Here is a 53,618-nt window from a genome sequence, read left to right as displayed (position 1 = left end):
GCCGAAGGTCAGCGTGTAGGCGTTCGCGACCCAGGACAGGTCGTCCGGGGCGAACCCGAGGTCGGCGCCGATGGACGGCATCGCCACCCCGACGATCGAGGCGTCCAGCACCAGCACGAATTGCGTGGCGGCGAGCAGCGCGAGTGCGAGCCCCCGCCTGGAGGCATGGGTCATGACCATTTCTTTCGCTGAGGCGGCCGAGGGGCCGAAAAGGGGCCGGGGCCCGCCAGAACCGGGATCGAGCCGGGGCGCGGTGCGGTCACGCGCGTCGATCCCGGGCGGGACGGCGATAGGAAGGGAAAAGCGGAAGGAATTGCGGGCCCGGGGCGGCGGCCGCCCCGGGCCGGCGGATCATTCGGCTGCGGCCGTGCGCCACTGCTCGGCCGGCGAGACGCCGGGCAGCGGCCTGCCGATCAGGGCGAGCGGGATGAAGAAGTTGACCTGCCCGATCACCATGGCGAGCGTGGCGAGGGCCGTGGGGTCGTAGTGCTCGGCGGCCCGCGCGTACAGCGCGTCCGGGACCCGCTCCCCGTGCGGGTTCGGGGTGAGCACCGCCTCGACCAGCTCCAACGCGACCCGCTCGGCGGCGGTGAAGTACGGGGCGTCCGCCCAGGACGCCACCGCGGTGATCTTCTCCTCCGGCACGCCCGCGCGGCGCAGGTTGCCGGTGTGCAGCATCGTCAGATACGTGTTCCCGACGAGCTGGCCGGCGCGCAGGTGGACGAGGGCGACGGTGCCGCGCGGCACCGCCCCGTTCCCGGCGATCTTGAACAGCGCGGCGGCGGCGTCGCCGAGTTCGGGGACGAGCTGCTGCGGGTCGGAAAAGCGAGAAGTGAGGGTCGAGGCGTCGAATTCGTTCGCGGTCGCGGTCATGAGCGTTTCCTTTTCCACGTTGTGCGGGCCTTTTCTCGCCCGCCTCATCGGCTCGTTCACTGCACTGACGACCTGAATCCGGTGAAGGTGACCGATCCGAGCGAATTTTTTGTCCCATCCACGAGAAGGCCCCCCAGGGATGGCGCGAAGCCATCCCAAGGGGGCCGGAGGACGCGGGGCTGGGCCGGTCAGCCGTCGGTGGACGCCAGGTCGAGCCGCGCCAGGCGGTCGGGGTCGGACAGGATGTCGATCGCGGCGATCCTGCCGTCCGCGACGGTGAAGCTCATCACCGAGAACGGCCGGCCGTCGATGGTGTTGACCAGTCCCGCGAGCCCGTTGACCAGGGCGGCGTGCGTGGTCGCGGCGGTGGCCATCCGCTGGAACGTGGGCGCCTGCCCGGCCACGGCGGCGGCGCCGCGGATGACCCGCAGCCCGCCGGTGAGCACGCCGCCGTCCGCGCGCAGCACCACGTCCGGGTCGAGCAGGGCCAGCAGCGCGTCGAAGTCGCCGCCGCGCGCGGCGGTCAGGAAGGTGTCCACCACGCGGCGCTGCCCGACCGGGTCCGGGTCGGGCGGCGGGGTCGCGCCCCGGACCCGCTGCCGCGCCCGGCTCGCCAGCTTCTTGGCCGTCGCCGGCGTGCGGTCGACGATCGGCGCGATCTCCTCGAACGGCAGCCCGAACATGTCGTGCAGGACGAACGCGAGCCGCTCCGCCGGGGTGAGCGACTCCAGCACCACCAGCAGCGCCAGCCCGACCGAGTCCGCCAGCATCGCCTGCTGCTCGGGGTCGGTGCCGTCCGTCCGGCTGATCACCGGATCGGGCAGCCGGGCCTCCAGCGGCTCCTCGCCGCGCCTCTTGCGGGTCCGGAGCATGTCCAGGCAGACGCGCCCGACCACGGTGGTCAGCCAGCCGCCGAGATTGTCGATCTCGGCGTCGCCGGACCGGGTCAACCGCAGCCACGTCTCCTGGATCGCGTCGTCCGCCTCGGCCAGCGAACCGAGCATGCGGTACGCGACCGCCTTCAGATGGGGACGGTGCTCCTCGAACCGGACGGCGAGGAAATCTGGGGCGTTCACGATGGAGCAACCTCTCATGGACGGCATCACCCTCATGACGAACCGGATGCCCCGAAGGTGACCTACCTGCGCCGACCCGCCGCGGGCGGACGTTTTGCGGGGATTCCCTGGGATAGAGAGGCGACTAGCGGAGCAGTGCCAGTCGTGCCTTGGGGAGGCCGGGATGATCGTGATGAGGATGCCGCAGAAGATGGTGCGCCGGCTGGAGCGGGCGAAATCGCTCGACGGGGTCGCGAAACCGGTGGCCAAGGCGGCCCAGAAGATCGTACGGCCGCGTCCCGTCCGCAACACGCTCAGCGGGACGAACCTGGGGCATCCGCTGCACCCCACGCTCACCGACGTGCCGATCGGCGCGTGGACCATGGCCGCGCTGCTGGACGCCGCCGGCGGCCGCGACGCCGAGTCGTCCGCGGACCTGCTGATCGGGACCGGCATCGCCGCGGCGGTGCCCACCGCCCTCACCGGGCTGAACGACTGGAGCGACACGCTCGGCGCGGAGCGGCGGGTCGGGCTCGTGCACGCCCTCGGCAACTCCGCGGCGCTGTCGCTGTACATCGCGTCGCTGATCACGCGCATGAAGGGCGACCGCCAGACGGGCAAGGCGCTGGGGTACGCCGGGCTGGGGATGATGGCGATCGGCGCCTACCTCGGCGGCCACCTGTCGTTCGTCCGGGGCGTCAACGTCAACCGCAACGCGTGGCAGGAAGGCCCGGAGGAGTGGACGCCGGTGCTCGGCGAGCACGACCTCGCCGAAGGCGACCACCGCATCGCCGAGGCGGGCGGCGTGCAGATCCTGCTCCACCGGATGGGCGGCAAGGTGTACGCCCTCGACGCCACCTGCGGCCACATGGGCGGCCCGCTCGATGAGGGGACGTTCGAGCACGGCTGCGTCACCTGCCCCTGGCACGGCAGCACCTTCCGGTTCTCGGACGGCGGCATCGTGCGCGGCCCGGCCAGCACGCCGCAGCCCTGCTACGAGACGCGGATCGAGAACGGGCGCGTCGAGGTCCGCATGCCTCCGGTGGGCGTGCCCGCCGGCCCGGCCGAGGAGCATGGCGCCGGGGTGGGCCGGGGCCACCGCCGCCAGCCCGCCCACACGTCCGCCTTCTGACGCGCGACCCGGCTAAACCCCGGGATCGGCCTCCGCTAGCGGCGGCCGCCGAACTCCCAGGGGAGGACGTCGATCGAGGCATACGCGTCCGGGGTCAGGAAGGCGCGTGCCGCGTCCTCGTCGGGGGCGCGGACGAGCGCCGCCGTGCCCAGCCAGGCGCCGCCGTCGTCGGACAGCAGCGGCCCGTAGGCGACCAGCTCGCCGTCCCGCTCGGGCGGGACGGCGAGGTCGGCGCCCGGCCCCGACCCGAGGCCGAGCACCAGGAAGCGGGCACCGCCCTCGCGTCCGCCGGGGAAGTCCCACATCGTGCGGCCCAGCAGGTTGCGCCACCGGCGCACCAGCACGTCCCGGTACGCGCCGGCCTGCCAGCCGGGCTCGTCGAACGCGAACGCGCGGGCTGCGGCGGGATCGGGCAGGTCGACGATGTGCACGCTGCCGGTGGGCGCCTCACCGTCGTCCGCGAGCGTCGGGCCGCGGGCGATCATCTTCGTCCCGTACCCGTCCATGTAGGACCAGTGCTCCTCCAGCAGCTCCATGCGCAGCGGCAGGGAACCCGCCCGGTCCCGGTGGTAGACGAAGAACTCCATCGCGCCAGTATCGTGGCCCCGCGCCTCGTCCACTCCGTCCGTGCGAGGGTTGGGGCATGGCCTTGCCGACGTTGGTCGTGGTGAGCGGCGGTCCGGGGACGGGGAAGACGACCCTCGCGCACCGGCTCGCCCAGGACCTCGGATGCCCCGCCGTCGTCCGCGACGAGATCAAGCAGGGCATGGTGCTCGCCACGCCCGGCTACCGGGGCGGCGGCGCCGACCCGCTCAACCTGCCGACGCTGGGCGCCTTCTTCGGCGTGCTGAGGCTGCTGCTCGAAGCGGGCGTCACCGCGGTCGCCGAAGCGGCCTTCCAGGACAAGGTGTGGCGGCCGAACCTGGAGCCCCTCACCGCCCTGGCGGACATCCGCGTCGTCCGCTGCACGGTCGACAGCGAGATCGCCCGCGAACGGATCGTCCAGCGCGTCGAACACGGGCACCGGGCCGCCCACGGCGACCGCGACCTGCTGGAGGCGATCGCCGCCGGACGCCACTCGCTGGACTCCTACGTCCCCCTCCGCATGGACCTGCCCACCCTCATCGTGGACACCTCGGACGGCTACCGGCCCGCCCTCGCCGACATCGCCGCCTTCGCCCGGCGGGCGGCGCCCGCGCAAGAGCTGTCAGAGGGCTGATCTAACGTGGCCGGATGGCCTTTGAGCAGCGGCTGGAAGCGCATCGGGTCGAGTTGACCGGGTACTGCTACCGCATGCTCGCCAGTGCCGCCGAGGCCGAGGACGCCGTCCAGGAGACCTTCCTGCGCGCCTGGAAGAACGCCGACCGCTTCGACGAGCGCAGGGCGGGCCTGCGCACCTGGCTGTACCGCATCGCCACCAACGTCTGCCTCGACATGGCCCGCAGCGTCCAGCGGCGCGCGCTGGCGATGGACCTCGGCCCGTCCGCGGCGCCCGGCGGGTTCCTCGGCGCGCCGCTCGGGCCCGGCGCGTTCGTGCAGCCCGTCCCCGACCGGCTGGTCCTGCCGGAGGAGGGCGACCCCGCCGAGCTGGCCGCCGCGCGGGAGACGATCCGGCTGGCGTTCGTCGCCGCCCTGCAGACCCTGCCGCCGCGCCAGCGGGCGGTGCTCATCCTGCGCGAGGTGCTGTGCTGGTCGGCGGACGAGGTCGCCGGGCTGCTCGGCAGCACACCGGCCGCGGTCAACAGCGCCCTGCAGCGGGCGCGCGCCGCCGTGGCCGAGCGCCGCGCGCGGGGCGGCAACGTCGACGAGGGGCTGCTCGAACGGTACGTCGAGGCGTTCACCTCCTACGACGTCGACGGCCTGGTCGCACTGCTCCACGAGGACGTCGCCATGTCGATGCCGCCGTTTGCCTGGTGGCTCAGCGGCCGGGACGCGATCCGGGCCGCGCTGGTGGGCGCGGGCGGCGACTGCGCCGACGACCGGCTCGTCCGGACGGCGGCGAACGGCTCCCCGGCCTTCGCGCAGTACCGCGACGGGGAGGCGTTCAGCCTGGTCGTCCTCGAAGCGCGGGACGGGCTGCTCGCCACCATGACCACCTACCTGGACCCGTCCCTGTTCCCGATGTTCGGGCTGCCGATGACTCCGCCGCCCCCGTCCCGTACATAGAACATGACCGACATCGTTCACATGTGGCATGACGAGCGCGGCGCGGGCGACCCGGTGGTGCTCCTGCACGGCGGCTTGACCGACAGCCGCTGCTTCACCGGCAACCTCGACGGCCTCGCCGACACCTTCACGCTCTACCTGCCCGACCGGCGCGGCCACGGCCGCACGCCCGACGCGCCCGGCCCGATCACCATGGAGCTGATGGCGCGGGACACGATCGACTTCCTGGAGCGGGTCGTCGGCGGCCCGTCCCGGCTGGTCGGCTACAGCGCCGGCGGGACGGTCGCGCTGCTGGTCGCGATGCGCCGCCCCGACCTGGTCGAGCGGCTCGTCCTGATCAGCGCGGCCTACGACCTCGACGGGATGATCTACAAGCCGTCCGCCGACGGGGAGCCGCCCGCCCCGGTCGTGGACGCCTACGCCGAGGTGTCGCCGGACGGGCGCGACCACTTCCCGGTCGTCCTCCGCAAGATCGTGGACGCCGTCGAGACCGAGCCCCCGCTGGACCCGTCCGAGCTGCGCGCGGTGACCGCCCGGACGCTCGTCCTGGCCGGTGACGACGACCTGGTCACCCTCGACCACACGGTGGCGTTCTACCGGGCCCTGCCGAACGCCGAACTGGCCGTCGTCCCGAACGCCAGCCACCTGCTCCTGATGGAGCATCCCGAAGCGGTGCGCTCCCTCGTGCACGGTTTCCTGACCACGGACCCGGCCCCGACCTTCATGCCCATCGCCCGCGCCGCCCGGTGAAACGCTGATCACAATTGGCCACCGGTCCGTGTCGATTCGCGGGGCGGTGCCGTTAATGTGCCGCTGTGGCGCGCGAACCGGGAGACGTCGTGCTCGGCCGGTACCGGTTGGTCGAGGTGCTGGGCGAGGGCGGGGGCCGTCTGGCGCGCGCACGATGAGCGGATGCGCCGGGACGTGGCGCTCAAGCAGCTCAAGTTGCCGCTGACCCTGGAGGCCGGTGTCCGCGAGCAGTTGGTGGCGCGCATGGAGCGGGAGGCGCGCTCGGTCGGGATGCTCCACCATCCCGGCGTCATCACCGTCCACGACCAGTTCCATGACGACGAGGGGCTGCCCTGGATCGTCATGGAACTGGTCCGGGGCCGCTCCCTCGCTGCGGGGAAGCACACGCGCCTTCTCTGAACACGGCCGGACATCACCTGTCTCGTGTTGACCGGTCCTATGGCTAACCGCTATCTATTACCTAGCCGTTAGGGGTGGTGCATGCAGGACGCGGTGCTGGCGTTGCTGGCGAAGGAGCCGTCGCACGGGTACGGCCTGCGCGCGCGCCTGCGGCGTGCCCTCGGCCCACTCGGGGAGTCGATGAACGCGGGCCAGGTCTACGTGACCCTGGCCCGGCTGGAGAAGGCCGGGCTCGTCGTCGGCGAGGTCGCCGAAGGGCTGCCGGACCGCCCGGACCGCAAGGTCTACGCCCTGACACCGGCCGGGCAGCAGCGGGTCGCGGCCTGGCTGTCCGAGGTGACCTGGCCGAAGCCGAACCTGGCGGAGTTCCACCTCAAGCTCGCCGCCGCCGCGGCGGCGCGGCTCGCCGACCCGGTGGAACTGGTGGACGCGCAGCGCCGCGAGCTGCTGCGGCGGCTGTCCGACGTGCAGCGGGCGGCGCTGGCCGAGCCGGACGGCTCGACCGCCGGGCTGCTGCTGGAGGGGGTCGCGCTGCGGCTCCAGGCGGACCTGCGCTGGCTGGAGGCTTGCGAGCGCCTGTGGTCGCGGGCCGGGAACGGAACCGAGGACGCATGAGCGAGTTCGTGCTGCAGGCCCGGGGCCTGCGCAAGGAGCACGGCCAGGGCCACGGCCTGGTCCGCGCGGTCGACGACGTCGACCTGGACGTCCCGGCGGGGCAGGTGCTGGCGGTGACGGGCCCCAGCGGCTGCGGGAAGTCGACGCTGCTGCACATGCTCGGCGGCCTGGAGCGGCCCACCGGCGGGGAGGTCCGGCTGGACGGCCGGCGCATCGACGCCCTGAGCGAGCGGGGCCTGGCCCGGCTGCGGCGCCGGGCGGTCGGCTTCGTCTTCCAGGCGTTCCACCTGGTGGAGGAGCTGTCGGCGGCGGAGAACGTGGAGCTGCCCGCGCTGCTCGCCGGCCGCTCACCGCGCGCGGCGCGCCGCCGCGCGGCCCAGCTGCTGGAGCGGGTCGGGCTCGCCGACCGCGCCCGGCACCTGCCCTGGGAGCTGTCCGGCGGGCAGCGGCAGCGGGTCGCCATCGCCCGCGCCCTGGCGAACGAGCCGCTCGTCCTGCTGGCCGACGAGCCGACCGGGAACCTCGACAGCGCCGCCACCCGCGACGTGCTGAGGCTGTTCGACGGCCTGCGCGCCGCCGGGCAGACCCTCGTGCTGGTCACGCACGATGAGCGCGTCGCGGCCACCGCCGACCGGCTGGTCTCGATGCGCGACGGCATGTTCGTCGACGACACCCGCCTCGCGGGCAGCCGCGGGCTCGGCGGCCTCCTCGGGCTGGACGGCTGACCGCCATGGGCAGCGCCCTGCTGGTGCTCCGCCTCGTCCTGGCCGACCTGCGCAGGCATCCCGGGCAGGCGGCGATGCTCCTCGTCGCGATCACCGCGGCCACCGCCACGCTGGCGCTGGGCCTGTCGCTGCACGGCGCGACCGACTCGCTCTACCGGAAGACGCGCGCGGCGACGGCCGGGCCGGACATGGTGGTGCTCACCCCCGGCACCGACCAGACCCCCTTGACCGAGCTACTGGACGATCCGCAGGTCGTCGCTCACAGCGGCCCGCACCGCCAGTACTACACAACCCTTGCGGCGCACGGTCTCAAGTCGCGCGCCGTGGTACTGGGCGCCCCCGCGTCACCTGGCCCGGTCGACCGCCCGCTGGTGACGTCCGGTACCTGGGTGCGTCCGGGCGGCGTCGTGGTCGAGCGGGGCTTCGCCGCCGCCCTGGGCGTCCGCGCCGGCGACCGCGTCACCGTCGCGGGCCGTTCGCTTCCCGTCGTCGGGACGGCCGTGACCGCGGCGAGCAACGTCTACCCGGGTGCGCAGCTGATCGGGCCGGGCGACGGCCCGGTGGACTACAGCGGCCTGGTCTGGATGGGCGAATCCGAGGCCCGCGCGCTGGCGGCGGCCGAGCGCTTGGAGGTGACCTCGCTCATCTACCTGAAGCTGCGCGACCCCGCCGCCACCGGCGACTTCATGGCCGCCCACAGTGACCCCGCGGTGCGCCCCTTCAGCTGGCAGTTCATGGCCGGGCACGACGCGAGGGTCCTCAGGGACAGCCAGCCCATCCTGGTCATCGGCAGCTGGCTGCTCAGCTTCCTGGCCGTCGCCGGCGTGGCCGTGCTCGCCGCGGGACGCGCCGCCAAGCAGACCCGCCGCGTCGGGCTGCTCAAGGCCGTCGGCGCGGCGCCCGGCCTCATCGCCGCCGTCCTGTTCGCCGAGTACCTGGCCGTCGCGCTGGCCGCCGACGCGCTCGGGCTCGGGATCGCGCGGCTGGCCGTGCCGGTGGCGGCCAACCCCACCGCGAGCCTGCTCAGCGCGTCCGCGGGCCCGTCCGCCGACACCGCCTTCTTCACGACGGTCGTCGCGCTCGCCATGGCCGGCTTCACCACCCTCGGCCCGACCCTGCGGGCGCTGCGCACCCCGACCGTCGCCGCGCTGGCCGACTCCGCCCAGCGGCCCCCGCACCGGTCCCGGCTGACCCGCGTGTCGGCGCTGCTGCCGACTCCGCTGCTGCTCGGGCTGCGGCTGATCGCCCGCCGTCCGGGGCGCGCGGTGCTGCACGCGTCCAGCATCGCGGTCACCGTGATGGGACTGACCGCCCTGCTGATCCTCCACGCGCAGCCCGATTTCAGCTACGGGCTTGGGTCGTCCGACCTGGGCAACGTGCGGGTCGAGCAGGGCCGCCACATGCTCCTGGCCGTCACCATCGGGCTGATCGCGCTCGCCGCCGTCAACACCGTCACCGTCACGTGGACGACCGCGCTCGAAGCCCGTCCGACCATGGCGGTCGCGCGGACGCTCGGTGCCACGCCAGGTCAGATCACGGCCGGGCTCTCCGTCGCGCAGCTCCTCCCGACTCTGCCGGGTGCCCTCGCGGGCGTTCCCCTCGGCATGTTCGTGTGCTGGCTCTTCAGCTCCGGCGAGACGCCCATGCCTCCCACCTGGGTGCTGTTCGCGGCCGCGCTCGCGGCGCTTCCCGTCACGGCGGCGCTCACCGCCGTCCCCGCCCGCCTCGCGGCCCGCCGGTCCATCGCCCGGACGCTCAGCGCCGAAGCGTCCTGAGCAGGAGCCCGGATCAACGGTCTTCACGGGGCGGGGCCGGGCGGTTAGTCTGCTTGTGGCGTCCACGCCGGTCGTATGCGCCTTGCGCCTGGGAGAGTCCCGTCCGCGGGACTTGTTTGGCTCTGCACCGGCTCCTCTTGTCCCCGTTCTGGAGGAGTCGTTCCGTGAGAACCACGTACAAGCGATGGTCCCCCGCCGTCGCGGCGCTGGCGTCGGCGCTGGCGGCGCTGGTCCTGTCGCTCGGCGCGGTGGTGGTGCTCTCCGCGCCGTCGTCCGCGCAGCCCAACGTCCTGGTCGCCTGCACGTATCCGGCCTGGGCCGAGGGCACCAGCTACAAGGCGGGTGACAAGGTCACCTACAGCGCCCACGGCTACGAGGCGATCGTCGCCCACACCGCCTACCCCGGCGCGAACTGGAACCCCGCGTCCACGCCCACGCTGTGGCGCGACCTCGGCGCGTGCGACGGGTCCACACCGCCGACCACGCCGCCCACCACGCCCCCGACCACGCCGCCCACGACACCGCCGACCACTCAGCCGCCCGGGGACGAGACCTGCGCGGTCAAGTCGCGGCCCGCGGGCAAGGTGCTGCAGGGGTACTGGGAGAACTGGGACGGCTCGTCCAACGGCGTGCACCCGCCGTTCGGCTGGACGCCCATCGACAACCCCGTCATCAAGCAGCACGGCTACAACGTCATCAACGCGGCGTTCCCCGTGATCCGGTCCGACGGCACCGTCCTGTGGGAGGACGGCATGGACTCCACGGTCAAGGTCGCCACGCCCGCCGAGATGTGCGCGGCGAAGGCCGCCGGCGCGACGATCCTGATGTCGATCGGCGGCGCCGCCGCCGGCATCGACCTCAGCTCCAGCAGCGTCGCGGACCGGTTCGTCGCGACGGTCGTGCCGATCCTGAAGCGGTACAACTTCGACGGCATCGACATCGACATCGAGACGGGCCTGACCGGCAGCGGCAGCATCGGGCAGCTGTCGGCGTCGCAGTCCAACCTGATCCGCATCATCGACGGCGTGCTCGCGCAGATGCCGTCCAACTTCGGGCTCACGATGGCGCCCGAGACCGCGTACGTGACCGGCGGCAGCGTGACCTACGGCTCCATCTGGGGCGCCTACCTGCCGATCATCAAGAAGTACGCGGACAACGGCCGGCTGTGGTGGCTGAACATGCAGTACTACAACGGCAGCATGTACGGGTGCTCGGGCGACTCCTACTCCGCCGGGACGGTCGAGGGCTTCGTGAAGCAGACCGAGTGCCTGAACAACGGGCTCGTCGTTCAGGGCACCACGATCCGGGTGCCGTACGACAAGCAGGTGCCGGGGCTGCCCGCGCAGCCGGGCGCCGGCGGCGGCTACATGTCGACCGGCCTCGTCGGCCAGGCATGGAACCGCTTCAACGGCCAGTTGAAGGGACTGATGACCTGGTCCATCAACTGGGACGGCTCGAAGGGCTGGACGTTCGGCGACAACGTCCGCGGTCTCCAGGGCCGGTGACGGCCCGGTGAAGGACGGGGGCGGGCCCGGCACCGCGCCGCCGGGCCCGCCCCCGCCCCGGCTCCGAGGCCGGGCTTGACCTTGACGCCGGTGTCAGGGCATAGCGTCGCGATCGGCCACGGAGGAGGGCGGATGCGGATCGGGGAACTCGCCGAGCGCGCGGGCGTCAGCACCCGCACGCTGCGCTACTACGAGCAGCAGGGGCTGCTGCGGGCGCGGCGGGCGTCCAACGGGTACCGGCAGTACGAGGAGTCCGACGTGCGGCTCGTCGCCGAGATCCGGTCGCTGCTGGCGGCCGGGTTCACCCTGGACGACACCCGGCCGTTCGTCGACTGCCTGCGCGCCGGGCACGCCGACGGCGCCGCCTGCCCCGAGTCCGTCGCGGTGTACCGGCGGAAGCTGGCGGAGATCGACGCGGAGATCCGCGCCCTGATCCGGCTCCGCGCGGACGTGGCCGACCAGTTGACGCGCGCCTGCCCGGGGTGCGCGCTCGCACCGGAGGCGACGAATGATCACACTGACCAGCGCGAACTTCGACCGGCACGTGCTCGGCGGCGGCAAGCCGGTACTGGTCGAATTCTGGGCGGACTGGTGCCCGCCGTGCCGGATGATCGCGCCGATCCTGGCGGAGATCGAGGCCGAGCACGGCGACCGGCTGGCCGTGGCGAAGATCAACGGTGACGACCACCCGGACATCGTGTCCCGGTACGGCGTGATGGGCTTCCCCACGCTGAACCTCTACCGGGACGGCGAGGTCGTCCGGCAGATCGTCGGCGCGAAGCCCAAGCGGCAGCTGCTGGCCGCGCTCGACGGCCACATCTGACCCCCGTGTGCTGATCACGTTCGAGCACGGCGCCCCCTATGCTCGTGACGGGTCCATTACCGTCGGGAGGGCGCCGTGCGCACGCTGTTGAACGTGATCTGGTTGGTCCTGGCGGGCTTCTGGATGGCGGTGAGCTACGCGATCGCCGGGATCATCTGCTGCATCCTGATCATCACGATCCCGTTCGGGATCGCCTCGTTCCGCATTGCGGCGTTCGCGCTGTGGCCGTTCGGCCGGACGACCGTCCCGAAGCGGGGCGCGGGCGCGGGCTCGATGCTCGGCAACATCATCTGGATCATCGTGGCCGGGTGGTGGCTGGCGCTCGGCCACCTGTTCACCGGCCTGCTGCTGTGCATCACGATCATCGGCATCCCGTTCGGGATCGCCAACTTCAAGCTGATCCCGATCTCGCTGCTGCCGCTCGGCCACGAGATCGTCTCGTCCCGCGACGCGCAGGGGCCGGCCTTCTGACCCCCGGCCCCCGGGCGCCCGCTCCCCGGCCCGAAGGTCAGGACGTCCAGGGAGTGCCGGTCAGCCGCTCGTAGACCTCGGTGTAGCGGGCGCGGGTGGCGTCGACGACGTCCTGCGGGATGGCGGGGCCGGGCGGGGTGCGGTCCCAGTCGAGGGTGCTGCTCCAGTCGCGGACGAACTGCTTGTCGAGCGAGTGCTGCGGGCGGCCCGGCTCCCACTCGTCGGCCGGCCAGAACCGGGACGAGTCGGGCGTGAGGACCTCGTCGCCGAGGACGAGCGTGCCGTCGGCGGCCCGGCCGAACTCCAGCTTCGTGTCGGCGATGATGATGCCGCGCTCGGCGGCGAGGGCGGCGCCGCGCCGGTAGATCTCCAGCGTGACGTCCTTGAGGCGGGCGGCGGTGTCCGCGCCGATCTCGCGGACGACGTCGGCGTAGGTGATGAACTCGTCGTGGCCCTCGGTGGCCTTCGTCGTCGGGGTGAAGATCGGCTCGGGGAGGCGGGAGGCGTCGACCAGGCCCTCCGGCAGCGCGATCCCGGAGACGGTGCCGTTCTTCTCGTACTCCTTGAGGCCGAGGCCGGTGAGGTGGCCGCGGGCGATCCACTCGACGGGGAGCATGGTGAGGCGGCGGCAGCGGATGGCGCGGCCGGCCCACTCGTCCGGCACGTCGGTCGCCGACACGACATGGTTCGGGATGACGTCGGCGAGCTGCTCGAACCACCACAGCGACAGCTGCGTCAGGATCTTGCCCTTGTCGGGGATCTCCGTGGGCAGGACGACGTCGTAGACGCTCACCCGGTCGGACGCCACCAGGATCAGCTCGTCGCCGTCCGCGTAGACGTCCCTGACCTTCCCCGAGTGGATCAGCTCCATGTCGCTCCTCAGCTAGCGGTCCTGCCCGGTAGGAGTCTGGCACAGTGCCGCCCGGCGCCCCCACGAGGGCCGATAGGTTCTGATCAGTCGGGTGGGGGAGGCTCCGGGGTGCGGGCTTTTCGGGCTGTGGGGGCGTTGCGTGCGGCCGTCGCCGCAGCGGTGCTGCTGGCGTTGCTGGGGGCCAAGGGCTGCGAGGCGTCCGGGCGGGACGGCGGCGCCGCCCCGCCGGCGGAGCGGGAGCCGGCGCCGGCCGCGACGCCGGCCGCCCGGGACGAGGCGGCCGAGTGGGCGAAGTGGGGCCTCAAGCCGCTGCCGTCCGCGCCCGCCCCGCCGCCGGAGAGGCCGCTCAAGCTCGGCGGCGAAGGGCCCGTGACGGTCTTCGACAAGGTCCCGACCGATCAGCGTGTCGTCTTCATCACGATCGATGACGGGCAGGAGAAGGACCCCCGGTTCGTCCAGATGCTGACTGACCTCCGGGTGCCCGTCACCATGTTCCTCACCGACAACGTCATCCAGGACGACTACGGCTACTTCAAGCCCTTGCAGGCGCTGGGGAACCACGTCCAGAACCACACGATGACCCATCCCGTCCTGCCGACCCTGGGGCTGGACGGCCAGAAGCGCGAGATCTGCGGCGCCCAGAAGGTTCTCGCCAAGCAGTACGGGACGAGACCCACCCTGCTCAGGCCGCCCTTCGGACGCTGGAACTGGGCCACGCAGCAGGCGTCCCGCGAGTGCGGCATCGACGGGATCGTCATGTGGCGGGCGTCCATGCAGATCCACGACATGCAGTACGACGACCTCAACAAGAAGCTGCACCCCGGTGACATCCTGCTGGCCCACTTCCGGGGCCCGGAGCAGCTCAAGGGCGCGACGATGACGGAGATGTTCGCCAACATGCTGAAGCGCATCCGGCGGCAGGGCTTCGCCGTCGCACGCCTTGAGGACTACGTCACTCGCGTCACTCCTCAATGAACACCCGGACGCTCTTGAGGGACGAGTCGGCCGCGTCCGGCACGACCATCCCGGCGGACACGCCGGAGCGCAGGTAGATCGCGGAGATCTCCGCGCGGACGCGGGAGGCCAGGTGGAGCGCGTCCTGGAGCAGCGCGTGGCCGTGCTCGACCATCTGCCGCCGCCACCCGTCCAGCCCCGCGTAGAGCAGGACGGAGGGGCTGGTGGTGCCGAGCAGGTCCTCGCGGGCCTTCAGCACGGAAGGGTCGACCAGGCTCCCCTGCTGGTGGAAGACCGAGCCCTGTTCGAGGCCGGCGCCCATCTTGTGGACGCTCGTGACGCACACGTCGGCGCCGGAGTCCATGGCCCAGGTCGGCAGGTCGGGGTGGAACGGCAGGTGCGCGCCCCACGCCTCGTCCACGATGAGCGGTTTGCCGCGGTCGTGGCAGGCCACGGCGATCGCGGTGAGGTCGGCGCACGTCCCGTACGGGGTGGGGCTGGTGACGAGGGCGCCGCGCGCGTCGGGGTGCTCGTCGAGGCGGGCGGCGAACGCCTCGGCGGTCGGCGGGTGCGCCAGGTGCCGGGACGCGTCCCACTGCGGGTCCACCCAGATCGGGCGGACGCCGGACAGGATCAGGCCGGACACGACGGACTTGTGGGCGTCCCGGCCGACGACGAGCTTCTCGCCGGGGCCCGCGACGGACAGCATGGCGCTCTTGACCGACAGGGAGCTGCCGCACGTCGAGAAGAACGTCTGCTCGGCGTGGACGGCGTCGGCCATCAGCTCCTGCGCCCGCTCCAGGACCTTGCCGCTCGACATGCGGTCGTCCAGGCCGGAGATCGCCAGCAGGTCCGAGCGGAAGACCGCGTCGCCCAGCACGTCCCGCACGCGCGGGTCGGCGCCGCGGCCCTGCTTGTGGCCGGGCGGGGTGAAGGGGAGCTGGTCCTCGCGGTGGTAGGCGGCGAGGGCGTCGAGGACGGGGGCGTGCGAGTGGTCCATGGCGGGGTGCTTCCCGGGACGCCCGCCGGGTAACGCGCGGACAAAGAGGGCGAATGCGACGCCAATCAACGGGTAGGGCGGGGCGTGAACGGCCGAGAGGGAGTGACCGATGAACGATCGCATACCGGCTGAGGTCGAGCTGGCCTGGGAGGACTTCCACCGGCTCGTCAACATGACCTCCGACGAGCTGCGGACGTGGCTGCTCACGGACGCCTCGGGCGAGGACGCGTTCCCCGAGCCCGGCCCCGGCCCGGGGGTGAACGAGCTCGGCGCCCGCGTGGTCGACGTGCTGCGCAAGCGGAAGGTCGACCTCACCGAGAGCGACGCCGAGCTGATGCAGGAGGTCGTGGACTTCGTCGAGGACCATCTCGACAACCGTCCGCCGAACGCGGAACGGGACGACGGATGGCGGCACGAGCTGATGAGCGTGGGGCACGACCCGCTCCGGCCCGAGCCGTCCACCGCATAGGAGGCGTGATCATGCCGAATCCGCAGCAGCCCGAGATGCGGCGGTCGGAGCGGACCGCCGTGACCGAGGAGCCGGCGCCGGAGGCCACCGACCCGAAGATGACGCGGCGCAAGGGCCACGCGCACGGCACCGACAAGGGGAAGAAGGGCGGCGGCAAGGGCGGCGGGGTCCCGCCGGGCCAGCGGCCGCCGCACCCCGACTGAGCGGTCGCGCGGGCCGCCCCGGTGGACGACCGGGGCGGCCCGCGCACGCGTGCGCGGCTTGTGGGACACGGCGGGAGGGTAGGGACGAAAGGTGATCGAGCTATCGCCGGGCCAGGGGTTCGTCCAGATCGGGGAACTGCTGCTGGCGATGGTGCTGTCGGCCGCGATCGGGCTGGAGCGCGGGCTGCGCAACAAGAGCGCGGGCCTGCGCACGCACACCCTCGTCGGCGTCGGCGCGGCGCTGTTCATGCTGGTCAGCAAGTACGGGTTCGAGGACGTGCCGGGCAACGTGTCGCTCGACCCGTCCCGGGTGGCGGCGCAGATCGTGTCCGGCATCGGCTTCATCGGCGGCGGGCTGATCTTCGTCCGGCGGGACGCGGTGCGCGGGCTGACCACGGCGGCGGTCGTGTGGGTGACGGCGGCGGTCGGCATGGCGGCGGGTGGCGGGCTGCCGATCCTCGCGGTGGCGGTGACGGGCGTCCACTTCCTCGTGGTGTACGGGCTGAGCGCGGTGACGCGGCGGCTGCCGCTGGAGCGGTTCCGCCCGGCGGGGCTCGCCCGCATGCGGCTCGTCTACCGGGACGGGCGCGGCGCGCTGCGGCGGGTCCTGATGGAGTGCACGCGGCGCGGCTTCGTCATCCTGGAGGTCAGCATCGACCGCGAGTACCTGCCGGACGACTCCGACCGCGGCCGGGACGAGCGCCGCGACCGCCGCGAGCCGGACGACCGGCGGCGGCTCGGCAACGCCGTGGTGTCGATCGTGCTGGAGGGCACCGGCTCGATCCCGGACCTCACCGCGCACCTCAGCGAACTGGACGACGTCGTCGGCGTCACGGTCGGCGCCGACCACGACGACGACCGGGAATAGCCGCCCGGCCGGGCGCGGGCCGCTAGGGGACCCGCGTCTGCGGGCTGTAGCCGTCGTCCTCCCCGCCCGGGGTCTCGGCCTCGGCGATCGGCGGGTCGGTCGGGCCGGGCGCGTGCTCGTCCGCGAAGTCCGCGTCCTCCTCCTGCGGCGCGTCGGCCTCGGCGCGCCGGTCGGCGAGCGGCTTGTCCTCGTCCCTCTTCTTGTCGGTCATTTCGCCCCTCCTCGCGGGCCGGGCGGGGCGGCCCCGGCCTCGGGGCCGCCCCGGCGATCGTCAGCTGCGGACCTTGCCGATGGCGTCGCGGACGCGGTCGGCGACGGCGGCCACCGGGCCGACCGCGAGGTTCTTGGCGGCCGACTCGGTGCCCTGGTGCGGGTGCGTCGGCGCGACCGCCTCGGCGGCGCGCACGGCCGCCGCCATGCCGCGCAGCTGCTCGGGCGTCGCGTCCTGCCGGATGCGCGGGAACTCCTCGCGCTCCTCGTGCGTGGCGTGCGCCTCCACGTCCCGGTGGAACCGGGCGAACTTCTCCTCGAAGTCCGGGGAGTCGGTGTTCATCTTCTCCAGCTCGGCCAGGGCGCCCTTGGCCTCGTTCTCCTCCTGCAGCCGGTCGTCGACCACATGGGAGCCGTTGCCGATGGCATGGCGGGCGAACGGGTGGACGATCTCCTCCTCGGCGGTCTCGTGCACCGCGAGAAGCCGGCGCAGCTCGTCGAAGGCGCGCTTGCGCGCCTCGCCGCGGCTGCTCTCCACGGTCGACGCCAGCCGGCGGATCTCATCGTGCTGCGCGAGCAGCAGGTCGACGACGTTCTCGGCCTTCTCGGCCATGGTCATCCTCCTCGTCATGGTTCGAGGGAGGCGATACCCGGAGGGCGGAGTTCAACCCTGGCTCACGCCGGCGCGGCGCGGCCGCGGACGAAATCGACGAGGCGGGGGACGTCGTCGCCGTCCAGGACGATCCCGAAGTCGCGGGCGAGCGTCTCGGGCAGGTCCTCGGGGGCCAGCTCGCGGGACTCGGACGCGCCGTCCGGCCGGGTGATCGACAGCGTCGTCCCGTCGAGGACGCGGAGGGCTTCGGGGGAGAACCGCTGCACGAACGGGCGGGCGGTGAACGGCGACCGGGGGTTGGCGTAGACGTAGTAGTTCAGCACGTCGAAGTCGACGCGGAACACCTCGTTCAGGGCGAACATGTGCCGCCGGATCCAGCCGTCCGCCCCGCGCTGGTGCATCTCCCAGTCGGCCTTGTCGGGGCCCAGCGGGGCCGTGGCGACGCGGCCCCGCTGGAGCCGGAAAGCCCAGCCGTCCTGGACGGCCTCCGCGCCGTCGGTGAACGGCAGCGGCTCCAGCGGCCCGGCGCCGAACCCGACGTCGCACAGCCAGGCGGGCTCGTCGCGCGGCTGCTCCGGGGGACGGACGTGCAGCAGCGCGTGCGTCGGCGGCCGGAGGCGCTCCGCGCCGAGCATGACCCGTCCGGAGAGCGCCGCGATCTCGAACCCGAGCCGCTCCAGCACCGCCGCGAACAGCCGGTTGTGCTCGAAGCAGTAGCCGCCGCGCGGCCGCCCGACCAGTTTCGCCTGGACGGCCTCCAGCGACATCTCGACGGGCCGCCCGAGCATGATCTCCAGGTTCTCGAACGGGATGGACGTGACGTGCGCCCGGTGCAGCGCCCGCAGCGTCGCCTCGGTCGGCGCCAGATCGCCGTCGTATCCGACGCGCTCCAGGTAGGCGGGCAGGTCCAGCAGCTCGCCCTGCCACCCGTAACCGAGATCCTCGCTCATGACTCTCCCTCGCCGGTTTCAGGGGTAACGCCGGACGCGGCGCGGATCTTTCCCGCGTCCCGGATCCGGCGGGCGATCCGGTCGACGTCGCGTCGTTCGCCGGGGGGCAGCGGCGCGCCGGACTCCGCGCGCAGCGCCGCCGCCTCGGCCAGCAGATCGGCGGCGCCCTCGTGCTCGCCGGCCAGGGAGCGGGCCCCGGCGAGCCCTTCCAGCGCGAGGGCGATCGCGCGCGGGTCGCCGATGGCGCGGGCGGCGGCGAGGCCCTCGGTGTGGAGGGCGCGGGCCGCGCGCGCGTCGCCGCGCTCCTCGGCGACGAACCCGAGCTGGGCGTGCACGAACGCGATGCCGGCCGTCCCGCCGATGCCGCGCAGCCAGCCGAGCCGCGCCCGCAGATGGGCCTCGGCGGCGTCGAGGTCGCCGCCCACCCGGGCGACGAGCCCGAGCCCGACCTCGGCGAACTCCTCGGCGGACCGCGCGGCGTGCCGGCGCGCGAGGTCGAGCGCCCGCTCGTGCAGGTCGCGGGCCTCGCCGAGGGCGCCGGTGAGCAGCGCGACGCGGCCGAGGCCGGCGAGCCGGAAGGAGACCTCGGGCCACATCCGCAGCTCCTCGGCGAGCCGGAGCCCGTCCCGCAGGTGCCGGGCCGCCGCGTCGTAGTCGCCGGTGGTCTCGGCCAGGCGGGCGAGGGCGTCGGCGGCCTCCAGCCGTCCCCACGGGTCGCCGAGGTCATCGAAGATCGCCATGCTCTCGGCGGCGTCCCGCGCCAGGGCGGGCAGGTCACCGCGGCCCAGGGCGAACTTGGCCCGGGTCGCGAGCGCGGCGGCCGTGAACCAGCGATCGGCGCGCGCGCGGAACACGGCGAGGGCCCGCTCAACGCGTTCCTCGTTCGCGGCCAGATCGCCGTATGCCCAGTGGACGTGACTCAGAAGCCACTCCGCCTTGGCCCTGGCCAGCGGATCCCTGTCGTCCTTCAGCGCGGCTCTGCGCAGCTCTTCGGAGTCGGTGCCTTCGCCGACCAGCATGGTGAAGGCGGTCAGCCAGGTCTCGGCTTCGGTTCTGGCCGGTGACGCCTGCGGGTCGGTGGAGAGTGCCTTGGCGAGCGCACGTCGTGCGTCTCCGAACCGTCCGCGCAGGTACCAGTACCAGCCGAGGGCGTTCACCAGCCGGAACCCCGGGGCGCCGTGCAGGGCCGCGTTCAGGTTCGCGGCCTCCTGGTCGAGCCGCTCCAGCCAGAAGCCCTGCTCCGGGCCGCGCAGCTGTTCGGCCGCCTGCTCGGCCAGGGCGGTGTAGTGGGCGGCGTGGCGGCGGCGGAACTCGTCCTCCTCGCCCGCCTCGCGCAGGCGCTCCAGGCTGTAGGCGGCGACCGACTCCAGCAGCCGGTAGCGGCCGTCCTCCGTCCGGACGGCGAGGGACCGGTCGACGAGCCGGGCGAGCACGCCGGCGTCGGTATCGCCCACGGCCTCGGCGGCGTCCAGCGTGCAGCCGCCCGCGTGCACGGCGAGGCGCCGCAGCGCCCGCCGCTCGGGCTCGGGCAGCGGCTCCCAGCTCCAGTCGATCACCGCGCGGAGCGTCCGCTGCCGGGCCGGGCCGCCGTGCCGCCCGCCCGCCAGCAGCCGGAACCGGTCGTCCAGCCGCGCCGCCAGGTCCCGCGCGCCGAGCCCGCGGACGCGGGTCGCCGCCAGTTCCAGCGCGAGCGGCAGGCCGTCCAGCCGCCGGCAGATCGACGCGACCCAGGGCGCGGTGCCCGCGTCGAGCGCGAACCCGGGCGACGCGGCGGCGGCCCGCGCGACGAACAGCCGCACGGCGGCGGAATCCAGCAGCGCCTCCGGTGCGCTCTCCGGGCCGGGCAGCCCGAGCGGCGGGACGATCTGCAGCCGCTCCCCAGGCACGCCCAGCGGCTCCCTGGACGTCGCGAGGATCCGCAGGCCCGGCGCATCCGCGAGCAACCGCCCGGCCAGCTCCGCGACCGGGTCGAGCACGTGCTCGCAGTTGTCCAGGACGAGCAGCACCCGCCGCCCGCGCAGCGCGTCGGCCAACGGCCGCTCCGCAGACTCGTCGCGCAAGCCCAGCACGCGGGCGACCTGCCCGGCCACGTCGCCGGCCGTGGCCAGCTCGACCGTCCACACGCCGTCGGGATGGTCGGCGAGCGAACGCGCGGCCGTCTCCAGCGCCAACCTCGTCTTGCCCACGCCGCCGGGCCCGGTCAGAGTCACCAGGCGGTGCTCGGCCAGCAGCGCGCGGGCGTGCCGGACGTCGTCCTCGCGTCCGATGAGTTCGCCGAGCGGGGCTGGCGGTGCGGGGGCTGGGCTTCGCGGCGGGACGGCCTCGGTTTCGAGCATCGACTGGTAGAGCGCGGCCAGTTCGGGGCTCGGATCGACGCCCAGCTCGTCGGCCAGGCGCGCGCGCAGATCGTGGTAGCCAGCGAGTGCCTCGGCCTGCCGTCCGGCCCGGTGGAGTGCGCGCAGGTGTGCGGCGCGCAGCCGTTCGCGCAGCGGATGCAGGGCCACGGCTTCGGCTAGCTCCGTTGCGACTGCGGCGTGCTCGCCCAGTTCGAGCCGCGCCTCGGCAAGGGCCTCCAGCGCGGCGAGGCGGCCCTCCTCCAGCGCGGTGATGGACGGCCGGGCGAACTCCGCGTCGGCGAAGTCGGCGTAGGCGGGGCCGCGCCACAGCGCCAGCGCGTCACCGAGACGCCGCTTGCGGGCGAGGGGATCTGAGGCCGGGTGGGCGTGGAGCGCGGCGAACCGGACGGCGTCCACTGCGTCCGGGGCGACGTCGAGCGCGTACCCGGGCGGACGGAGCGTGATCAGCCTCCGTGCCCCCGGCTCGGCGCCGTCCAGCACCTTCCTCAGCTGGGAGATCCGGGCCTGGAGCGTTCCGGACGGGTTGCGGGGCGGCGCGTCGCCCCAGAGCGCGTCTATGAGCCGGTCGGCGGAGACGGGACGCCCCGGATCGGTGAGCAGGACGGCGAGGAGCGTGCGGACCTTCGCTTCTGGGACGTGGACGGGCGTCCCGTCGTCCGTCCACACCGCGAGCGGCCCCAACACCCCGAAACGCACGGCGCCAGCGTAGCCACCGCTACGGACGGACCCGCAGCCGTTCCGTAGCGGCCAAGACGAGGGTGAAGGCCACGCACTGCAGAACCCACTATCAGGAGGAACCCGTGAAGTCTCCAGTGACGGTCATCGGCCTCGGCCCCATGGGCGCGACGATGGCGAGGACGTTCCTCAAGAACGGCCACCCGACCACGCTGTGGAACCGGACCGCGTCCAAGGCTGCGCCCTTGGTCGAGGCAGGCGCGACCCTGGCTCCGACAGCTGCCGAAGCGGTCGCGGCGTCCGAACTGATCGTCGTCAGCCAGACCGACTACCAGGCGATGTACGACTCGCTGGACGGCGTCGACCTCAAGGGGCGCGTCGTCGTCAACCTCAGCTCCGGCAGCCCGGACGAACTGCGCCGCGCGAGCGAATGGGCGTCCGCGAACGGCGGCGTCCTAGTGACCGGCGGCATCATGGTGCCGCCGCCTGGCATCGGCCAGCCGGGTTCGTACGTCTTCTACAGCGGCCCAGAAGAAGAACTGGACCGCCACAAGGAAGCCCTCACCGAGCTAGGGGACGTCACGTTCGTCGGCACCGACCCCGGTCTGGCGATGCTGTACTACCAGTCCCAGCTGTTCCTGTTCTGGTCGACGCTGACCGCCTACATGCACGCCATCGCCCTGCTGGAGACCGCGGGCGTGTCGGCCCGGCAGTTCCAGCCGTTCGCCGCGACGACCCTCCGTGAGCTGGCCGCGGACGGCCCGATGGGCTTCCTGAAGGTCCTCGCCGAGGAGATCGACGCCGGCGCGTTCCCGGGCGAGGCGAACAGCCTCCGGATGCAGGCGGTCGGCGCCGACCATGTCGTCGAGGCGGCGCGGGAGGCCGGTATCGACACCGCCTGGCCCCTCGCGCTCCGGGACCTGTTCTGGCGCGCCGTGGACGCCGGCCACGGCGCCGACGGACTCGCCTCGGTCGTCACCGCGATCCGGCGGCGTCCGTGACGAGCGGGAGCCGCAGGACGAAGCGGGCGCCGCGCGGGCTGTCGGCGACGCGGAGCGTGCCGCCGTAGATCTCGGCGATCTCGCGGGCGATGGGCAGGCCGAGGCCGGTGCCCTGCGGGTCGCGGGCGCGCGACTCCGGAAGCCTGGCGAACCGCTCGAAGACCCGTTCGCGCGACTCCGGCGGGATTCCGGCGCCGTCGTCCAGCACCTCCAGGACGGCGTCGCCGGCGTCGCGGTCCACGGTGACCCGGATGCGCGACTCGGCGTGCCGTTCGGCGTTGTTCAGCAGGTTGCCGAGCACCCGGCCGAGCCGCACCGTGTTGGCCGTGACGACGGCGCCCGGCGCCAGCCGGGTCTCCACGGGGACGCGGTCGTCGCGCCGGGCCACCTCGCGGCGGACCAGCTCGGCGAGGTCGACGCGTTCGAGGGGGCGCGGGGTGCGGGCGTCGAGGCGGGACAGCTCCAGCAGGTCGACGACGATGTCGTTCAGCCGCCGCACGTCGCCGAGGGCCGACCGGAGCATCGGCTTCCACGGGTAGTCGTCCGGTTCGTCCAGCGCGACCTCCAGGCGCGTCTGCAGCCCGGCGATCGGGTTCCGCAGGTCGTGCGAGGCGTCCGAGACGAACCGGCGCTCCCGGTCGGACGCCTCCTCCAGCCGCGCGAGCGTGGCGTTGACCGTCTCGGAGAGCGCCTGGATCTCGCCGAACGTCCCCGGGACGGGGACCCGCCGGTCCAGGCCGTGGGCGCCGACGGCGGCGAGCTCGGTACGCAGCCGGTCGATCGGGACCAGCGTCCGGCCCATCGTGTGCCACGTCCACCAGGCGATCAGGGCGAGGAGCGCGGTGAGGACGAGGGCGATGCCGAGCGGCAGCAGCCACACGTTCAGCAGGGTCGGCATCGGCGCCGCCGCCACGACCATCACGCCCGGCCCCCACGGCGACTCCCGCAGGCGCATGCCGAACGCCCACACGCAGCCGTCGCGGAACCCGGGGCAGACCCGCTCGTCGACGAGCAGGACGCCCCGCCTCAGCTCGGCCCGCACCAGCGCCGGACGTCCCCGGAGGGCCTCGCTCGACGCCACGACCCGCCCGTCCGGGGTCACGACCTGCACCAGGGGTGCCTCGCCGGGGTGGACGGTGAGATCGCCGCGGTTCGCGCCCGTGCTGATGTCGAACGCGATCCGCTCGGCGGTGCGCTGCGCGTTGTCGGAGACCCTGTTCCGCGCCCAGTCCCGGGCGAGGAGCATCAGCAGGACGAACACGACGGCCAGGACCAGCGCGGACACCGCCACGGTGAGGATGGTCGCGCGGCCGCGCACCGAGAAGAGCAGGCGCGCTCGCCACCGGCGGGCGCGCTCCCGCCTCTCCGTCGTCACAGCCGATCCCCCGGGCGGTACTCACCGTCATCTTCCACTGCTCAGCGTAGTCATCCGGCGACGCGCGCCTGATCAGGCTGAACGCGCGGCGGGGGCGGGACCGTACTGCCGGGGTGACGGGCGACTTTCCGGACGCGAAGGGAGTTGCCGCGGTGGGCGTCGACGACGTGTCGCAGGCCGCTCTGGCCGGCGGGCCGGGCCTCGGACCCGGTTCCGCCCGGCGCGGCGGAGCCGTTGCCGGAGGCGGGGCGCGCGTGATCGGCGCGGTCACGCTGCCGGGGAAGCGGCGGTCGGTCGGGGTCGCGCGCGCCTTCGTCCGGGACGCGGCGGCCGGCCTCCCCGCGGTGGACGACCTGGTGCTGGTGGTGAGCGAGCTGGTCGCGAACGCGGTCACGCACACGGCGTCGGGGCTGGCGGGCGGACGGGTGACGGTCGTTCTCGCGGCGGGGGACGGGCTGGTCCGGCTGGAGGTCGCCGACGGCGGCGCGGCCGGCGGGCGGCCGCACGTGCGGGACGAGGCCGGGGCCGAGACGGGCCGCGGGATGCGGATCGTGGCGGCGCTGTCGGCGCGGTGGGGGTTCCGGGCGGACGGGCCGCGGACGGTGGTGTGGGCGGAGTTCCCCGCCCCGGCCCCGGCCGCGCGGGGCCGGGGCGGGGGCGGGGGATGAGGGCGGCGGACGGCGCCGGTCAGCGGCCCCGGTTGAGCTGCCGGGTGGGCAGCTGCCGGGTGTTGCGGCGGTTGTTCGCGAGATTGGCCGACCTGAAATCGGAGTTCTTCCGCTTGCCCTTCTTCTGGAACTTGGCGAAGGGGTCGGTTTCGGGGTTGTTAATGGCACGCATGAAGACAGCACCTCCGGGCGGTCATGAATTCGGCCGCGAAAGGACCGACGATGGAAAAAGGGGAGCGCGCGACGGCACCGCAGGTCAGGAGACCCGCGGATGCGGAGAAGTGCGCTACGGGAGGAGTGGGAGCGGGCCCGGGGTCACGGCGGCGGGCAGTGCTGGTACGAAACTGGTACGCAGTGCTGGTACGCAGTGCCGTGCGCGATGCCGGTACGCGGTGCCGGGGCGGCTCGACCGAAGAGGTATCAAAGCTCCATGCGGAATAGTTAGCCATAGATTCCGGGCGGTGTCAATCATGAATTCCCGTCCGATCGCGAAGTGGTCGTGCCATGCGCCGTGAACGTGGACGGCGGCGAAGGGAGATACATCTCCGGGAGGCGTCATGAAGCTGCTGGCATGGCTCGCCGTCGCGACGGCGGTGGTGATGGTGGCGGGCAGCCTGTCCGCGTACGGGTACTACTGGAAGCTGCAGAACGCGGTCCAGCACGAGGACGTGGACAAGCTGCTCGGCGGCAACCGGCCGAAGAAGCTGAACAGCGCGCGGAACATCATGGTGATGGGCTCCGACACGCGCGCGGGCGACAACGCCAAGTACGGGCGGGGCCTGCGGAACAAGCCGCCGGCGTCCGACACGATGCTGCTGCTGCACCTGTCGCCGGGCGGCGGGCAGGCGCTGGCCGTCAGCTTCCCGCGCGACCTGATGGTCCCCATCCCGGCGTGCACCCGCAAGGACGGGACGAAGGCGCCCGGCAAGAGCGTCGCCATGCTGAACGAGGCGATGGCCCACGCGGGACCCGCCTGCACGGTGAAGACCATCGAGCAGCTCACGAGGATCCACATCGACCACTTCGTGCAGGTCGACTTCGTGGGGTTCAAGCGGATCGCCACCGCGGTCGGCGGCGTCCCCGTGTGCGTCTTGGGCGACGTCCACGACAAGGACTCCGGGCTCAACCTCACCAAGGGCCCGCACAGGCTGAAGGGCGAGCAGGCCCTCGCGTACGTGCGCAGCCGCAAGGGGTTCGGCGACAAGAGCGACACCGCGCGCATCAAGCGGCAGCAGCACTTCTTCGGTGCGCTGGCCAAGGAGGCGATGAGCGCGGGCGTCCTCACCGATCCGGGGCGGCTGAACGAGCTGCTCAGCGCCACGGCGGAGTCGCTGACGACGGACAAGAGGCTGACCGCCTCGGAGATGGTGAAGATCGCGCAGGGGATGCGCGAGCTGAGCGCCGGCAAGCTCCGCTTCGTGACCGTGCCGTCGGGCGCCTACCCGCTGGACAAGAACCGCGTGGCGCTGGCCCGTCCGGCGTCCGACCAGTTCTTCGAGGCGATCCGCAACGACAAGGTCGTGCCGGCGCAGAACGACTCGAAGGCGCCGAAACCGAGCGCGCCGCCGGGGAAGGTGCGGGTGCTCAACGCGTCCGGCGTGGAGGGGCGCGCCGCGCAGGTCGCGGCGCAGCTCCGGGACGAAGGCTGGCAGGTGACCGGGGTCGGCAACCTGTCCACCGGGACGCAGGCGACCTACGTCCGGTACGGGACGGGCGCGGAGCCGCAGGCGCGCGCGCTCGCCGGGCTCTTGCCGGGCGCGAAGGTCGCGCCGCGCGTGAAGACGCCGGCCGGTGCCGTCGACCTGGTCATCGGGACGGGTTTCACCCAGATCCGGACGTCCGGCGGCATCCCCGTCCAGCGCGGGGAGAGCCGGGCCAGCGACACCGTGTGCGAGAAGGTGGCGTGATCTGTGGGGTACCCGTCGTTGACGCCATGAACGGCGCGCACCCACCCTGGAGGCATGCGCGTCGCGTTCGTGATCTATGACGGGTTCCAGGTCCTGGACCTGGCCGGGCCGCACGAGGTCTTCGAGCACACCGGCCGGTACGAATGCCTGGTCGCCGCGCCGCGGCCGGGGCCGGTGCGGTCGTCCGGCGGGCTGCCGGTGCACGCGGGCCTCGGCATCGCCGACCTGGCGCCCGGAAGCGTCGACACGCTCGTGGTGGCCGGCGGTACCGGGGTCGACCGGGCGCGGGAGGACAGGGCGCTCGTGCGCTGGGTCGCGGAGGCCGCGACGACCGCGCGGCGGGTCGCGTCCGTGTGCAGCGGCGCGCTGCTGCTCGCCGAGGCCGGGGTGCTGGACGGGCGCCGCGTCACCACGCACTGGGCCCGCGCGCGGCAGCTCGGGACGGAGTACCCGCGGCTCGACGTCGACTGCGACCCGATCTTCATCCGCGACGGCAACGTCTGGACGTCCGCCGGCGTCACGGCCGGGATGGACCTCGCCCTCGCCATGGTGGAGGACGACCTCGGCCGGGACGCGGCGCACGCGGTGGCGCGGGAGCTGGTGATGTTCCTGCGGCGGCCGGGCAGCCAGTCGCAGTTCAGCGTCCCGCTGTGGTCGGCGCAGCCCGCGACCGACCCGATTCGGGCGGCGGTGTCGTCCGTCCAGGCCGATCCGGGCGCCCGGCACACGATCGCCGACCTGGCCGAGCGGTCCGGGCTGAGCGCGCGGCACCTGCAGCGCAGGTTCACCGCCGAGGTGGGCGTGCCGCCCGCCGCGTACGTCGAGCGGATCCGCATAGAGGCGGCACAGCGGGCGCTGGTGGAGGGCGACGAGCCCGTGGAGGCGCTGGCCCGCCGGCTCGGCTTCGGGACGGGCGAGACGCTGCGCAGGGCGTTCCACCGGCATGTCGGTGTCGCGCCGTCCGACTACAGGGACCGATTCCGAGGGACGAGGGAGTACGCATGACCACGTACGGGCTGCTGGTGTTCGAGGACGCGGAGGAACTCGACTTCGCGGGGCCGTGGGAGGTGTTCACGGCGTCGGCGATGGTGCGCGGCCAAGGCGACGAGGCGTTCCTCGTCGCCGAGCGGACGGAGCCGGTGCGCTGTGCCAAGGGAATGAGGGTTCTGCCAGACCGCACCCTGGACGACCACCCGAAGCTGGACGTCCTCCTGGTCCCCGGTGGGCGGGGCGCAAGGCTGACCCAGCCGCACAACCAGGCGGTGACGGGCTGGATAGCGAAGACCGCCGCACAGGCCGACTGGGTGGCGAGCGTCTGCACCGGCGCGTTCCTGCTGCACGCGGCGGGCCCGGCTAAGGGGCGGAGGGTCGCGACCCACTGGTCGGAGGAGGACACCCTGGAAGCGCAGGGTGACGTGACGGTCGTCCGCGACGCCCGCTACGTCGTGGACGGAAACCTCGTCACCAGCCAGGGGGTCTCCGCGGGCATCGACATGGCGCTGTGGCTGATCGGACGCATCCACGGCCGCGACCACGCGCGCGCGGTGCGCCGCTACATCCAGTACGACCCCGCGCCGCCGTACCTGGCCGACGAACCCGTCTGATCGACCTCGATCGGAAGGAACATTCCGTGATGATCTTCGCTTATCGGCATAATCACGGAAATGGCGATGTCGCTTCCGGTGCGGTTCCGCAGCGAGGGCGGGCGGGTGGCGGTGGAGACCGACCCACTGCACGCCCCGCTGCGCGACTTTCTCATCAACGACCTGGGCGAGGACGTCTCCGCGATCGCCCGCGCCCGGGGCCGGCTGGGCGGCGGTTCGTCCGCGCCCTGGCAGGAGCAGTACCGCTACCACCGCCTCGACTTCGACGGCGCGATGGTCCATGTGCGGGACGTCGGCGGGTGGGCGTCCTGCGACCTCGACCCGGACGTCCTGCGGCGGTGCCTGGACGAGTACCTCCACCAGATCGGCTCGCTGCGGAGCCGGCGGAGCCTCGAACGGGTCCTCGGCGAGCCGCGCAACGGCGAACCGGTGGCGAGCTCCCTGGCCCTCGGCTCGGTCTCCCACCGGACGCAGGGCTGGGGGCTCATCCAGTCGCCGCGCGCCATGCTGGAGGACATGGCCGGGCTGACCCCGCACCCGGACGCCTGCCTCCCGCACGGCGTCCTAGAGACGGCCTCAGGCCCGTGCTGGGCCGACCTGGCCGTCCTTGACGAGGCCGGCACGCGCCTGCGCGGTGGCACCAAGACCTTCATGCCGCGCGGCATCGACCCTGAGCGCCTCATGGCGGAACTGGGCAACACCTTGACCCAGGCCCGTTTCGTCAGTGCCATCCCGGGGGCGTGGGCGGGCGTCATCGCCGGTGTTCCGGTGCACGGCTACATCGACCCGGACGCCGTCCTACGGCTCCCTTGCCAGCCGATCGAGATCGAGGGGGTCGTCCGGCACGTGCGGGTGTTCTTTCCCGAACTGGCCGATTCCGGGGTCGACCTGGAGACGGCGGCGTCCACCGCGAGCACGTTCACGCAGACCGTGCATGGGCCGCGCCACGTCCTGACCGCGTTCCTGCTCCACGACGTGCAGAGCCACCGGCACCATCTGGAGGTCGTTCGTTCCGCGCGTCCCGGCTGGGAGCACACGGGGAACGCGTGCCATTTGCGGGTAGACGTCCAGACCGTCCGGTTGGAGCACCTGTGGCTGCCGGGGCACGCCTGCGAGATGCCGACGGGCGAGTTCGCGGGCGTCCTCTACGAGTACGAACGCCACCTGACTCCCTAGCGCTGCGATCATTCTCCTTAGGCAGGGAACCGGGGAGGGCGCGCGCATGGCTGTGATGGGACGACTCGTAGACCGCCTCTTCGGGCTCCCAGGCGTGCCTACACCGGATGTACGCATGGCCCGTGACCTGCGCGTCCCCATGCCGGACGGAGTCGAACTCGTCGCCGACCTGTACCGCCCGCACGGGGCGGGGCCGATGCCCGCCGTCCTCATCCGCACCCCGTACGGCAAGCGGCAGCCGGTGATGCGGCTGTACGCCGGGGTCCTCGCGAGGCGCGGCTTCCAGGTCGTCATCCAGAACGTGCGCGGCGTCCTCGGATCGGGCGGCGAATTCCACGCCTTCCACACCGAGAAGGAGGACGGCCTGGCGACGCTCAAGTGGCTCCGTGACCAACCGTGGTGCGACGGCAAGGTGGCCATGGTGGGCGCGAGCTACCTCGGCTTCGCCGAGTGGGCCGTCGCACCCTACGCAGACCCTCCGCTGGAGGCGCTGGGGCTCGGCATCACCGCGTCCGAATTCGTGAGCTCCTTCTATCCGGGTGGTGCGCTCGCCCTCCACAACACGCTCGTCTGGTCGTCGTTGATGGGCACGCAGGACGACAAGAGGACCCCGTTCCAGAAACCGGCCCACGACAGGCGCGTCCGGCAGGCGATGCGCTACCTCCCCGTGGGGGAAGCCGACACCGCCGCCATCGGACGTCCTGAATCGTTCCTGCGCGAGGTAACCGCCCACGCGGAACCGGGCGACACGTTCTGGGAGGAGACCGACCACAGCGCCGCCGTCCCCGGCACCGCCACGCCGACCACGATGGTGACGGGCTGGTGGGACCTCTTCCTGCGCGGCCAACTGCGCGACTTCACCGCCCTCCAAGAGGCCGGACGGCAGGTGCGCATCACCATCGGCCCATGGGGACACGACACCAAAGCCCTCCGCGCGATGGTCGCCGACCAGGTGTCCTGGCTGAACGCACACCTGAACGGCGACAAGGCCCAGCTGCGCAGGGCGCCGGTAAGGCTCCACCTGCAGAAGGCAGACCAGTGGCTGGACTTCGAGCAGTGGCCCCCGCCCGAGACCAAGCCCACGCCGCTCTACCTGTCCCGGAGCCTCGTCTGGGACGTCCCGCCCAACACTGACCCCGCCACGTTCACCTACGACCCTCTCGACCCCACTCCGACCGTCGGCGGGCCGCTCCTGTCACCCGGCAAGGGCGGGCAGCGCGACAACACGCGCATCGAGCAGCGCGACGACGTCGCCGTCCTGACGAGCGCGCCCCTGGACGGCGACCTCGACCTGATCGGCCCGGTCGCGGCGACGATCCACGTCCGGACGAGCACCGGCCACGGCGACCTGTTCATCCGCCTCTGCGACGTCGACCGCGACGGCGTCTCCCGCAACGTCACCGACGGCATCCTCCGCATCAGGGACGAAGGCGTGGTCCGGGCCCAGATCGAGATGCACCCGACCGCGTACCGGTTCCTGCGCGGGCACCGGCTGCGCGTCATGCTCGCGGGCGGCGCGTTCCCCCGCTTCGCCCGCAACCACGGCACCGGCGAGCCCGCCGGCCAGGCCGTCGCGTCCCGCCGCACCCGGTTCGAGATCCTGCGGGACGAGGACCACCCGTCCGCGATCCATCTCCCCGTATGGCGCGGCTAGCGCGCACCGTCAACCTGCGGCGTTCTCCGCACGGAGTGCCTCGAACTCCTTGAGCACCTTCTTACGCGACCTGGCCGAGAGCCGGTCGATGTAGAGCTTGCCCTCAAGGTGGTCTGTCTCGTGCTGGAGGCAGCGTGCGAGCAACCCCGTCCCCTCTACCGTGATGGCCGCACCCCTGATGTCGAAGCCGTGCACGGTCGCGTGGTCAGGACGCGCCAGACGCGCATGAGGGCCCGGTACGGAGAGGCACCCTTCCTCGTCGTCGTCCAACCGCCGGTCACCCAGCGCCGGCAGTTCCAGGACAGGGTTCACAACAGCGCCCTTGCGGCGCTCACCGTCCGCGTCAGGGCAGTCGTAGACGAAGACGCGCAGATCCACGCCGATCTGGTTCGCGGCCAGGCCGACACCGTCCGCCTCGTACATGCTGGCGAACATGTCGTCGGCCAGCTCGCGCAGCGCCTCGTCGAACTCCTCGACCGGCCGGCACGCCTGATGCAGGACGGGCGTCCCCACCAGCGTGATCGGCCGCACGCGTCCCGCCATCGTCTCGCGCCTCCCCAGCCGGCCGGACCGGCTCCCGCGGCCCGCCCGGACCCGCGTCCCGCAACGGTCTCCGGAGGACAAGCCTACGCAGACGCGATCACACCGTGCGTACACCCGGCGCACGCGCCCCGTTTCGGGCCGCCGCATCCCGGCCGAACGCGAAGCGTGGTCCGTTCGTCGCACACAGTCGCCCGCTTGTCGATGCGGCGGGTCGAATCCTCGAACCGGCCGGAGCTTCCTCGCTACCTTCTTCCCATCCGCCGCCGGCCGCTGCGAGCCGCTTCGGGGGGAGCGGCCGGTCCTGTGAGAGCACCCGGGGCCGGCACGGCGGAACGGGGGGAGAGGGGTCACTTCGGGGGGAGTGGCCCCTCCGTCCCCCCTTTCGCGCTTCTCGTGCGCGGCTCACGCGCCGCCGGGGGACAGCCGCCGGTCGCCCGGCGCGAGCCGGACGAGATGGTGCAGGAGCAGCAGCAGCTCGATGCGCCGGTCCGGGTCGAGCATCACCCCGCCGAGCGTCTCCTCCAGCCGCCGGATCCGGTACCGGACGGTCTGCTCGTGCACCAGCAGCCGCTCCGCCGCCGCCACCGCGTTGTCCCGGCACTCCATGTAGGTCAGCAGCGTCCGCGACAGCGCGTCCCTGCGGTGCGGCGGCAGCTCCATCAGCGGCGCGAGCCGGCCGTCGAGCGCCAGGTCGAGCAGCTCCTCGCTCTGCGCCGCCACCAGGCTCGGCAGGTGGTCCAGGCAGCGCAGCGGCTCCTTGCCCGGCAGGACGCCCCGCTCCACCAGCGCGAGCCCGCGCCGCGCCCAGCGCAGCGACATCGCCGCCCTCGCCGGCGGGACGGCCGGCCCGATCGCCGCCGACAGCGTCCCCTTGAGCGCCGCCGGCATCCGGTCGCGGCCGGGGCCGTCCGGGTCCGGGCAGATCAGGTACGGCTCGGCCGCGTCCCAGTCGGCGAGGAACGGGGGCGGCAGCACCGGGACGGCCCCGTCCGCGTCCGGGCGGACGGCGACCGCCACCGCGGCGAGCGTCCGCGGCACCGGCCAGCCCGCCGACCGCGCCACCTCCTCGATCGCCTCCGCGCTGGCCGGCGGGTCCATCACCAGCAGGTCGCGGAGCCGCCGCCGGAACCGCTCCCGCTCGCCCGCCAGCTCGCCCTGCGCCCGCGCGTAGCCCTGCCCGGCCGCGCCCGCGATGCGCTCCAGGAACACGAACAGCGACTCGGTGATCTGGCCGAGGGTGTCCAGCGACCAGTCGAGCCGGCGCGCGTCCTTGATGAACCGGCGGCACGCGACCTGCCCGCTCACCCGGATCGCGGTCTGCAGCCCGTCCAGGCTGCGGCCCTTGCGCGCCTCGTACGCGCCGATCTCCTCGAAGATGCCGGTGACCTTCTCCCACTCCATGCCGGGCCGGCCGATCGCGTCGACGAACTGCCGGACGGTCTCCTCCACGGCCCACCGCATCCGCCGCCCGTAGCGGCTCTCCGGCGGGCGCGCGTACTCCGGGACGAGGCCCTGGATCTCCTCCACCATCTCCGCCGCCGCCGCCTCCAGATGCGGCAGCATCGGACTCGCGACCTCCACCGGGAGCGCGGCGAGCGGGATGTCCGCGGCGGTGGACGTCCTCTTCCGGCTCATGGCCACCAGGGTCCGGCGCGGCGACGGTCCGGGGATAGGCGGGCACGGAAAGTTTCGGCGGCCCCCGCTTGTCACCCGGCTGACAGTCGCGGACACGCCGCGCGGCGTGTCGCGCGGCCCGCGGGCACGGCCTCTCCCGGGCCCGCCCGGACGCCCGCGTCAGAGAAAACAATCTCCCCGCAGCGGACCTCCGGGCGCCGAACCGGAATTCTTCGCAAAGCTATTCCCCGGACGGGCCAAACCGCGACGGATTACCTCCCAATAGGGCGGAGATCGGTATCGCCTACCGGACCTTCCCGACGTACCGACAATGGCCGGTCATTCGTCCCGCGCCGCGAAGACTTGACCCGAAGGAAGTCGACTTCCGGGGCCGGCTGCGAAATGGTCTCCCCCATGCATTCACGAATTCGTGCCGCCGCCGGGGCGTCCGGCCCCACCGGCTGGCTGCTGGCCTTTCTCGGCGCCCGCGAGCAGGCCCTGCGCACCCACACCGGACTCGCCGCCGGCCCGGCGGAATGGCTGCTGGTCTTCCTGGAGGTCGAGCGCACCGAGCTGGCCGCCCGGCGCCGTCCCGCCGCCGCCGTGCTGCCCCGCCGCGACCGGCGCGAGGACTCCCCGTTCGGCCGGCTCACCGCCCGCAGCGCGTAAAGGACGGCCATGACCCTCGAAATGCTCCTCGCCGCCCTGATCGGCGGCGCGATCGGCCTCGCCGAACTGGTCGCGCGCTACCGCGACAAGCCCGTCTCCGCCGCCCTGTCGCCGGGCGGCCTGCTGTTCGTCTTCGTCAACGGCAGCGCGTCCATCGTCGCGCTGATCGCGGTCACCGCCGCCGGCTGGACGTTCGGGCTGCCCGACACCACGCCCCCGGCGAGCCTCATGGTCGTCCGGGTGATCGCCGCCGGGCTCGGGTCCGCGGCCGTGCTGCGGATGTCGTTCGCCCCCGCCCAGAGCCGGACCGCCGGCACCGGCCCCGTCTCCGTCCTCAACGGCATCCTCCGGCTCACCGACACCGAACTGGAGCGCAAGCGCGCGCTCAGCAGGCTGTCGCACAACGACCTGTCGGGGCTGTCGTTCGAACGCGACCACGCGGCCCTCGCCGAGCTGTGCTGCCACCTGATGCGCGAGTTCGACCTGTCCGAGGCGCAGCGGCTCGGCGGCCTCGCCGCCGAACTGAGCAGCCGCGAGGACCTCACCGACGCCGACAAGCTGGACTGCTGGGGCCTGGAGCTGACCCGGCTGGTCGGTGAGCGCGCCCTCCGGCAGGCCGCCCGCCGGCTGCGGGACCGCCCCCGGGACGAGCCCCGCCCGCCCGCGCCGGAGGAGCGCGCCCCGGCGCACGACACAGACCACCTCGTGGAGACCGTGCCGCCGCCGCGGCCGCCCGTCGCCAAGACCTCCCGGCTCGCCGCGAGCACGGGCGGCCGGACGGAGCGCAAGTCGTTCAGCGACGTCTGACACCCCGGGAGATACCGGTGCGTCCCGCCAGCGGGCGCACCGGTATTTTTCGCGGAAGGACGCCATTTTTCGCGGGCCGTGCCATTCCGGCAGGACGTGCTATTTCGACCGGAGGGGGCCCGGGGCGGAATCGATTTCGTCCCGCTCCTCCAGGGTGGCCGCGATACGGTGCAGTGCCTCGGCCAGCGAGACGAGCGCCTGCACCTGGGCGGCCGCCATGAGATTTCCCGGGGAGGGGTCGGCGGCCTGCGCCTCCGCGGCCGCGTCGCACGCCTGCTGGCTCCACCAATGCACGCGGCGATCCTATTCGACGCGGTGAATGCGGCACCCGCCGCCGCGCCGCGCCATTACCGACACCGGAATTGAAAGGGCAGGAACATGAACTCAGCACCGCGCGCGGCACCGGGCGCCGCCGACCGGCGGCCGCCCCGCTGGGCCGGGAAGCCGGTGCGCCGGCTGACCACCGGCGAACTCGCCGAGGCCCTGGAGTACCTGGAGCGGCACCGCCCCGACGACGACGTCCTCGGCCGCGCCCTCGCCGGCGAGTTCGCCCGGCGCACCGCCGCCGCCGAGTTCGCCCGCCGCACCACCGCGGCCCGGCCCGGCGCCCCGGAACCGCCGCGCAGCCCCGCGCCGTGACGGCCCCTCACCCGGCGGACGCCGGCTCCACCGCGCCCTCGCCGACGGCCCGCCGCGCGCCGGCGCCCCGCCGGGCCAGCAGCGGGACGCACAGGAACACGGCCGTGCCCATGACGAGGAAGTACGGCGCCGTGCCGGCGTCCAGCAGGAACCCGCCCGCGAACGGGCCGAGGAAGAAGCCGAGCTGCCGCACCTCCGACAGGCCGAAGTAGGCGCCCTTGTGCTCGTCGGACGCCATCTCGTGGACGGCCATGTCGGGCATGGGCAGCAGGATGCCCTCGCCGACCGTCCAGAAGACGATCCCGGCGTACAGCCACGCCAGGCCGGACGGGCTCGCCCAGAAGCAGGCGAACGCCAGCGTGAAGTTCGCCGCCCCCAGCACGGTCATGGCGGTGCGGCCGACCCGGCCCGACACCCGGTCGATCGGCGGCTGCAGGGTCAGCGCCAGCACGGCGTTCGTGATGAACAGGACGGCGAAGTACCCCTCCGTCCGGTCGCCGTACCGCGCCTTCATGTACAGCGGGATCATCGACTCGAGCTGCGAGAAGACGAAGAACACCACGATGCCGCCGGCGACGACCGCGAGGAGCCGCCGGTCGCGGAGGGTGGCCGCCACCGACTGCCGCGCCGAGGGCCCGGAGCCCCGCCCCGCCCCGTCGCGCGGCTGCAGCGCGACCAGGTCGCGGTTCCGCACCAGCACCAGGACCAGGTAGGACGCGTAGAAGAACGCGGGCACGGCGAAGAACGCCACCGGACCCACGTGGTACAGCGCGCCGCCGATCGCGGGCCCGCCGATGGCGCCCGCGCACAGCGTCATGTACCGCACCCGGAACATGCGGCCCTCGTCGTCGGCCGCGTGCGACAACAGCTTCTTCGCGCCCGGCTCCACCATCAGCCGCGCCACGCCCAGCAGCAGGAACAGCACCACGATCGGCGCGGCGCCGCGGACCGCGGCCAGCAGCCCGTACACGACCACGTAGCAGACGAGCCCGGCCCGCATCAGCGGCACCGCCCCGAGCCGGTCGACGACCATCCCGCCGAGCAGCCCGCCGAACGCCGCGACGAGCGCGACCGCCCCGACGACCGCGCCCACGGCGGGCTTGCCGAACCCCGTGTGCTCGCTCAGGTACAGCGGCGCGAACGGCATCGCCGCGAAGAACGCGAGCGAGTTCAGCAGCGCGCCCCCTTCGAGCAGCCGCTGCACCGGGGTGAGCCGCCATAACGGCGTCCGCGTCGCGTCCGTCGCCTCCGCCACGCGGCGACACTACGGCCCGGCACCGACAGAATCCGCGCATCACGGCGGCGGGCAGGGTATAGGACGGGCTTGAGGAGGTCGTGATGGCAGGAAGCACGGAGGTCAGGCTGCGCAGGGTGTACGACCAGGCGTCGTCCGAGGACGGCAAGCGGATCCTGGTCGACCGCGTGTGGCCGCGCGGGCTGTCGAAGGACAAGGCCCGCCTGGACGAGTGGGAGAAGGACGTCGCCCCCTCGACCGAGCTGCGCAAGTGGTACGGCCACGACGTGGACAGGTTCGAGGAGTTCACCGACCGCTACGACGCCGAGCTGCGCGACCCCGATCGCGCCGCCGCCCTCGACCGTCTCCGCGCCCTCGCCGCCCACGGCACGATCACCCTCCTCACCGCGACAAAGGACATCGACCACAGCCAGGCCGCCGTCCTGGCCACCCACCTCCGCACCCCGGGCTGACCACCGCCCGCCCCTTCAGCGACCGCGGCGCATCCGTCGCGCGGGCGCTCTGAACGGTGCGTTGAATTTCCGGCGCGACTTGATGCCGGCGTCAAGACGACCTACCACTTCGCGTGGAAGCGGTGCCCCGCCTGACCGGAACGTCCCCGCGACACGCCGGGCCGCGTCCCCGCCCAGGGAGGACGCGGCCCGGCGCCTCGTCGGCCGGGGACGGGTTCCGACCTGCGGACAGGCGGTCTCAGGCGGTGAAACACAGGTTTTAGAGTGGAGGGGTCTGAAGGAAGGAACCACACCATGCCACTGGCCCCCCGTCTGCCGGCGCCACCCGAGACCCTGGCCATCCTGGAGGAGTCCTATGACAGGGTCCTCCACCGGGACCCGGGCGAGCCGGAGTTCCACCAGGCCGTCCACGAGGTGCTCGAATCCCTCGGCCCGGTGCTGGCGGCCCGGCCGGGGCTGGCCGCCGCCAAGATGGTCGAGCGGATGATCGAGCCCGAGCGCCAGATCATGTTCCGGGTGCCCTGGCAGGACGACAACGGCGTGATCCACGTCAACCGCGGCTTCCGCGTCGAGTTCAACGGCGCGCTCGGGCCGTACAAGGGCGGGCTCCGCTTCCACCCGACCGTGAACCTCGGCATCGTGAAGTTCCTCGGCTTCGAGCAGATCTTCAAGAACGCGCTGACGGGCCTCGGCATCGGCGGCGGCAAGGGCGGCAGCGACTTCGACCCGCACGGCCGCTCCGACGAGGAGGTCATGCGGTTCTGCCAGTCGTTCATGACCGAGCTGTACCGCCACGTCGGCGAGCACACCGACGTCCCCGCCGGCGACATCGGCGTCGGCGGCCGCGAGATCGGCTACCTGTTCGGCCAGTACCGCCGCGTCACGAACCGCTGGGAGGCGGGCATGCTGACCGGCAAGGGCGCGCTGTGGGGCGGCTCCGCCGGCCGGACGGAGGCCACCGGCTACGGCAACGTCATGTTCACCGCCGAGATGCTCCGCCGCCGCAAGGAGGACCTCGACGGCCAGCAGATCGTCGTGTCCGGCTCCGGCAACGTCGCGATCTACACGATCGAGAAGGCCCAGCAGCTCGGCGCCAACGTCGTCACCGTGTCCGACTCCAGCGGCTACGTCGTGGACGAGAAGGGCATCGACCTCGACCTGCTCAAGCACGTCAAGGAGGTCGACCGGGGCCGCGTCTCCGACTACGCCGAGGCGCGCGGCGCGTCCGCCCGGTTCGTCCCCGGCGGCCGGGTATGGGACGTCCCGGCCGACATCGCGCTCCCGTCCGCGACCCAGAACGAGCTGGACGCGGAGGCCGCGCGGATCCTCGTCCGCAACGGCGTCAAGGCGGTGTCCGAGGGCGCCAACATGCCGACCACGCCGGAGGCCGTGCACATCTTCCAGGACGCGGGCGTCGCGTTCGGCCCCGGCAAGGCCGCCAACGCCGGCGGCGTCGCCGTCAGCGCCCTGGAGATGCAGCAGAACGCGAGCCGCGCCTCCTGGTCCTTCTCCCGCGTGGAGGAGGAGCTGTCGACGATCATGACGAACATCCACGACACCTGCTACGAGACCGCCGAACGCTACGGCGCCCCAGGCGACTACGTCGTCGGCGCCAACATCGCCGGCTTCGAGCGCGTCGCCGAGGCCATGCTCGCCCAGGGCCTCATCTAACCGGTCCCCGCCTCCGGGACGGGCGCCTTCAACGGCGAGGGCCCCGCTCCCACCGGCCGCTCCCCTCCACGGCCCAAGCTCCGCGCACCCCCCCGCCCCTTCCTCCCCGCCACCCCAGCGCCCAGTCCCTCGCGCACGGCACCCACCCCTGCTCCCACGCTCACCCAGCGATCACGCGCTCAACCCCGCCATCACGCGCTCAGCCAGCGATCACCCCCAGCTCCTCACTCACGCGTCCAGTTCCTAGCTGACGCGTCCAGCTCCTCGCTCGCGCACCTTGTGCAGCGCCTCCTGGCTCGGCTTCTCGTCCTCTTCGCGCATGTCGATACGTCCTTGGGCGTGCGCGGGAGCGGGGTGTTTGCGGGCGAACTGTGGCTCGGGGGACTCTTGACTGAATGCTTTCTTTTATAAGATAGTCCCTACCAGTGCCGAGAGTGCTGGGAGGCGCGGATGCGGGTGGCCGAGGCGGTGGCGGGGGTGCTCGCGGCGCATGGCGTTTCGTGCCTGTTCGGGGTGCTCGGCGACGGAAACCTGCCGATCGTGGACGTGCTCGTCCACGAGCACGGGGCCGACTACGTCGCGGCGGCGCGTGAGGACGGGGCCGTGCTCATGGCCGACGGGTACGCGCGGGCCGGTGGACGGCTCGGGGTCGCGACCGTCACGCACGGGCCGGCGCTGACCAATGCGGTGACCGCGCTGACGGAGGCCGCGCGGGCCCGGACGCCGCTGCTGCTCGTCGCCGCCGACACCCGGCCGGGCGATCTGCGCAACCCGCAGGCCATCGACCAGGAGGATGTGGTCCGCCCGACCGGAGCGGGGGTGCAGTGGGTGCACTCGGCGGAGTCGGCCGTGGCGGACGCCGTGCGGGCGGTGCGGCGGGCGTTCACCGAGCGGCGGCCGATCGTGCTGAACGTCCCCACGCCGCTGCTGGATCGCGAGGCCGGGGACGACCCTGGAACGTTCCGTGAAGACCGCACGCCCGCGCCGCCGCCCAGGGCCGAGGAGGTCGCGCGGGTCGCAGAGCTGCTCGGGAAGGCGGAGCGTCCCGTGATCGTGGCCGGACGGGGCGCCATGCACGCGCGGGACGAACTGGTCGCACTCGGCGCGCGGACGGGCGCCCTCCTGGCCACCACGCTGAAGGCCAAGGGCTTCTTCGCCGGTGAGCCGTTCGACGTCGGCGTGTGCGGAGGCTTCGCCACGACGCTCGGACGTGAGCTGATCCGCAAGTCGGACCTGCTCCTGGCGGTCGGCGCCTCCCTGAACTCGTTCACCCTGGACGGCGGCCGGATGCTCGCCGGGAACCCGGTGATCGTGCACAACGACGTCCGCCCCGAAGCGTTCGAGACACCCGCCGACCTGCGCGTCCTGGGCGACGCCGGGGCGCTGGCCGCGATGCTCGCCGAGACGGCCGAACCCAAGACCGGCTGGCGGACGGACGACATCGCGAAACGGCTCGGCGACTACGTCTACGGGTCCGAGTACCCCGACGGCGGCGACGAGACCGGCCTCGACCTGCACACCGTGGTCGCCGCGCTGGAGCGGATGGTCCCGCGCGAGCGGACGGTGGTCGTCGAGGGCGGGCACGCGGCGCTGTCCGAGCCGTCCCGCGGCCTGTCGGTGCCCGACCCGCGGGGGTTCGTGTTCCCGGTGAACTTCGGCTCGATCGGGCTCGGCCTCGCGTCCGCGATCGGCGCGGCGACGGCGCGGCCCGAGCGGGTGACGCTGGCCGTCACCGGGGACGGCGCGCTGATGATGAACCTCGCCGAGCTGGACACGGCGGTGCGCCGCGGCGTTCGGCTCGTGGTCGTCGTCATGAACGACGCCGCGTTCGGCTACGAGTACCACAACATGCTGCACCGCGGCATGGACACCGGCCTGTCGCTGATCCCGCGGCCCGACTTCGCCGCGGTGGCGCGGGCGTTCGGGGCGCGGGCCGCGACCGTCCGGACGCCCGGTGAGCTGGACGACCTGAAGGGACTGATCGCCGACCCGTCCGGCCCGGTGCTCGTCGACGCCCGGTTGACCCGGGCGGTGCGGACCCGGTGGTTCGCCGAGCACGAGAACGGGCTCGATCCCGCGGATCCGGACTTCCGGCCGCGCTACCGGTAAGGAGGCACATGTTCACTCGAATGGACCAGGGCACCCGCGAGCAGTGGCTGCACATCCGCGGGGAGACCCTGAAGACGCAGGAGCGGGCGCCCGAGCGGGTGCTGCCGATGCTGGCCGCGCTCGCGGCGTTCACCGACGGGTACGCGGTCGACCAGCTCCAGCACTCGCTGCAGACGGCGGCGCACGCGGAGGCGGCGGGCGCGGACGACGAGCTGGTCGTCGCGGCGCTGTGCCACGACATGGGCAAGGTGATCTCCACGGCGAACCACGCGGCGGTCGCGGCGGAGATCCTGCGGCCGTACGTGTGCGAGGAGGTCTACCGGATCGTCCACGCGCACCAGACGTTCGAGGCCGCGCACTACGGCGAGCACTTCGGCTGGGACCCGGCCGAGCGCGAGATGTTCAAGGGCGAGCCCTGGTACGCCGACGCGATCCGGTTCGCCGACGAGTGGGACCAGGTCGCGTTCGACCCCGGCTTCGACACGCCGACGCTGGAGCACTTCGCGCCCCGCGTCCGCCGCGTGTTCGGCGGAATCCGGACCATCACCAAATGACCCGGCATCGCCACATGACCCGGCGTCACCGCATGACCCGGAGCATCGCCACATGACGAGAGCGGGGGCGGCCCGCGCCGTGCTGCAGCGGGCTCCGCGCACCCTCGACCTCGTGGAGCTGCCGCTCCCCGACGTCGGCCCCGACGACGCGCTGCTCGCCGTGGAGGCGTGCGGGATCTGCGGGACGGACGTCGAGGAGTACACCGGCGCGCTGCTCGACACGATCGGTCCGACCTCGCCGTTCGTCCCCGGCCATGAGCCGGTCGGGCGGATCGCGGCGATCGGGGCGCGGGCGGCGGCGCGCTGGGGGCTCGCGGAGGGCGACCGGGTCGCGGTCGAGCCGGCGCTGCCGTGCGGGGCGTGCCGGGACTGCCGGTCGGGCCGGTACGTGCTGTGCGCCGGCTGGGAGCACTTCCCGATGAGCTACGGGTTCGTCCCCGCCAAGATCCCGCCCGCGCTGTGGGGCGGGTTCGCCGACCGCATGTACCTGCATCCGAACAGCGTCCTGCACCGGCTGCCGGACGACGTGGACCCGACGGTCGCCGCCACGTTCAACGCGCTCGCCGCCGGCGTCGAGTGGGCGGTCGAGGTGCCCGGCACCCGCGCGGGCGACTGCGTGGTGGTGCTCGGCGCCGGGCAGCGCGGGCTGGCGTGCGTGCTGGCCGCGCGGGCGGCGGGCGCCGACCCGGTGATCGTCACCGGGCTGGCGGCCGACCGGCACAAGCTGGACCTGGCGCTGGAGTTGGGCGCGACGGCCGCCGTGGTGGCCGACGGCGGCGGCGTCCCGGAGCGGATCCGGGCCCTGACCGGCGGCGTCCCCGTGGACGTGGTGGTCGACGTCGCGTCGAACGACCCCACCACCGTGCTGGACGCGATGGCGATCGTCCGGCCCGGCGGGACGGTGGTCCTCGCCGGGCTCAAGAACGGGCGCCCCGTACCGGGCTTCACCAGCGACGACGTGGTCCTGAAGGGGCTGCGCGTGCAGGGCGTCCGGGCGGCGGGGCACGCCTCGTTCCGGCGGGCGGTCGCGCTGATCGCGGCGGGCGACCGGCCGCTGCACCGCCTCGTCACCCACACCTTCGCCCTCCCCGACGCGGCCCGGGCCATCGAGACCCTCGCCGCCCCCGGCGGCGCCTCGGGCGGCGCGGTCAGCGTCGTGATCACACCCGATCCCGTCCCCCCGCCTCCACCCCACCCCTAGGAGGGACCCCATGGCAGGAAACTTCCCGAGGCCGCGCGGCAGAGCGGGCAAGGCCGCGGCGCTGGCGACGGCGCTGCTGCCCGCGCTCGCGGCGGCCGCGTGCGCGTCCGGCTCCGGCTCCGTCCAGGCCGACGACGGCACGATCGTCATCGGCATGGACCAGGACACCTCCGGCGGCGCCGCCGCCTACGCCGGGATCGTCGGCAAGACGATCAAGGACGCGGTCGCCGAGGTCAACGACAAGGGCGGCATCGGCGGCAAGAAGCTCAAGCTGATCGTCAAGAGCGACGACAACGACGCGACGAAGGCGCCGACCGTCGTCCGGCAGCTGCTCAGCCAGGGCGCGCAGGCGATCATCATGAACTCCGGCGGGCAGTCGGTGCTGCAGGTGCAGGCCCTGCTCAAGCAGCAGAAGGTGCCCGCGATCGCGCCGGTGAACATCACGCCCGGGATCGGGGACGGCCCGAACTCGGCCTACACGTACTCGCTCGCGAATCCGACCGAGGACTTCGGGAAGGTCTACGCCGAGGCGTTCACGAAGGCCGGGTACAAGCGGCTCGCCCTGTTCAAGGACGACAGCGCGTCCATCGCCGGGATGGAGAAGGCGCTGATGACCCCGATCAAGGAGGCGGGGATCCAGGTCGTCGCGACGGAGACGGCGCCGGTCGACACCAGCGACGTCACCGCGCAGGTCACCCGGATCAAGCAGGCGAAGCCGGACGCGATGCTCGTCGCGGCGCTCGGCGGGCAGATGGAGGTGCTCGTCCACAACACGGCGCACCAGCTCATCCCGGACGCCGACCGGTTCTCGCTCGCGTCCATCGGCAACCAGCCGGACCTGTGGAAGCAGGCCAAGCCCGGCGCGCTCGACAAGCTCGTCTTCGTCGGGTCGATCACGCAGGAGAACGAGAAGACGGCGGCGCTGGCGAAGTTCCTGTCCGGCAAGCGCGGCGGCGCGGTCAGCGTGACGGCCTACGACGCGCAGGCGTACGACGCGATCGGGATGCTCGCGAAGGCGATCGAGCAGGCCGGGTCGAAGCCGGACGGCGAGGCCATCAACACGGGCCTGGAGAAGGTGTCCGGGTACCCGTCGTCCTTCGGGCAGAAGGGCTACACCCTGTCGTTCAAGCCGGGCAAGCACAGCGGCACCGATGGGCTCTGCGGCCTGATCCTCATGCAGTTCGAGAACAGCCAGCCGGGTCGGCAGTGGCCGGTGTACCAGCCGGCCTGCGGCTGACAGATGGGAGGAACCGTGACATTGGACGTCGGGCCTCGCCCCGCGCCGCGGCCGGTCGCCGGAGGCGCCGCCGAGTGGACGCCCCGGGTGATGCCGCCGATCGGCAGGGACCTCGACGACCGGCAGAAGCTGGCGTGCGCGTTCCGCATCCTCGGGCGGTCGGGGTTCAGCGAGAACATCGCGGGCCACATCACCGTCCGGGTGGACGGCACCGAGGACCTGCTGATCAACCCGTGGGGCCTGTGGTGGGAGGAGATCTCCGCGTCCGACATCTGCCGGGTGTCGCCGGACGCGGAGGTCCTCGACGGCAAGTGGGACGTCACCCCCGCCATCCACATCCACACCGAGCTGCACCGCCGCCGCCCCGAGGTGCGGGCCGTGGTGCACAACCACCCGTACTACGCGACGGTGCTCGCGGCGCTCGGCGTCCTGCCGGAGTTCCTGCACCAGACCGGGTCGATGTTCGACGGCGACCTGGCCTTCGTGGACGAGTACACCGGCGAGGTCGCCACCGCCGACCTCGGCGCCGACCTCGCCGACCGGATCGGCGACAAGTCGGTGGTGCTGCTCGCCAACCACGGCGTCATCGTGACCGGCCCGTCGGTGGAGGAGGCGACGTACCGGTCCGCGACCCTCGACCGGCAGTGCCGGCTGATGTACGACGTGCTGGTCTCGGGTCGCGATCACACGCTCGTGGCCCCTAGCCTGCGACGCAGCATGAAGGCGTCGCTCCTCGAACGCGGAACCGACTTCTTCTGGAACGGGGCGGTGCGCGCACTGCTCCGCGACCACCCGGAGGTGGTGGACTGATGAGCATCAACATCGACGACCTCGCCGCCAACACGAGCTTCACGACCGGCGGCAAGGGCGCCGAGGGGCCCACCTGGCTGCCGGAGCCCGAGCGGCGCGACCGCAAGTACACCGTCATCTCCGTGGACGACCACATCGTGGAGCCGCCGAACACGTTCGAGGGGCGCCTGCCGGCGAAGTTCGCCGACCGTGCGCCGAAGGTCGTGGAGCGCGACGGCGGCGCCGAGGTGTGGGTGTACGACGGGCAGGACTTCCCGAACGTCGGCTTCAACGCGGTCGTCGGGCGTCCCGTGTCGGAGTACAGCTTCGAGCCGTCCCGGTTCGACGAGATGCGGCGCGGCGCCTGGGACATCCACCACCGCATCAAGGACATGGACCTCGCCGGCATCTACGCGTCGCTGAACTTCCCGTCGTTCCTGCCGGGGTTCGCGGGGCAGCGGCTCCAGCTCACCACGTCCGACAACGAGCTCGCGCTGGCGTCCGTGCGGGCCTGGAACGACTGGCACCTGGAGGAATGGGCCGGCTCCTACCCGGACCGGATCATCCCGTGCCAGATCCCGTGGCTGCTCGACCCCGAACTCGGCGCGGAGGAGATCCGCCGCAACGCCGAGCGCGGCTTCAAGGCGGTGACGTTCTCCGAGGCGCCGCAGAAGCTCGGGCTGCCGTCCCTGCACACCGGGTACTGGGACCCGATCATGCGGGCGTGCGCGGAGACGGGCACGGTCGTGAACCTGCACATCGGGTCGTCGGGGACGTCCCCGGCGACCGCCGACGACGCCCCGCCGGACACGGTCGGCGTGCTGTTCTTCGGGTACGCGATGTTCGCCGCCGTCGACTGGCTGTACTCGCTGCTGCCCGTCCGCTACCCGGACCTGAAGATCTGCCTGAGCGAGGGCGGCATCGGCTGGGTCGCCGGGCTCATGGACCGGCTCGACCACATGCTCAGCTACCACGACATGTACGGGACGTGGACGAAGGACATCGGCCTCACCCCGGCGGAGGTCCTCAAGCGCAACTTCTGGTTCTGCGCCGTCGAGGACCAGTCGTCGTTCGCGCTGCGCGACCGCATCGGCGTGGAGAACATCCTGCTGGAGAGCGACTACCCGCACTGCGACTCGACGTGGCCGGACACCCAGGCGGTCATCGAGTCGGAGATCGGCGGGCTGCCCGAGGCGGACGTGCGCCGCTTCACCTGGCAGAACGCGGCGGAGCTGTACCGGCACCCCGTCCCGGCCGAGGTCCAGGCCGACCCGAACGCGTTCTGATGACAGTCATGCGCTCGTCGGGCACCGGTGCCTCCGGGGAGTACGACCCGTTCTCCCCGGAGGTGCTGGAGGCCCCGGCCCCCGCACACCGCGCGCTGCGGGAGAAGTGCCCGGTGCACCACCACGCCGGGTTCGGCGACGGCGGCTTCTACACGCTGTCGCGGCACGCCGACGTCGCCGCGTTCTTCGACGACTGGGGCCTCTGGTCGTCGGAGTGGGGCCAGGGCCCGATCTACGTGCGGGAGGGCGGGCTGAAGTCCGACCCGCCGGAGCACACCGTCTACCGGAAGCTGGTGACCTCGGCGTTCACGGCCCGCCGCACCGCCGCGCTGGAGGACTGGATCACCGCGACCGCCGCCGGCCTGGTCGACGGCTTCGCCGCGGACGGCCGCGCCGACCTGTGCGAGGCGTTCGCGGTGCCGCTGCCCGTCCTGGTGATCGCGAAGATCCTGGGTGTGCCGTCCGCCGACCGGGCCGACTTCAAGGCGTGGTCGGACCAGTTCATGGCCGGGCAGAACGCCGCCGACCCGGCCGTCCAGGGCGCCGCCCGAGCCAAGATCGACGCCTACTTCGGCGGGATCCTGGCGGAGCGCCGCGAGACCCTGGCCGCCGGCGGGCCCGAGGCGCTGCCGGACGACCTGCTCACCGCCCTCCTCACCGCCGAGAACGACGGCCGCCCGTTCACCGACGAGGAGTTGCTGCCGCTCATCCTGCTGCTCCTAGTAGGAGGCAACGAGACGACAACGTCACTCATAGCGAACGCGGTGTGGCGCCTTCTAGACCTCGGCCTCTGGGAGGACGTCCGAGCGAATCCCGACCTGGTGGACGCGGCCGTGGAGGAGAGCCTCCGCTACGACCCACCCGTCCTCGGCCTGTACCGCACCAATACACGACCGGTCGTCTTGCATGGCGTGGAGATCCCGGAGAACTCCAAGGTGCAGGGCCTCTACGCGTCCGCCAACAGAGACCCTGACGCGTGGGAAGACCCCGACACGTTCCGCCTAGACCGTGACCTGAACGACCTGCGCCGACGGCACCTCTCCTTCGGCGTGGGCCAGTACTTCTGCCCCGGCGCGGCACTCGCCCGCCTGGAAGCGCGCATCTCTCTGCGTCTCCTAGGCGAGCGCTTGCCCGCCCTACGCCTGGACGGCGAGCCGACCCGCGTCGACTCGTTCATGATGTGGGGGCCGTCTTCGCTGCCGCTCGCCTGGTCTGTGTGACCAGTTCAGGCGCTGTGACTAGTTCAGGACGTGGCACTGGGCCGCGGTCAGGTGACGCCGCGCGGCGCGCTCGGCGCCCGCGGCGTCACCGTCCGCGATCAGCTTGATCAGCCGGTGGTGCGCCCGCACCCCGTCGGAGCGCTGGTCGAGCCCGGGGAACTCGCCGCGCCCGGCGGCGGCGCCCGCCCACTCCTGCTCGGCGGTGGTCCAGAGCCGTTCGAGCGCGCCCACCGCGACCGCCATCGCGGCGTTCCCGCACCCGAACACGAGCTGCGCGTGGAACTCCCGCGCCGCCCGCACGAACCCGATCAGGTCGTCCAGGTTGGCCTCGACGTCCCGCTGCGCCGCCTCCAGCGCCGGGATCACGCTGGTCGCCCGGTCGGGACGCTCGGCGCACAGCCCCGCGCACACCGGTTCGAGCCGCACCAGCGCGACCGCGATGTCATCTGGCGCCGACTGCCGGGACCGCAGCACGAGGTCGATGGCCTGCGCGGCCGTCTCCGTCCGCGGCACGTGCACGACCGCGCCGCCCTTGTTGCCGCGCAGCACGGTGATGAGGCCCTCGGACTCCAGGATCCGGAGCGCCTCCCGCATGGACGGCTTGCTGACCCCGAACTCGGCGAGCAGGTCGTCCTGCGGGCCGATGATCTCGCCGTCCGCCAGCTCGCCGCTGACGATGCGCTCGCGCAGGACGGAGGCGACCATGTCGGCGAGCCGGGGCTGCCGGATGCGCGCCGGGCGCGTTCCGTTCACCATTCCCCCGGTGATGAGTGAGATGGGCCGAACGGCCCTTAACATCTAAATCTTAGCATCTGCAAAGGGAGCAACTGTGCCGGACGAACCGCTGCACCGGGTGACGTTCCGCCTGTCGTACGGCGACTGCGATCCCGCCGGGATCGTCTACTACGCCAACTACCAGCGCTGGATGGAACGCACCCACACCGAGTGGTGGTTCCTGCGGGGCCTCCGCTTCGACGAACTCCCGTCCCGCCTCGGCGTCGCCGTCGTCACCCGCGCCGCGTCCGCCGAGTACGAGCGCACCATCACCCTCTTCGACCAGGTCGAATGCCGCCTCTACGCGTCCCGCGTGGGCCGCACGTCGTTCACGATGCGCGGCGACTTCATCTGCGAGGACGGCACGCGAGCCAGCACGGCCACCCTCACCCTCGTCTGCGTGGACCCGGACGTCCCGGAGAAGGCCGTCCCGGTGCCACCTCCCATGCGCGATCTCCTCGAAGCCGCTATGTGATCCTCCAGGTGACTCCGTGGGTGGCGAGGGCGTCCAGGAACGAAGCCGCCGAAAGCACCTCGGCAGGCGCCCTGACCCCGGCGGGACCGTCGAGCCTGAGCGTGCCCTCGGCGGCGATCGCCGCGGTCGTGCCGTCCGTGTCGAAGCCCTGGGCGATCCCTGTGGCGCGGCGGCCGTCCGGGGTCGTGGCCACCACGACGACCGTCCACCGCTGCGCCTGCCGGGCGACGGCGTCCGGGCCCTCCGGGAACGCGTTGACGGCCTCCTCGGGCACGGTCGCGCCGGAGAACCGCGCGGCCAGATCGGCTTCGACGAACCCCTGGACGTTCTCGACCCGGACGTGCCGGGGGATGCTGGCGATCTCCGGCAGCGCGAACCTGGACATCGCCACGGCGCCCTGGCCGGGGAACTCCAGTTCGGCGAGCCGGGGCGGGGCATCAGCGCGCCAGTCGCCGCCCTCGTAGGCGAGACCGCCGGACTTGACGACGTCCGCCGTCCCGAGGAGCGACCGCATCGAACCACGGGACATCCCTCCGCCGCCGACCGCGGAGTGCCCGGTCAGGACCTCGTCCAGCGGCCCGCCGCCGAGCTGATCGGCCAGGAGGCGGGCGAGGAGGTCTCCGGGAACGCCGCCGTCGGTCATCGCAGGCGTGATGATCACTCCCGCGCGCCGCGCGTCCTCCGAACAACCGTCATAGACGCTCTTGATGTGGAGCTGCTCGCCCGAGGTGTCGACGTAGTGGCACCCGGCGGCGATGGCGGCGCGGACGACGGTCGTCCCCGCCGGAGTGAACGGCCCCGCGCAGTTGACGACCGCGTCCACGCCCCGGAAGGCGGCGACGAGCTCGTCATGGTCGATCCCGGCGGTACGGGTCTCACGGCCCGCGCCGACGGCGGCGAGCCGCTCGGCGTTACGCCCGACCAGGACGACCTCGGCATCGCGCCGCTCCAGCTCGTCGAGGACGAGCCGCCCCTGGTAGCCGTACGCGCCGTAGATTGCGATCTTCTTCATGGGTCCGAAGCTAGGGGCCCGGTATGAGACTGTGAATAATCCACAATCTCCCTTAGATACGTGAGCGTCTCAGATGGACGTGCTCAGTGACGTGATCGCCTCCGTCCGGACGGGGCGGCCGCATTCGGCCCGGTCCGCCAAGCGGGCGCCCTGGGGCGGCTGGTTCCACGCCTCGCCCGCCGCCGGGTTCCATGTGATGCTCGCCGGGACGGGCTGGCTGATGCCGCCGACCGGCGAGCCGGTGCCGGTCAGCCCCGGCGACGTGGTGTTCCTGCCCCAGGGCAGCCCCCACGGCCTGACCGACGACCCGTCCAGGCCGCTGCAGTCCTACGAGCGGATCGCCCTGAACGAGGTGACCGCCCACGACGACGAGGACGCGGACGCAGTCACACTCTGCGGGGCCTACCGCACAGACCGGGCGCGCTCACACCCGCTCTTGGACGACCTCCCCGAGATCATCCATCTCCCCGCCGGGACCGGCCGGCATCCACACCTCCGGGCCGCGATCGACCTGCTCGCCGCCGAGCTGGAACGTCCCGGCCCCGGCACAGACGCCGCCGTCCCGGCCCTGCTCGACACGCTGCTGCTCTTCATCCTGCGTGCCTGGTACGAGGACCAGCCGGGCACCGGATGGGCCGGCGCCCTCGGCGACCCCGGCGTCAGCGCGGCGCTGCGCGCCATGCACGACGACATCGCGAGGCCCTGGACGGTCGAGGAACTGGGCAAAACCGCGGGCCTGTCCAGAGCCGCATTCGCACGCCGTTTCACGACCCTGGTCGGACGCCCCCCACTCGGTTACCTCACCTGGTGGCGCCTGACAACGGCAGCGCGCATCCTGACCCGCGAAGACGTCCCCCTGGCCGCGATCGCAAAACGCGTCGGATACGCCTCGGAGTACGCCTTCGCCAACGCCTTCAAACGAGAGTTCGGCACACCCCCAGGCCGCTACCGCACCCACCACCGCTGAACAAACGGTGGTAAATCCATCGCTACCAAGATGTGACAACTCCACGGCGCCCTCCGGCTTACGATCTTGGTTCGGAAACCTTTCATGCACTGTTTCGGAGAGGGCGGGGATCGTGAATCGTTTAGGAAGATGGAGGGCGGTACTTGTCGCGTTGGCGGCCGTCATGCTCGCATTCTCGGGGCTGGCGTCACCGGCCGTCGCCGAAGTGTCGCCCACCGCTTGCGGTCCGTGGCTCAAAGCACTGGATCTGCCGAGCGAGAAAATCCCTTCGGGGGGAGAGGCACAGGGCGTCCTGAAGGTGAACTGCCCGTCGCCGGTTCCGCTCGTCGTGTCGCTGACATCCGCGGACACGTCCTGGGTGAGCGTGCCGGAAACGGTCGTGGTGCCGGCGGGAGCGACCGAGGCGGCCTTCCCGATCCGGACGCACCAGCCGGACTACATCGACCGTTACCTCCCCGTCGCACTGACGGCGAAGCTGCGCGGCCAGACGTTGACGCAACCGGTCACCCTCCAACCCGGACTGAGGTCCGTCGACTTCGGCGGCCGTTCGACGTTCTTCAGCGGCGACATGATCTATATGTCCGTCGGTATCAAGGGAACGGCGCCCGAGGGCGGGACGGTCGTCTCGTTGGAGAGCGACAACCCGGCTCTGAAGCTTCCGGCCAGCATCACGATTCCCAGCGGTGCCCTCGGCATGGGCGTTCCGCGCGTGACGAGCACGCGCATTCCTGCGGATGCGGACGTCACCGTGACCGCCAAGCTCGCCGGCCAGACTCTCAGTACCACCATCAAACTGCTCGCGTGGAACTACGATCCCGGCGACTGGAGCTTCACCGGTCCGGCCGAGACGTACGGCGGGTCCTACTACAACATGACCCTGGACCTGCCGAACCCCGTGCCGCACGGTGGGATCACGGTCACCTTCAGTTCCGACAATCCGAAGCTCCGGTACCCGCCCAGTCCTCGGCAGTACCCGGAGGGCTACACCGGAGCGTCTCGGGTCGAGGTCTCGATGCCGTCCAATATCGACGGCGACGTGACCATCACGGCGAATATCGAAGGAGTTGGAACGCGGAGTCACACTGTCCGCGTGCATCCCGGTCTCGTCGGGTTCGATACCGAGCTGATGACCATCACGGGCGGGGAGCCTTTCGTGGGCACAGTCCGCCTCGGGACTGCCACGAGCGTGCCGATCACCATCCAGCTCGAGAGCAGCGACCCGGTCGTCCAACTCCCCGCTGAGGTGACCATCCCGGCGGGCCAGTCCTCGGTCACCGTCCAAGGAACGACGTCGGTGGTGAGCGACTTCGCGTACTCCACCCTCACAGCGCGACTTCCGGACGGCAATTTCTGGGAGACCACCCTGTTCTTGGATCCCCCGTCCTGACCGCTCACCGGCCTTCGGACCTCCTGCTAGTCCAGGAGATCCGAAGGCCGAACACGGCAAGGGCGCCTGCCGCCGAGCATGTCCTGCGTCAGTCGACGACCGCCGCAACGGCCTCGATCTCCACCAGCTGGTCGTGATAGCCGAGGACGGTCACGCCCATCAGGGTGCTGGGCACGTCGTGGTCACCGAACGCGTCGCGGACGACCTGCCAGGCCGTCACCAGGTCCTCCTGGCGGGTGGACGCGACGAGGACGCGCGTGCTGATGACGTCCTGCAGTGAGGCACCGGCGTCCGCAAGGGCGGTCCGGAGATTGTCGATGCACTTGGCCGCCTGCCCCGCGTAGTCGCCAATCGCGGCCGTGGAGCCGTCCGCGTTGAGCGGGCACGACCCCGCGAGGAAGATGAGCCGCGCGTCGGCCGGCGCGGTGGCCGCGTACGCGTACTCGGCGACGTCCGAGAGCGACGCGGAACGGATCAAGGTGACGGCACGGGCCATGAGGACTCCTCTAGAGATGATCAACGGTCCCGCGATCGTCTCAGTGAAGAGGCAACGCCCTCACCTGCTTTTTGGCCCCGCTCGCCGTCTGCGACGGGATGCGTGCCAAGCAGTCACCTCGGCGGTGGCCTCCTTCTGCGATGACGTGACGGTGATGTGGCTCTCCGCGTCTGGCAAGCCAAGACGGCATTGCCAGGTGCTTGCTCAAGCCCACTGCCGAGGATGAACGTGGTATCCCGTGCCGTGTTGGGGCACCCGCGACCAGGGAGTGCGGAATGGCGCTGCGTTTCCTCGGCAAAGATCCGGACAGCAAGGACGGCGACTCGCCTTCACTTTGGTACGACGACGATGACGGCAGCGTGGTGGTGCAGGGATGGAGGGAAGGCGCCCCTGCGGTGGTGGCGGAGCTCCTGGAGACCTCCGGTCGGGACCGCATTCCGCCGGACGAGGACGTGGTCCGGATCCCGGGCCGTCTTCTACCACTGCTCAGGGAGTTGGTGAATGAGCGCGACCCCCACGCCTGCTGACCTTCTGGCTTCCGCCCGGGTCAGCGCCGTCCACCTTGAGATGCGCGACGTCTATGCGGTGGACCGGGAGGACGAGGAGTTCAAGGCATGGAAGGCGGGATACCGGGATGACCCTGGCGACCCTGCGTCCTGGTGGAGACCGTGGCTCACTCTCGTCCAGGAGGTGACCGCGCGCGGTGTTCGGCTCCGCCGGGCGCGCATCGTTTCCGAACCGGTGAGCGAGTACATCCGGTTCGAGTACGACGGCACGTTCACCAACGTGTACGCGGGTGAGCAGGTCCGCTGGCTGCCCCGGCGGCAGGCGGTCGACCTCTGCCTGCCGGGCACCGACTTCTGGTTGTTCGATGCGGAGTTGGTCCTGTGGAACCACTTCGACGGCGACGGGCGGCCGCAGCCGAAGGAGACCACCAAGGCCCCGGCCGTGGTCGAACTCTGCTCGTCGGCGTTCGAAGCTGTATGGGAGCGCGGTATCGACCATGCGGACTATCGGCCAGGCTGACACGCCATAGATTTCCGCCGTGTCCACCACGTCACCCTCGTCCAGCGCGCACGACGCCCGGCAGGCACTGGCCGATCGCCTGCGAGAGATTCGACTCGACGCGGGTCTGACCGGTCGCGCCCTTGCGGCTGCCGCCGGCTGGGACCGCACGAAGGTCAGCAAGATCGAGCATGCCGCCCGTGCCCCCAACACGCAGGACATCCGCATCTGGTGCGAGGTGTGCGGGGCTGACGACCAAGCGTCCGACCTCATCGCGACGCTGCGGGCCGTCGAGGGCGCGTTCGTCGAGTGGAGGCGTTTGCAGCGGTCGGGACTTCGGCGCCTGCAGGAGTCCCGCATGCCGTTGTACGAACGGACGCGACTCTTCCGGATCTACGAGCCCGGCATCGTCCCGGGACTGTTGCAGACCTCCGGGTACGTCCGGGCGGTGCTCAGCAAGATCGGCACATTCCGGGGGACGCCGACCGCCGATCTCGATGACGCCGTGGCCGCGCGCATCGCGCGGCAGCGGGTGCTGAGCGAAGGCGATCACCGGTTCGCCTTCCTCATGGAGGAATCGGCATTGTGGGTTCGGTTGGGTGGAGCAGAGGT

60 protein-coding genes (2 of these 60 cut by a window edge) are annotated in these 53,618 nt (G+C 72.4%); 41 read left to right on the top strand and 19 right to left on the bottom strand.

Annotated features, from left to right (window positions below; genetic code table 11):
* The 3 genes from ACGFI1_RS31195 to ACGFI1_RS31185 form a co-directional block, all read right to left on the bottom strand.
* Nucleotides 1-174, bottom strand: partial view of an MFS transporter gene (locus ACGFI1_RS31195; protein WP_392790540.1) — the start only. 1,287 nt of this gene lie to the left of the window's left edge; only the first 174 of its 1,461 coding nucleotides appear in the window; the start codon lies at nt 172-174; its stop codon lies off the left edge, out of view.
* Between the two features lie 177 nt (nt 175-351).
* Nucleotides 352-873, bottom strand: coding sequence for a carboxymuconolactone decarboxylase family protein (locus ACGFI1_RS31190; protein ID WP_392790537.1), 522 nt, complete (start codon nt 871-873; stop codon nt 352-354).
* A 188-nt stretch (nt 874-1,061) separates the two neighbouring features.
* Nucleotides 1,062-1,949, bottom strand: a complete 888-nt coding sequence (locus tag ACGFI1_RS31185) for a sigma-70 family RNA polymerase sigma factor (RefSeq protein ID WP_392790534.1) — start codon at nt 1,947-1,949, stop codon at nt 1,062-1,064.
* A gap of 163 nt (nt 1,950-2,112) precedes the next feature.
* Between ACGFI1_RS31185 and ACGFI1_RS31180 the strand changes: the two genes are divergently transcribed.
* Nucleotides 2,113-3,060 (top strand): Rieske 2Fe-2S domain-containing protein, encoded by a 948-nt coding sequence (locus tag ACGFI1_RS31180; protein WP_392790531.1) that lies wholly within the window; start codon nt 2,113-2,115, stop codon nt 3,058-3,060.
* A gap of 35 nt (nt 3,061-3,095) precedes the next feature.
* Here ACGFI1_RS31180 and ACGFI1_RS31175 read toward each other — a convergent pair whose 3' ends face one another.
* A complete protein-coding gene (locus ACGFI1_RS31175; protein ID WP_392790529.1) occupies nt 3,096-3,647 on the bottom strand; it encodes a YciI family protein in 552 nt (183 codons plus the stop codon).
* Nucleotides 3,648-3,703: 56 nt separating this feature from the next.
* Between ACGFI1_RS31175 and ACGFI1_RS31170 the strand changes: the two genes are divergently transcribed.
* The 11 genes from ACGFI1_RS31170 (at nt 3,704) to ACGFI1_RS31120 (ending at nt 12,289) form a co-directional block, all read left to right on the top strand.
* Complete coding sequence (locus ACGFI1_RS31170; RefSeq protein ID WP_138637417.1) at nt 3,704-4,279, top strand: AAA family ATPase; 576 nt, start codon at nt 3,704-3,706, stop codon at nt 4,277-4,279.
* A 14-nt stretch (nt 4,280-4,293) separates the two neighbouring features.
* Nucleotides 4,294-5,226: a sigma-70 family RNA polymerase sigma factor gene (locus tag ACGFI1_RS31165; RefSeq protein WP_392790526.1), complete on the top strand. Its 933-nt coding sequence runs from the start codon at nt 4,294-4,296 to the stop codon at nt 5,224-5,226.
* Nucleotides 5,227-5,229: 3 nt separating this feature from the next.
* On the top strand, nt 5,230-5,976 hold the full coding sequence (locus ACGFI1_RS31160) for an alpha/beta fold hydrolase (protein WP_392790524.1): 747 nt from the start codon (nt 5,230-5,232) through the stop codon (nt 5,974-5,976).
* A gap of 162 nt (nt 5,977-6,138) precedes the next feature.
* Nucleotides 6,139-6,375: a hypothetical protein gene (locus tag ACGFI1_RS31155; protein WP_392790522.1), complete on the top strand. Its 237-nt coding sequence runs from the start codon at nt 6,139-6,141 to the stop codon at nt 6,373-6,375.
* Nucleotides 6,376-6,456: 81 nt separating this feature from the next.
* Entirely contained in the window at nt 6,457-6,990 is a 534-nt protein-coding gene (locus tag ACGFI1_RS31150; protein WP_392790519.1) for a PadR family transcriptional regulator, read from the top strand.
* The gene (locus ACGFI1_RS31145) at nt 6,987-7,715 is read left to right on the top strand and encodes an ABC transporter ATP-binding protein (RefSeq protein WP_301173803.1); all 729 of its coding nucleotides are present in this window, start codon (nt 6,987-6,989) and stop codon (nt 7,713-7,715) included. The genes ACGFI1_RS31150 and ACGFI1_RS31145 overlap by 4 nt, the downstream gene beginning before the upstream one ends.
* A 5-nt stretch (nt 7,716-7,720) precedes the next feature.
* Nucleotides 7,721-9,490 carry an FtsX-like permease family protein gene (locus ACGFI1_RS31140; RefSeq protein ID WP_392790517.1) on the top strand — a complete coding sequence of 590 codons (1,770 nt, stop codon included), beginning with the start codon at nt 7,721-7,723 and terminating at the stop codon, nt 9,488-9,490.
* Nucleotides 9,491-9,654: 164 nt separating this feature from the next.
* On the top strand, nt 9,655-10,995 hold the full coding sequence (locus ACGFI1_RS31135; protein ID WP_392790514.1) for a carbohydrate-binding protein: 1,341 nt from the start codon (nt 9,655-9,657) through the stop codon (nt 10,993-10,995).
* Between the two features lie 132 nt (nt 10,996-11,127).
* Complete coding sequence (locus ACGFI1_RS31130; RefSeq protein ID WP_392790511.1) at nt 11,128-11,676, top strand: MerR family transcriptional regulator; 549 nt, start codon at nt 11,128-11,130, stop codon at nt 11,674-11,676.
* Nucleotides 11,564-11,818 (top strand): thioredoxin family protein, encoded by a 255-nt coding sequence (locus tag ACGFI1_RS31125; protein WP_392790606.1) that lies wholly within the window; start codon nt 11,564-11,566, stop codon nt 11,816-11,818. The genes ACGFI1_RS31130 and ACGFI1_RS31125 overlap by 113 nt, the downstream gene beginning before the upstream one ends.
* 75 nt (nt 11,819-11,893) lie before the next feature.
* Nucleotides 11,894-12,289 carry a YccF domain-containing protein gene (locus tag ACGFI1_RS31120; protein WP_301173807.1) on the top strand — a complete coding sequence of 132 codons (396 nt, stop codon included), beginning with the start codon at nt 11,894-11,896 and terminating at the stop codon, nt 12,287-12,289.
* Between the two features lie 37 nt (nt 12,290-12,326).
* On the opposite strand, the gene ACGFI1_RS31115 is transcribed toward ACGFI1_RS31120, so the two are convergent.
* Nucleotides 12,327-13,160, bottom strand: coding sequence for a phosphoribosylaminoimidazolesuccinocarboxamide synthase (locus tag ACGFI1_RS31115; protein WP_392741148.1), 834 nt, complete (start codon nt 13,158-13,160; stop codon nt 12,327-12,329).
* 126 nt (nt 13,161-13,286) lie between these two features.
* Here ACGFI1_RS31115 and ACGFI1_RS31110 point away from each other — a divergent pair, with 126 nt between their 5' ends.
* The gene (locus ACGFI1_RS31110) at nt 13,287-14,135 is read left to right on the top strand and encodes a polysaccharide deacetylase family protein (protein ID WP_392790508.1); all 849 of its coding nucleotides are present in this window, start codon (nt 13,287-13,289) and stop codon (nt 14,133-14,135) included.
* Here ACGFI1_RS31110 and ACGFI1_RS31105 read toward each other — a convergent pair.
* Nucleotides 14,122-15,114, bottom strand: a complete 993-nt coding sequence (locus ACGFI1_RS31105; RefSeq protein ID WP_392790506.1) for an aminotransferase class I/II-fold pyridoxal phosphate-dependent enzyme — start codon at nt 15,112-15,114, stop codon at nt 14,122-14,124. The genes ACGFI1_RS31110 and ACGFI1_RS31105 overlap by 14 nt on opposite strands.
* Before the next feature lie 109 nt (nt 15,115-15,223).
* Between ACGFI1_RS31105 and ACGFI1_RS31100 the strand changes: the two genes are divergently transcribed.
* The 3 genes from ACGFI1_RS31100 to ACGFI1_RS31090 all read left to right on the top strand — a co-directional run bounded on the left by ACGFI1_RS31100 (nt 15,224) and on the right by ACGFI1_RS31090 (nt 16,654).
* Nucleotides 15,224-15,583, top strand: a complete 360-nt coding sequence (locus ACGFI1_RS31100; RefSeq protein ID WP_138640051.1) for a DUF3140 domain-containing protein — start codon at nt 15,224-15,226, stop codon at nt 15,581-15,583.
* 11 nt (nt 15,584-15,594) lie between these two features.
* A complete protein-coding gene (locus ACGFI1_RS31095; protein WP_364544302.1) occupies nt 15,595-15,786 on the top strand; it encodes a hypothetical protein in 192 nt (63 codons plus the stop codon).
* 91 nt (nt 15,787-15,877) lie between these two features.
* On the top strand, nt 15,878-16,654 hold the full coding sequence (locus tag ACGFI1_RS31090; RefSeq protein ID WP_240808355.1) for an MgtC/SapB family protein: 777 nt from the start codon (nt 15,878-15,880) through the stop codon (nt 16,652-16,654).
* A gap of 22 nt (nt 16,655-16,676) precedes the next feature.
* Here the strand turns inward: ACGFI1_RS31090 and ACGFI1_RS31085 are convergent, their stop codons facing one another.
* The 4 genes from ACGFI1_RS31085 to ACGFI1_RS31070 form a co-directional block, all read right to left on the bottom strand.
* Nucleotides 16,677-16,865: a hypothetical protein gene (locus ACGFI1_RS31085; RefSeq protein WP_138640053.1), complete on the bottom strand. Its 189-nt coding sequence runs from the start codon at nt 16,863-16,865 to the stop codon at nt 16,677-16,679.
* 60 nt (nt 16,866-16,925) lie between these two features.
* On the bottom strand, nt 16,926-17,477 hold the full coding sequence (locus ACGFI1_RS31080) for a hemerythrin domain-containing protein (protein WP_171069312.1): 552 nt from the start codon (nt 17,475-17,477) through the stop codon (nt 16,926-16,928).
* Between the two features lie 62 nt (nt 17,478-17,539).
* A complete protein-coding gene (locus tag ACGFI1_RS31075; RefSeq protein WP_392790503.1) occupies nt 17,540-18,427 on the bottom strand; it encodes an arylamine N-acetyltransferase family protein in 888 nt (295 codons plus the stop codon).
* Nucleotides 18,424-21,480, bottom strand: coding sequence for a BTAD domain-containing putative transcriptional regulator (locus ACGFI1_RS31070; RefSeq protein ID WP_392790500.1), 3,057 nt, complete (start codon nt 21,478-21,480; stop codon nt 18,424-18,426). Before ACGFI1_RS31070 ends, ACGFI1_RS31075 begins: the two co-directional genes overlap by 4 nt.
* Before the next feature lie 104 nt (nt 21,481-21,584).
* Between ACGFI1_RS31070 and ACGFI1_RS31065 the strand changes: the two genes are divergently transcribed.
* Nucleotides 21,585-22,460: an NAD(P)-dependent oxidoreductase gene (locus tag ACGFI1_RS31065; RefSeq protein WP_392790497.1), complete on the top strand. Its 876-nt coding sequence runs from the start codon at nt 21,585-21,587 to the stop codon at nt 22,458-22,460.
* On the opposite strand, the gene ACGFI1_RS31060 is transcribed toward ACGFI1_RS31065, so the two are convergent.
* A complete protein-coding gene (locus ACGFI1_RS31060) occupies nt 22,435-23,835 on the bottom strand; it encodes a sensor histidine kinase (protein ID WP_392790494.1) in 1,401 nt (466 codons plus the stop codon). The genes ACGFI1_RS31065 and ACGFI1_RS31060 overlap by 26 nt on opposite strands.
* 152 nt (nt 23,836-23,987) lie before the next feature.
* Between ACGFI1_RS31060 and ACGFI1_RS31055 the strand changes: the two genes are divergently transcribed.
* Nucleotides 23,988-24,503 (top strand): ATP-binding protein, encoded by a 516-nt coding sequence (locus ACGFI1_RS31055; protein WP_392790491.1) that lies wholly within the window; start codon nt 23,988-23,990, stop codon nt 24,501-24,503.
* A gap of 19 nt (nt 24,504-24,522) precedes the next feature.
* Here ACGFI1_RS31055 and ACGFI1_RS31050 read toward each other — a convergent pair whose 3' ends face one another.
* Nucleotides 24,523-24,675, bottom strand: coding sequence for a hypothetical protein (locus tag ACGFI1_RS31050; protein WP_171069368.1), 153 nt, complete (start codon nt 24,673-24,675; stop codon nt 24,523-24,525).
* 385 nt (nt 24,676-25,060) lie between these two features.
* Here ACGFI1_RS31050 and ACGFI1_RS31045 point away from each other — a divergent pair, with 385 nt between their 5' ends.
* The 5 genes from ACGFI1_RS31045 (at nt 25,061) to ACGFI1_RS31025 (ending at nt 30,844) form a co-directional block, all read left to right on the top strand.
* Complete coding sequence (locus ACGFI1_RS31045; protein ID WP_392790489.1) at nt 25,061-26,410, top strand: LCP family protein; 1,350 nt, start codon at nt 25,061-25,063, stop codon at nt 26,408-26,410.
* A gap of 54 nt (nt 26,411-26,464) precedes the next feature.
* Nucleotides 26,465-27,415, top strand: a complete 951-nt coding sequence (locus tag ACGFI1_RS31040; protein WP_392790483.1) for a GlxA family transcriptional regulator — start codon at nt 26,465-26,467, stop codon at nt 27,413-27,415.
* Nucleotides 27,412-28,014 carry a DJ-1/PfpI family protein gene (locus ACGFI1_RS31035; RefSeq protein WP_392790480.1) on the top strand — a complete coding sequence of 201 codons (603 nt, stop codon included), beginning with the start codon at nt 27,412-27,414 and terminating at the stop codon, nt 28,012-28,014. Before ACGFI1_RS31040 ends, ACGFI1_RS31035 begins: the two co-directional genes overlap by 4 nt.
* Before the next feature lie 60 nt (nt 28,015-28,074).
* Complete coding sequence (locus ACGFI1_RS31030) at nt 28,075-29,190, top strand: hypothetical protein (RefSeq protein WP_392790477.1); 1,116 nt, start codon at nt 28,075-28,077, stop codon at nt 29,188-29,190.
* A gap of 115 nt (nt 29,191-29,305) precedes the next feature.
* Nucleotides 29,306-30,844: a CocE/NonD family hydrolase gene (locus ACGFI1_RS31025; RefSeq protein WP_392790474.1), complete on the top strand. Its 1,539-nt coding sequence runs from the start codon at nt 29,306-29,308 to the stop codon at nt 30,842-30,844.
* A 9-nt stretch (nt 30,845-30,853) separates the two neighbouring features.
* Here ACGFI1_RS31025 and def read toward each other — a convergent pair whose 3' ends face one another.
* Nucleotides 30,854-31,387: a peptide deformylase gene (def, locus tag ACGFI1_RS31020; protein ID WP_138640586.1), complete on the bottom strand. Its 534-nt coding sequence runs from the start codon at nt 31,385-31,387 to the stop codon at nt 30,854-30,856.
* A 402-nt stretch (nt 31,388-31,789) separates the two neighbouring features.
* Nucleotides 31,790-33,022: a PucR family transcriptional regulator gene (locus ACGFI1_RS31015; protein WP_392790471.1), complete on the bottom strand. Its 1,233-nt coding sequence runs from the start codon at nt 33,020-33,022 to the stop codon at nt 31,790-31,792.
* A 393-nt stretch (nt 33,023-33,415) separates the two neighbouring features.
* On the opposite strand from ACGFI1_RS31015, the gene ACGFI1_RS31010 reads away from it, so the two are divergent.
* Nucleotides 33,416-33,670 carry a hypothetical protein gene (locus ACGFI1_RS31010; protein WP_301175686.1) on the top strand — a complete coding sequence of 85 codons (255 nt, stop codon included), beginning with the start codon at nt 33,416-33,418 and terminating at the stop codon, nt 33,668-33,670.
* Nucleotides 33,671-33,679: 9 nt separating this feature from the next.
* On the top strand, nt 33,680-34,477 hold the full coding sequence (locus tag ACGFI1_RS31005; protein WP_386874425.1) for a hypothetical protein: 798 nt from the start codon (nt 33,680-33,682) through the stop codon (nt 34,475-34,477).
* Nucleotides 34,478-34,576: 99 nt separating this feature from the next.
* Here ACGFI1_RS31005 and ACGFI1_RS31000 read toward each other — a convergent pair whose 3' ends face one another.
* A complete protein-coding gene (locus ACGFI1_RS31000) occupies nt 34,577-34,771 on the bottom strand; it encodes a hypothetical protein (RefSeq protein WP_392741189.1) in 195 nt (64 codons plus the stop codon).
* Between the two features lie 84 nt (nt 34,772-34,855).
* Between ACGFI1_RS31000 and ACGFI1_RS30995 the strand changes: the two genes are divergently transcribed.
* Nucleotides 34,856-35,116 carry a hypothetical protein gene (locus tag ACGFI1_RS30995; protein WP_301175683.1) on the top strand — a complete coding sequence of 87 codons (261 nt, stop codon included), beginning with the start codon at nt 34,856-34,858 and terminating at the stop codon, nt 35,114-35,116.
* Between the two features lie 7 nt (nt 35,117-35,123).
* Here ACGFI1_RS30995 and ACGFI1_RS30990 read toward each other — a convergent pair whose 3' ends face one another.
* Nucleotides 35,124-36,371, bottom strand: a complete 1,248-nt coding sequence (locus ACGFI1_RS30990; protein ID WP_392790468.1) for an MFS transporter — start codon at nt 36,369-36,371, stop codon at nt 35,124-35,126.
* 83 nt (nt 36,372-36,454) lie between these two features.
* Between ACGFI1_RS30990 and ACGFI1_RS30985 the strand changes: the two genes are divergently transcribed.
* From ACGFI1_RS30985 to ACGFI1_RS30945, 9 genes are all read left to right on the top strand, one after another.
* On the top strand, nt 36,455-36,823 hold the full coding sequence (locus tag ACGFI1_RS30985; RefSeq protein WP_392790466.1) for a DUF488 domain-containing protein: 369 nt from the start codon (nt 36,455-36,457) through the stop codon (nt 36,821-36,823).
* A gap of 294 nt (nt 36,824-37,117) precedes the next feature.
* On the top strand, nt 37,118-38,494 hold the full coding sequence (gene gdhA / locus ACGFI1_RS30980) for an NADP-specific glutamate dehydrogenase (RefSeq protein WP_387076145.1): 1,377 nt from the start codon (nt 37,118-37,120) through the stop codon (nt 38,492-38,494).
* Nucleotides 38,495-38,944: 450 nt separating this feature from the next.
* Nucleotides 38,945-40,603: a thiamine pyrophosphate-binding protein gene (locus tag ACGFI1_RS30975; protein WP_392790463.1), complete on the top strand. Its 1,659-nt coding sequence runs from the start codon at nt 38,945-38,947 to the stop codon at nt 40,601-40,603.
* An 8-nt stretch (nt 40,604-40,611) separates the two neighbouring features.
* Nucleotides 40,612-41,157: an HD domain-containing protein gene (locus ACGFI1_RS30970; protein WP_392790460.1), complete on the top strand. Its 546-nt coding sequence runs from the start codon at nt 40,612-40,614 to the stop codon at nt 41,155-41,157.
* Between the two features lie 52 nt (nt 41,158-41,209).
* A complete protein-coding gene (locus tag ACGFI1_RS30965; RefSeq protein WP_392790457.1) occupies nt 41,210-42,358 on the top strand; it encodes a zinc-dependent alcohol dehydrogenase in 1,149 nt (382 codons plus the stop codon).
* 10 nt (nt 42,359-42,368) lie between these two features.
* Nucleotides 42,369-43,595: an ABC transporter substrate-binding protein gene (locus ACGFI1_RS30960; protein ID WP_392790454.1), complete on the top strand. Its 1,227-nt coding sequence runs from the start codon at nt 42,369-42,371 to the stop codon at nt 43,593-43,595.
* 15 nt (nt 43,596-43,610) lie between these two features.
* On the top strand, nt 43,611-44,405 hold the full coding sequence (locus ACGFI1_RS30955) for a class II aldolase/adducin family protein (RefSeq protein WP_387076156.1): 795 nt from the start codon (nt 43,611-43,613) through the stop codon (nt 44,403-44,405).
* Nucleotides 44,405-45,670, top strand: a complete 1,266-nt coding sequence (locus tag ACGFI1_RS30950) for an amidohydrolase family protein (RefSeq protein ID WP_301175676.1) — start codon at nt 44,405-44,407, stop codon at nt 45,668-45,670. Before ACGFI1_RS30955 ends, ACGFI1_RS30950 begins: the two co-directional genes overlap by 1 nt.
* Before the next feature lie 8 nt (nt 45,671-45,678).
* Nucleotides 45,679-46,890 carry a cytochrome P450 gene (locus tag ACGFI1_RS30945; RefSeq protein ID WP_392790450.1) on the top strand — a complete coding sequence of 404 codons (1,212 nt, stop codon included), beginning with the start codon at nt 45,679-45,681 and terminating at the stop codon, nt 46,888-46,890.
* A gap of 18 nt (nt 46,891-46,908) precedes the next feature.
* On the opposite strand, the gene ACGFI1_RS30940 is transcribed toward ACGFI1_RS30945, so the two are convergent.
* Nucleotides 46,909-47,646 carry a FadR/GntR family transcriptional regulator gene (locus ACGFI1_RS30940; RefSeq protein ID WP_138635844.1) on the bottom strand — a complete coding sequence of 246 codons (738 nt, stop codon included), beginning with the start codon at nt 47,644-47,646 and terminating at the stop codon, nt 46,909-46,911.
* Nucleotides 47,647-47,719: 73 nt separating this feature from the next.
* Here ACGFI1_RS30940 and ACGFI1_RS30935 point away from each other — a divergent pair, with 73 nt between their 5' ends.
* Complete coding sequence (locus tag ACGFI1_RS30935; protein ID WP_392790448.1) at nt 47,720-48,139, top strand: acyl-CoA thioesterase; 420 nt, start codon at nt 47,720-47,722, stop codon at nt 48,137-48,139.
* Here the strand turns inward: ACGFI1_RS30935 and ACGFI1_RS30930 are convergent.
* Nucleotides 48,132-49,151, bottom strand: a complete 1,020-nt coding sequence (locus tag ACGFI1_RS30930) for a saccharopine dehydrogenase NADP-binding domain-containing protein (protein WP_392790446.1) — start codon at nt 49,149-49,151, stop codon at nt 48,132-48,134. The two genes, ACGFI1_RS30935 and ACGFI1_RS30930, sit on opposite strands and share 8 nt — an antisense overlap.
* 73 nt (nt 49,152-49,224) lie before the next feature.
* Between ACGFI1_RS30930 and ACGFI1_RS30925 the strand changes: the two genes are divergently transcribed.
* Together ACGFI1_RS30925 and ACGFI1_RS30920 are read left to right on the top strand one after the other, a co-directional pair.
* A complete protein-coding gene (locus ACGFI1_RS30925; RefSeq protein ID WP_392790444.1) occupies nt 49,225-50,118 on the top strand; it encodes an AraC family transcriptional regulator in 894 nt (297 codons plus the stop codon).
* A gap of 163 nt (nt 50,119-50,281) precedes the next feature.
* The gene (locus ACGFI1_RS30920) at nt 50,282-51,505 is read left to right on the top strand and encodes a hypothetical protein (protein ID WP_392790442.1); all 1,224 of its coding nucleotides are present in this window, start codon (nt 50,282-50,284) and stop codon (nt 51,503-51,505) included.
* An 88-nt stretch (nt 51,506-51,593) separates the two neighbouring features.
* Here ACGFI1_RS30920 and ACGFI1_RS30915 read toward each other — a convergent pair whose 3' ends face one another.
* Nucleotides 51,594-52,001: a RidA family protein gene (locus ACGFI1_RS30915; RefSeq protein ID WP_392790440.1), complete on the bottom strand. Its 408-nt coding sequence runs from the start codon at nt 51,999-52,001 to the stop codon at nt 51,594-51,596.
* 275 nt (nt 52,002-52,276) lie between these two features.
* Here ACGFI1_RS30915 and ACGFI1_RS30910 point away from each other — a divergent pair, with 275 nt between their 5' ends.
* The 3 genes in view from ACGFI1_RS30910 to ACGFI1_RS30900 are tightly spaced (at most 19 nt apart) and all read left to right on the top strand, a layout consistent with a single transcriptional unit that may run on beyond the window.
* Nucleotides 52,277-52,528 carry a hypothetical protein gene (locus tag ACGFI1_RS30910; protein WP_392790437.1) on the top strand — a complete coding sequence of 84 codons (252 nt, stop codon included), beginning with the start codon at nt 52,277-52,279 and terminating at the stop codon, nt 52,526-52,528.
* Nucleotides 52,503-53,027 carry a DUF6879 family protein gene (locus ACGFI1_RS30905; RefSeq protein ID WP_364544265.1) on the top strand — a complete coding sequence of 175 codons (525 nt, stop codon included), beginning with the start codon at nt 52,503-52,505 and terminating at the stop codon, nt 53,025-53,027. Before ACGFI1_RS30910 ends, ACGFI1_RS30905 begins: the two co-directional genes overlap by 26 nt.
* Nucleotides 53,028-53,046: 19 nt before the next feature.
* On the top strand, nt 53,047-53,618 hold the 5' portion of the coding sequence (locus ACGFI1_RS30900; RefSeq protein WP_392790434.1) for a helix-turn-helix domain-containing protein. It continues 283 nt past the right edge of the window; only the first 572 of its 855 coding nucleotides appear in the window; the start codon lies at nt 53,047-53,049; its stop codon lies off the right edge, out of view.

Source organism: Actinomadura geliboluensis (assembly GCF_043197915.1).
Classification (GTDB): Bacteria; Actinomycetota; Actinomycetes; order Streptosporangiales; family Streptosporangiaceae; genus Spirillospora; species Spirillospora geliboluensis.
The sequence above is the reverse complement of the archived record's forward strand: the minus strand, read 5'-3'. Positions and strand labels throughout refer to the sequence as shown.

What these genes read in the sequence shown, in the direction of transcription:
- ACGFI1_RS30910 (WP_392790437.1), top strand. Translation starts at nt 52,277, where the DNA reads ATGGCGCTGCGTTTCCTCGGCAAAGATCCGGACAGCAAGGACGGCGAC.
- ACGFI1_RS31100 (WP_138640051.1), top strand. Translation starts at nt 15,224, where the DNA reads ATGAACGATCGCATACCGGCTGAGGTCGAGCTGGCCTGGGAGGACTTC.
- ACGFI1_RS30950 (WP_301175676.1), top strand. Translation starts at nt 44,405, where the DNA reads ATGAGCATCAACATCGACGACCTCGCCGCCAACACGAGCTTCACGACC.
- ACGFI1_RS31140 (WP_392790517.1), top strand. Translation starts at nt 7,721, where the DNA reads ATGGGCAGCGCCCTGCTGGTGCTCCGCCTCGTCCTGGCCGACCTGCGC.
- ACGFI1_RS30995 (WP_301175683.1), top strand. Translation starts at nt 34,856, where the DNA reads ATGAACTCAGCACCGCGCGCGGCACCGGGCGCCGCCGACCGGCGGCCG.
- ACGFI1_RS30985 (WP_392790466.1), top strand. Translation starts at nt 36,455, where the DNA reads ATGGCAGGAAGCACGGAGGTCAGGCTGCGCAGGGTGTACGACCAGGCG.
- ACGFI1_RS31040 (WP_392790483.1), top strand. Translation starts at nt 26,465, where the DNA reads ATGCGCGTCGCGTTCGTGATCTATGACGGGTTCCAGGTCCTGGACCTG.
- gdhA (WP_387076145.1), top strand. Translation starts at nt 37,118, where the DNA reads ATGCCACTGGCCCCCCGTCTGCCGGCGCCACCCGAGACCCTGGCCATC.
- ACGFI1_RS31075 (WP_392790503.1), bottom strand. Translation starts at nt 18,427, where the DNA reads ATGAGCGAGGATCTCGGTTACGGGTGGCAGGGCGAGCTGCTGGACCTG.
- ACGFI1_RS31190 (WP_392790537.1), bottom strand. Translation starts at nt 873, where the DNA reads ATGACCGCGACCGCGAACGAATTCGACGCCTCGACCCTCACTTCTCGC.
- ACGFI1_RS31145 (WP_301173803.1), top strand. Translation starts at nt 6,987, where the DNA reads ATGAGCGAGTTCGTGCTGCAGGCCCGGGGCCTGCGCAAGGAGCACGGC.
- ACGFI1_RS31175 (WP_392790529.1), bottom strand. Translation starts at nt 3,647, where the DNA reads ATGGAGTTCTTCGTCTACCACCGGGACCGGGCGGGTTCCCTGCCGCTG.
- ACGFI1_RS30960 (WP_392790454.1), top strand. Translation starts at nt 42,369, where the DNA reads ATGGCAGGAAACTTCCCGAGGCCGCGCGGCAGAGCGGGCAAGGCCGCG.
- ACGFI1_RS31030 (WP_392790477.1), top strand. Translation starts at nt 28,075, where the DNA reads ATGGCGATGTCGCTTCCGGTGCGGTTCCGCAGCGAGGGCGGGCGGGTG.
- ACGFI1_RS30970 (WP_392790460.1), top strand. Translation starts at nt 40,612, where the DNA reads ATGTTCACTCGAATGGACCAGGGCACCCGCGAGCAGTGGCTGCACATC.
- ACGFI1_RS31085 (WP_138640053.1), bottom strand. Translation starts at nt 16,865, where the DNA reads ATGACCGACAAGAAGAGGGACGAGGACAAGCCGCTCGCCGACCGGCGC.
- ACGFI1_RS30945 (WP_392790450.1), top strand. Translation starts at nt 45,679, where the DNA reads ATGCGCTCGTCGGGCACCGGTGCCTCCGGGGAGTACGACCCGTTCTCC.
- ACGFI1_RS31015 (WP_392790471.1), bottom strand. Translation starts at nt 33,022, where the DNA reads ATGAGCCGGAAGAGGACGTCCACCGCCGCGGACATCCCGCTCGCCGCG.
- ACGFI1_RS31035 (WP_392790480.1), top strand. Translation starts at nt 27,412, where the DNA reads ATGACCACGTACGGGCTGCTGGTGTTCGAGGACGCGGAGGAACTCGAC.
- ACGFI1_RS31160 (WP_392790524.1), top strand. Translation starts at nt 5,230, where the DNA reads ATGACCGACATCGTTCACATGTGGCATGACGAGCGCGGCGCGGGCGAC.
- ACGFI1_RS31010 (WP_301175686.1), top strand. Translation starts at nt 33,416, where the DNA reads ATGCATTCACGAATTCGTGCCGCCGCCGGGGCGTCCGGCCCCACCGGC.
- ACGFI1_RS31080 (WP_171069312.1), bottom strand. Translation starts at nt 17,477, where the DNA reads ATGGCCGAGAAGGCCGAGAACGTCGTCGACCTGCTGCTCGCGCAGCAC.
- ACGFI1_RS31050 (WP_171069368.1), bottom strand. Translation starts at nt 24,675, where the DNA reads ATGCGTGCCATTAACAACCCCGAAACCGACCCCTTCGCCAAGTTCCAG.
- ACGFI1_RS30905 (WP_364544265.1), top strand. Translation starts at nt 52,503, where the DNA reads ATGAGCGCGACCCCCACGCCTGCTGACCTTCTGGCTTCCGCCCGGGTC.
- ACGFI1_RS30930 (WP_392790446.1), bottom strand. Translation starts at nt 49,151, where the DNA reads ATGAAGAAGATCGCAATCTACGGCGCGTACGGCTACCAGGGGCGGCTC.
- ACGFI1_RS30925 (WP_392790444.1), top strand. Translation starts at nt 49,225, where the DNA reads ATGGACGTGCTCAGTGACGTGATCGCCTCCGTCCGGACGGGGCGGCCG.
- ACGFI1_RS31045 (WP_392790489.1), top strand. Translation starts at nt 25,061, where the DNA reads ATGAAGCTGCTGGCATGGCTCGCCGTCGCGACGGCGGTGGTGATGGTG.
- ACGFI1_RS30915 (WP_392790440.1), bottom strand. Translation starts at nt 52,001, where the DNA reads ATGGCCCGTGCCGTCACCTTGATCCGTTCCGCGTCGCTCTCGGACGTC.
- def (WP_138640586.1), bottom strand. Translation starts at nt 31,387, where the DNA reads ATGGCGGGACGCGTGCGGCCGATCACGCTGGTGGGGACGCCCGTCCTG.
- ACGFI1_RS31025 (WP_392790474.1), top strand. Translation starts at nt 29,306, where the DNA reads ATGGCCCGTGACCTGCGCGTCCCCATGCCGGACGGAGTCGAACTCGTC.
- ACGFI1_RS31155 (WP_392790522.1), top strand. Translation starts at nt 6,139, where the DNA reads ATGCGCCGGGACGTGGCGCTCAAGCAGCTCAAGTTGCCGCTGACCCTG.
- ACGFI1_RS31095 (WP_364544302.1), top strand. Translation starts at nt 15,595, where the DNA reads ATGCCGAATCCGCAGCAGCCCGAGATGCGGCGGTCGGAGCGGACCGCC.
- ACGFI1_RS31150 (WP_392790519.1), top strand. Translation starts at nt 6,457, where the DNA reads ATGCAGGACGCGGTGCTGGCGTTGCTGGCGAAGGAGCCGTCGCACGGG.
- ACGFI1_RS31170 (WP_138637417.1), top strand. Translation starts at nt 3,704, where the DNA reads ATGGCCTTGCCGACGTTGGTCGTGGTGAGCGGCGGTCCGGGGACGGGG.
- ACGFI1_RS31130 (WP_392790511.1), top strand. Translation starts at nt 11,128, where the DNA reads ATGCGGATCGGGGAACTCGCCGAGCGCGCGGGCGTCAGCACCCGCACG.
- ACGFI1_RS31165 (WP_392790526.1), top strand. Translation starts at nt 4,294, where the DNA reads ATGGCCTTTGAGCAGCGGCTGGAAGCGCATCGGGTCGAGTTGACCGGG.
- ACGFI1_RS31180 (WP_392790531.1), top strand. Translation starts at nt 2,113, where the DNA reads ATGATCGTGATGAGGATGCCGCAGAAGATGGTGCGCCGGCTGGAGCGG.
- ACGFI1_RS30965 (WP_392790457.1), top strand. Translation starts at nt 41,210, where the DNA reads ATGACGAGAGCGGGGGCGGCCCGCGCCGTGCTGCAGCGGGCTCCGCGC.
- ACGFI1_RS30920 (WP_392790442.1), top strand. Translation starts at nt 50,282, where the DNA reads ATGCTCGCATTCTCGGGGCTGGCGTCACCGGCCGTCGCCGAAGTGTCG.
- ACGFI1_RS30940 (WP_138635844.1), bottom strand. Translation starts at nt 47,646, where the DNA reads ATGGTGAACGGAACGCGCCCGGCGCGCATCCGGCAGCCCCGGCTCGCC.
- ACGFI1_RS30975 (WP_392790463.1), top strand. Translation starts at nt 38,945, where the DNA reads ATGCGGGTGGCCGAGGCGGTGGCGGGGGTGCTCGCGGCGCATGGCGTT.
- ACGFI1_RS31005 (WP_386874425.1), top strand. Translation starts at nt 33,680, where the DNA reads ATGACCCTCGAAATGCTCCTCGCCGCCCTGATCGGCGGCGCGATCGGC.
- ACGFI1_RS31105 (WP_392790506.1), bottom strand. Translation starts at nt 15,114, where the DNA reads ATGGACCACTCGCACGCCCCCGTCCTCGACGCCCTCGCCGCCTACCAC.
- ACGFI1_RS31115 (WP_392741148.1), bottom strand. Translation starts at nt 13,160, where the DNA reads ATGGAGCTGATCCACTCGGGGAAGGTCAGGGACGTCTACGCGGACGGC.